Below are 57,671 nucleotides of genomic sequence, written 5' to 3'. Positions count from 1 at the left end.
TCGTCGATGGCGTTCGCCGTCTGATGCGTGGTGCCCCGGATGATGGAACCGGCAGCCTCATCCGGTGACAGCGCAGAACCGTCCGGTGCGGTCAGGTAACCCTGCGGGTTCAGGAAGCCGTCGAAGAGCGGCATGTCCTCCATTTCGCCGTTGACCTCGCGCCGGATGTCCTCGGTAAGCAATGAATGCCCGAACCGGTAGACCACGTGTGCGAATTCCGCGACGATCGCCGGGTCCACATCCGGCATGTAGGAATTCTCGTTCAGAGTCGTGGCATCGATGTTCGGCTGGATCCGGCGGGCAAACTCTTCGAAAACGAGGTGCTGGTATTGCATCTCGGTGAAGAAGCGCGCCGCCTGGAACAGCCGCTCACCGTAGTCCCAAATGCCGTCCTCGGCCATGTAACGGTCCCGAAGTTCGGCCGGTGCCTCGTTCTGCAGGAAGTCATTGATCTGGTCCATGACCCGGTTGTGCTCCGAATGGAACACGTGGTGCACCGCGGTCAGGGCGACGTTCTCGTTGCCGCGCCCATCGCCGGTGGCGAAGTGGCTGCCCAGCAGTTCGGCGTCGTAACCGCTCGGCGGATTTGGCGTCGCGCCATGTGCAATATCGTCCAGGAAAGCCTGGTTCACCCGGACCACGTTCTCCGGTACGGCAACGCCGCCATCGGCAGGATCGCCTTCAACCAAGGTGCCGTCTTCGAGGACCAGTTGCGGATAGCCGTTCGGGCCGGGAACAAAATGGCCGTACGGATCCATCCGCAGCATCGGTACATTAAGGGCGTCCATGTCCGTCAGATTGATGCCGAGAATGGTGCGCGCTTGGTTCTTGACGTCGTTCCAGGTGGCCAGCCCTTCACCACCGGCGCCGTTGAGCAGTTTGCCGGTGACCTCGGGCCCGTTTGCTCCGGCCACGTATTCCCGGAGGAACGCCTGGTGCGAAGGGTGGGATGTGTAGGTCTGGTTCTGGTCGACGAACGGTGTGGTGCGGTTAGTGTGTTCCTGGCTGCCGTCCTCGCCGATGGTGGCGCGGGAGAGAGTCAGGAAGTTGGTGCGGGAGCCCTCGACATACAGCGGATCATCCGGCTGCAGCGGGACCACGATGGTGCCGTTGCCGCCCTTGGACACCTGGTCCAGACCGTGGTCGAAGAACTGCCCAAAGAACGTGAAGAAGCTCGTTACGGAAGCCGAGAGACCCTCATCCGTAGCAATGTCGGGGATGAAAATTTCGGACCCCCCGACCAAGCCGGCCAGTTCGGCTTCCACTCCTGCGCTCACGGCCATCGGGCCGCCGAGGACGATGGCTTTTTTGGCCTTGAGCCGCTGCAGCTCGGTAGCGACGCTGGCCGGGACTGCCCCGCTCTTCGGCACCAGCAGGATGGGCGCACCCCGCTTCCCCGCAGCAGGCGAACCGGAAAGCGCATCCGGGAAGTTCTCCCCGGTGCTGAGATAGACGGTGTCTACATTCGGTTCGTAATGGGCCGCCGAGATCATTGCGGCCGTGTCGTACAGTGTGGTTCCACCGATCCGGGTGACGTTGGCGCCGGCCCGGGTGTTCAGTTCATTGAAGACCGGATCGCTGATCGCCATCGGCCCGCCGAGGACAACAATCTCGGAGGGATTCAACCGGTCCAGTTCGGTGGCGGTGGACGCAGGGATGCCATTCCTGGTAACCAGGAGGACGGGATTCCCGTCCCTGGCCGCAGGTGCGGCGGCGGCCAACGCATCCGGGAAGTTCAGGCCCGTGGCGATGAACACCTTCGACGCACCATCGGGATGATTAGCCCGGCTGATGGCTGCCGCGGTGTCGTAGCGGGTTGTTCCGGCCTGGCGGGTCACCGTTCCTGCCGTGAATTGCTGGAGCGCGGTGGCTACATTGGCTGTGACAGCCACATCGCCGCCGACGACCACGATCCGCTGCGGCTGGAGCCGGGCCAGTTCGGCCCGGATGGATGCGGGAATGCTGTTTGAATTGACCAGCAACAGCGGTCCGCCGTTGGCCATGGCTGCCGGTCCTGCTGCCAATGCGTCAGAGTAGTCATCCGCGCGCGCTACGTAGGCCACCGGTACACCCGGGTTGTAGTTGGCCTTGCTGATTTCGGCGGACGTATCGAACAGGGTGGTGCCATACGTTCGGCTGAACGCGGTGCCGTCAACGAGGCCGGCCCCTTCAATCCGCTCGGACGCTGCCACCGCCGCAGGGTTGTCGATCGTCTCGTCCACGATCAAGTTGCTGATGATGCGGGGTTCCGCGTCGTAGACGAATTCCCCGTCGGTGCTTTTGTACGACGTCGGCGTCCCCGGAGCTCCGCCTGGGGCGCCGCCGCCGGGAATCGGATCGGCATCCTTGAAATCGGCCGGAAGCAGCCGCGGAAAGTCCTTCCCGCTTGTGCCGTAGCCGTCCTGGCCGGGCATGAGGTTGTTCCAGCGGCCGTCAACGGTCCGCAGCCCGAACGGCAGCGTCGGCGAACCCACGCAAGGGTCGCCGTCGAGGTCGTAATGTGTCTGTTCGGCGATGTTGAAGGTGGCGCCGGCCTGGCACAGCGGAGATGAATCCTCGTCTTCAACAATGGTGTCCTCGGCGTGCGCTTCGGAAATATCGATCTGCTTGATAATGAACTCCAGGTCACCGGTGGTGACGTTGAAATCCTGACCCGGCGGCGGTGCCGCCGCAGCTTGGCCGGGGAGCATGACCCCGGATAAGACCACCGCGCTGCCGGTGGCCAATGCTGCCAGTTTGGTACTTGTTTTGCGGCGCGCTGAAAGGCGCCGCGGACTCTTGTCCATCGTGTTTCCCCAATTCCGAATGGACCCGCTCTTTGCGCGGAGCCTCCCCAAACGGCCGGGCCGTCCGGTGCGAGTGGATCGAGCCGCCGTGCCGTCTCTGCGAGCCTTACACCAGCACCCTTGGAAAAAGTTGAGGCCCTAGTCGGAGCGTGGTTTCGGGAGTGCGCACTGCAGCCAGCCGCTGATGATGGCAGCAGGCACAGCCGCCGCTCGGTCCGTTAACCAGCGGTGCCCGGTCCGTCAACGGAACCCGGGCACCTTGGGCAGGAGCTGCTGGGAGAGGAGCGGCGCCGCTCTCAGTCGATGATGGCGGCCAGTACGGCGCCGGCAGAGACCGTGGCGCCCGGCTTCGCCGTCAGTTTTGCGATGGTGCCGGCCTTGTGGGCTGTCAGCGGTTGCTCCATCTTCATGGCCTCAAGCACGACGACGAGATCGCCTTCAGCGACAGTGTCACCTTCGCTGACGGCCACCTTGACGATGGTGCCCTGCATCGGTGAGGACAGGTCATCCCCACTGGCCGCCGCGCCGGCCGAGCCGCCGGAACGCCCGCGGCCGCGCTTGGGCTTGCCGTTGGACTTGGTGGCGGTGCCGCCGGAGGTGTTCAGGCCCGCGGGCAGCACAACTTCCAGCCGTTTGCCGCCTACCTCAACGGTCACGCGCTGGCGTTCGCCGTCGTCGTCGCTGGCTGTTGACGCCGCGGCATCGAAGGCGGGAATCTCGTTGACGAACTCGGTCTCGATCCAGCGGGTGTGGACCTTGAAGGGCTCCAGCGGGTCCGCCGGGGCGAAGTCCGGATCCGCCGTCACGGCGCGGTGGAAGGGCAGGACCGTCGGCATGCCGCCGATCTCCATCTCCTCCAGGGCGCGGCGGGCGCGCTGCAAGGCCTGATTGCGGCTGGCGCCGGTGACCACGAGTTTGGCGAGCAGGGAGTCGAAGTTGCCGCCGACCACTTCGCCGGCTTCAACGCCGGAGTCCACGCGGACGCCGGGGCCGGTGGGCAGCTTCATCGATTCCACGGTGCCCGGCGCCGGCATGAAGTTGCGGCCGGCATCCTCGCCGTTGATGCGGAACTCGAAGGAGTGGCCGCGGATCTCCGGGTCGCCGTAGCCCAGTTCCTCGCCGCAGGCCAGCCGGAACTGCTCGCGGACCAGGTCCACGCCGGCAACCTCCTCGGAAATGGGATGCTCCACTTGAAGGCGCGTGTTGACCTCGAGGAAGGAAATGGTGCCGTCCTGGCCGACCAGGAATTCGCAGGTGCCGGCGCCCTGGTACCCGGCCTCGAGCATGATGGCCTTGGACGCCTCGTACAGCCGGTAGTTCTGGTCCGCGCTCAGGAACGGGGCGGGGGCTTCCTCGACGAGCTTCTGATTGCGGCGCTGCAGCGAGCAGTCCCGGGTGGAAATAACGACGACGTTGCCGTGCGCATCCGCGAGGCACTGGGTTTCCACATGCCGGGGTGCATCCAGGAAGCGCTCGACGAAGCACTCGCCGCGGCCAAAGGCAGCAGTGGCCTCACGGACAGCGGATTCGAAGGCCTCGGGGATTTCGTCCCGGTCACGGACCACCTTGATACCACGGCCGCCGCCGCCGTACGCGGCCTTGATGGCCAGCGGCAGGCCGTAGGCGTCCGCGAAGGCGAGGACCTCGTCCACGCCCTGCACCGGATCTGCGGTGCCGGGAACCAGGGGGGCGCCGACCTTTTCGGCGATGTGCCGGGCCTGGACCTTGTCTCCGAGTTTGGCGATGGCGTCGGGGGAGGGGCCGATCCAGATCAGCCCGGCGTCGATGACGCGCTGGGCGAAGTCCGCGTTTTCGGCGAGGAAGCCGTAACCGGGGTGGACTGCGTCGGCGCCGGAGGCTGCGGCCACTTCGAGCAGTTTGTCCATGGCCAGATAGGACTCCGTGGCGGTGCTGCCGCCCAGGGAGTAGGCCTCGTCGGCCAGACGGACATGCAGCGCATCCCGGTCAGGCTCTGCGTAAACGGCGACGGAGGCGAGGCCTTCATCCCGTGCGGCTCGGATTACGCGGACGGCAATTTCACCACGGTTGGCGATCAGTACCTTGGTGATGCGCTGGGTCATTCAAAGCTCCTTCTATCCTTGAGGAGCCTAGCGCGGTTTTGCGGGTATCGCCCAATAACCATGCCAATTGTGCGTGTGTGGGCGTGGTTCTTTGTAGGTGTTCTACAAAACGGACGGTGCTGGAGCCGCGCCGCCTTGCCTGCTCAGGCGAGGCCGGATGAACGGCGCATGGCCTGCCAACCCGGTACGCGCCCGAGCAGGACCGGTCCACAAATGAGCAGGGTGGCGGGCAGGCACTCCGGTCAGGTTTTTACGCGGTGCCGTGCTCGTAGGTGAGGCAGTCCGCGTTGTCCGCTCCCGGTCCAACGCGGATCTGCGGGGCCTGGCACATCAGGTGGTCATTGTGGACGCATTCAGCGCGTTGGCAGGCACCGATGCTGGCGACGACCTTGGGCAGGCCGCCGCTGATGCCGGTGTCAATGAACGTGGCGCAGGCTGCGTGGTCCTCGCCGCCGGCCACAGTGATGGCTCCGGCGTGGCACTCGGTATGGTCGTTGAAGGAGCAGTTCGTGATGGTGCAGTCGTGCACATGCGAAGTTACAGTCATGGCAGTTCCTCCGTCTCTGGGCAGCCCGGGCCGGGCGTGCCTGTTTCCACGGTAGGCCTGTCCGCGCCAATGAAAAAGTCACATTTTTCTGCTGTATTTGCCGGGGCCGGAGTACCGACTATTTCCCCCAGAGGTCCGTGATCTGTACGTTGGCACTCGCCAGCAGGTGGCGCAGGGTGGAAATTGAAAGACCGACGACGGCGTGCGGATCGCCGTCGACGCGCTCGATGAAGGCTCCGCCCAGCGAGTCGATGGTGAAGGAACCGGCTACCTGAAGCGGCTCGCCGGTGGCGATGTAGGCGTCGATCTCTGCATCGCTGAGCTGGGCGAAGTACACGCCAGCGGAGGCAACCGCGCCAATGGTGGCGCCTGACCCAACGGTGCTGCCAGCGGCGGCACCGTTGTCCATGCCGGATGCCTCCTCGTCGGCGTCCGCGGGCACATCCCTGCAGTCGACTAGCCAGTGCCCGGTGTGCAGCACGCCGTGGCGGCCGCTCATCCGGTGCCAGCGCTCGCGGGCAATCTCGGGTTCGTACGGCTTGCCGTGTGGTTCGCCGTCGAGCTCGAAGACGGAGTCGCAGCCCAGGACCAGCGCGCCCTCCGCCTCGGGCAGGCTGGCGACAGCTTCAGCCTTGGCGCGGGCGAGCAGCAAGGCGGTGTCATGCGGGTCTGTCAGCCCGTAGTGCGCTGTGACAGCATCCTCGTCCACGTCGGACACGAGAATGCTGTGGGAGACGCCGGCGTCGGTGAGGAGTTTGGTGCGGGCGGGGGAGGCGGAGGCGAGAATCAGGCGCAAATCAGTCACGTCCCTAAGCGTAATGCCCGCTTCAGCAAGGTCGGCATCAGCCAGCGAAGAACGGTCATCGCTTCGGCCGCCGCTCGGCAAGTAGCGCACAAACCGACATATCCAATGTTGATTTATCAACATGCCGCTCTCCACCGTATGATCTCCACGGGGATTCTTCCGGCTACCTCTCGCACAGCAGAGTGGCGAAGGCAGCGGAATGGACCGGTGCACCGTTGCGGCTGGACCGTTCCGGGACCGGTGGATCGTTGGGGGATACACCGTTCCTGAACAGCAAAACGCTCGGCCGGAGGCACTTCCCGGCCGAGCGTTTTCTTGTACTGCTGTACCTAGCGCAACAGGTTAGCGATTCGAGTCGACCAGGTTTTCCTCGCGACGTCCGGTGGGAACCCCGGCGGAATCAGCGCCGGTTTCAATCCGGTCTACACCGTCCGTGTCCACGGCGGCGTCGTCGGTAAACGGATCGCCGGTGCGCTTCGCGTTGTAGAGGTCCAGATCCAGGATGCCCTGGCGCTTGGAGACGATCGTCGGGACCACGGTCTGGCCGGCCACGTTGACGGCGGTGCGGCCCATGTCCAGGATCGGGTCGATGGCCAGCAGCAGACCGATGCCTTCCAGCGGCAGCCCCAGCGTGGACAGCGTCAGGGTCAGCATGACGGTGGCGCCGGTGGTCCCGGCGGTCGCGGCCGAGCCGAGCACGGCCACCAAAGCGATCAGCAGGTAGTGCGTGAAGTCCAGCTGCACACCGAAGAACTGGGCGACGAAGATCGCAGCGATCGCCGGGTAGATCGAGGCGCAGCCGTCCATCTTGGTTGTCGAGCCCAGCGGCACGGCGAAGGACGCGTAGGCCCGCGGTACGCCGAGGTTCCGCTCGGTCACGCGCTGGGTCAGCGGCATGGTACCCATCGAGGAGCGCGACACGAAGGCCAGCTGGATGGCGGGCCACGCGCCGGAGAACCACTGCTTGACGGACAACCCGTGGGCGCGGATCAGCACCGGGTAGACCACAAAGACCACCAGGGCCAGGCCCACGTAGATGGACAGCGTGAACATGGCCAGCGAGCCCATGGTGTCCCAGCCGTATGTGGCAACGGCCTTGCCGATCAGGCCAACGGTGCCGATCGGGGCCACGCGGATGATCCACCACAGCACCTTCTGGATCACGGCCAGTGCGGAGGCATTGAGCTTCAGGAACGGCTCGGCGGGCGCACCCACCTTCAGGGCGGCGATGCCGACGGCGATGGAGATGACCAGGATCTGCAGCACGTTGAAGCTGATGCTCGTGGTCATGTCGCCGGATTCGGCCACCTTGGTGCTGGCTTCCAGCCCCAGGAAGTTGCCCGGGAACAGGCCGGTCAGGAACGCCCACCAGTCACCGGTGCGCCCGGTGTACTCGCCGGGCACCTCGCCGGCAGCGCTGGCACCGGGCTGCATGATTGTGCCCAGAACCATGCCGATCACCACGGCGATGAACGCGGTGATGGCGAACCAGAGCAGTGTGTTCCAAGCCAGCTTGGCGGCATCGGAGACCGCACGAAGATTGGCGATGGAGCTGACCACGGCGGTGAAAATCAGCGGCACTACGGCGGCCTTCAGCAGCGAGATGTAACTGGAGCCGATGGTCGTCAGCGTCTCGGTGAGCCAGTTCGGTTCGCCGGCGGCCGACTCGCCCATGTTCTTGGCCACGAGACCAAGGATGAGGCCGGCAATCAGCGCGGCGATGATCTGCGGGCCGAAGGCGGTGGCCCACGAGGGCAGTCTCCGGGCCTGTTTTTCGGGGCTGGTAGCAGTAGTCACTCGAAGACCATAGATGGCGCGTATACCAAGTAAAAGGCAGCGTTGCGAAATATTACAACGACGTACGACGGCGGGCCGTCACCCTTGGTGTGACGGCCCGCCGGTGCGAGGGTTCTGTGAAGTTATTCCCGGCGCCCGTGTGAGGAAAATCGCCGGCGACGGTCCTGGTCTGCGAAAGCGGTGCTGGCCAACACCGTTTTCGCAGGCGAGGACCGTCGCCGGTGACTCGGCTGCGTTGCGCTCAACATTATTCCCGCCGCCTTTGCCCGCGGGAATAATGTCCCTCCTACGCCTCGGAAGCCGCAGCGACGTCGCCCAGCAGTGCGCGGCGCAAGGTATTCAGTCCCACCGAGCCCAAGTTGAGTGCCTCGCTGTGGAACCGTTTGATGTCGAAGGACTCGCCCTCGCTGCGGCGGCGCTCGTCGCGGATCTGCTCCCACAGCCGCTGGCCCAGTTTGTAGGAGGGCGCCTGTCCCGGCCAGCCCAGGTAACGGGTGAACTCGAACTTGAGCTGGCCCTCGCTGATGGCAATGTTCTTCTTCAGGAACTCGTAGCCCTTCTCCGGCGTCCACGTTCCCGAACCCCAGCGCGCGGGCACCTCTAGTTCCAGGTGGACGCCGATGTCGAAGACCACGCGGGCGGCGCGCATACGCTGGGCGTCCAGCATGCCCATCTTGTCGCCCGGATCTGCCAGGTAGCCCAGGTCTTCCATCAGCCGCTCGGCGTAGAGCGCCCAGCCTTCGCCGTGGCCGGACACCCAGCAGATGTTCCGGCGCCAGTTGTTCAGGAGCTCGCGGCGGTAGGTCGCCGTCGCAATTTGGAGGTGGTGGCCGGGCACGCCCTCGTGGTACACGGTGGTCGTTTCCTTCCACGTGGTGAAGGAATCCTCGCCCTCGGGTACGGACCACCACATGCGGCCCGGGCGGGAGAAGTCGTCGGACGGCCCGGTGTAGTAGATGCCGCCTTCCTGCGTGGGCGCGATGCGGCATTCGAGCCGGCGCATCGGTTCGTAGATGTCGAAGTGCGTGCCGGACAGTTCCGCCACCGCGCGGTCCGAGAGCTGCTGCATCCAGGCCTGCAGCGCGTCCGTGCCGCGCAGCTGCCGGGACTCGTCCGCATCCAGCGCGGCCATCGCCTCTTCGATGGAAGCGCCGGGCTTGATCTGCTGGGCCACGGCTTCCTGCTCGGCGATGATGCGGTCCAGTTCCTCCACGCCCCACTGGTAAGTCTCTTCCAGATCGACCGTGGCGCCGAGGAAGCGGCGGGACATCAGCGAGTAGTGCTCCCGGCCAACGGCGTCCTTTTCGGGCGCTTCCGGCAGCAGCTCGTTTTCGAGGAACGCAGCCAGCGAGGCGTAGGCGTGGGAAGCGGCTTCGGCGCCGGCAGCCAAGCGCTTGCGCAGGTCCTCGGGCAGCCCGCCGTCGCCGTCACTGGCCGCGATGGACCCGTCGCCGCTCTGCTGGACGTCGCCGTCGGCAATCCGGGCGGAAGCGGCCAGCGAATGGAAAAAGCCGTCCTCCGCCGCGTACGCCCTGGCCTGCTCGATCACGGTACGGATCTGGCGCTTGGCCGCCACCATCCCGCGTTCCTTCGCCGCGCGGAGCGAGCTGGCGTAGCCGCTGATGGCGTCCGGCACGTTGTCCATCCGGCCGGCGATGTTGTTCCAGTCCTCGGCAGTGGCCGTGGGCATCAGGTCGAAGATGGCGCGGATGTCCTGCGAGGGCGAGGCGATATTGTTCAGGTCCGCCAGGTCCAGGCCGCTCTCGTGGATCTCCAGCTCCAGCCCCAGCCGCTCGCGCATCGCATCCAGGGTCACCCGGTCCACATCGTCCGTGGGCTCCAGATCCTCCAGCCGGCGCAGCGCCTCGCGGGTGCATTCGGCCAGCGCCTCGGCACCGGCGGGGGAGTAATCCGGGTATTCGGTCTCGTGGCCGGGGATGCCCAGCGACGTTGCGAGCGAGGGATTCATCTCCAGCAGCGACTCGGTGAAGGAGTCCGCCACGGCGTCGATCGCCGAGGGGTTCCGCACGGCCGTGTTATCCAGGGTGGTTTCAGATGTCTGGTTAGTCACAAGCCGAGCCTACCTGCCATCGGTTGCCTGTGGACACTGCCTGTGGGTTTCGCAAGCCTTCCGTGTCCGGATTGTGCCCGGCGCGGGTCTGTTGTTTGCCGGCGGGTGAACGTAGGTTGAAAGTACGGGGCCGGCCGGCGGAGCGGCGCGCCCGGAATGTCAAGAGGACGGTGCAGGGATGTGCGCAGAAGAACGACGGCGGTGCTCGCCGCGCTCGGGCTGGTGCCGGTTTTGACGCTGGCCGGGTGCGGTGCGCCGGAGCCGGAACTGCTGGTGGCGGACGGGGTGGAGCAGCAGTCTGTCGCCTTGCAGGAGTACCCGGAAGCCGTGGCATCGCTGCAGGATGCCACGCTCAAACTCGGCGCGGCCATGCTTGCCGGCAGGCCGGAGATGAACCAGGTCACGAGCCCGGCCAGCCTGCTCTACGCGCTCGCCATGCTGCGCACCGGCGCCGGCACCACGACGGCGGCGGAAATGGATGCGGTGCTCGGCCTGCCTGCCGAGGACCGGGACGAGGCGATGAACGCGCTGCTCAAGGCGTGGCAGGAGCACGACGGCGATCCCGGCTCCGTCGACGAGGACGAGCCTCCGGCCACACCGCTGCTGCACCTGGCCAACGGGGTGTTCGTTGATGCGGGCACGCCTACCGGCGAGGAGTACCTGGCCCGGCTGGCGGAGCACTACGGTTCGGGCGTCTATCCAGTGGACTATGCGGATCCCGCCACCAAGGACAAGCTGGACGCCTGGGTGGACCACAACACCGGCGGCCGGATCACGGAAGCGCCCGGCGGGTACGACGAGGACAACACGCTGACCCTGCTGAACGCGGTGTACTTCGCGGCGGCCTGGGCGGATCCGTTCTCGCCGTCGTCAACCAACACCCAGGACTTCACCTTGCTGGACGGGGAGGTGGTCCAGGCGGAGCTGATGGGGAAACTGCTGCGCGCCGACTACGCCCGCGGCGAGGGCTGGCAGGGGATAGACCTGCCCTACAACCAAGGCTTCCTGATGCGTCTGGTCCTGCCGGACGAAGGTTCGCCGGTGCTGGATGAAGCAGGACTGGCAGCAGTGAACCGGGCGATGGCTGCGGCGGATCCGGCGATGGTGTCGCTGGGGCTGCCGAAGTGGGAGCACGAGTACACCCAGAACCTGATCCCGGTGCTGCGCGGCCTGGGCCTGGCGGAGACTTTCGGCGAGGCGCCGGACCTCCACGCCATCCAGCCGGAGGCCCGTGTCACCGGCGCGACGCAGCAGGCCAACATCACAGTGGGAGAGAAGGGCACGGTGGCGGCTGCCGTGACGCAGCTGGATGTTATGGCCGGCTCGCTCCCGCCGCAGCCGGACGTGAGGCTGGACTTCAACCGCCCGTTCCTTTACCAGATCATCCACGCGGACACGGGGCTGCCGCTCTTCCTGGGCACCGTCATGGATCCGCGCTGACTGGGTGCGACGGACAGAAGGTGGGCGATCCGCCGTCGTTAATCGTGGGCGTGACGGCAGCTCAACGGTAGCCGGTGGTATCCGCGGGTTTGTCCGGATCCTGGACCTCGCGCATGTACCGCCAGGCGTCGGGCTGGCTGCCGTCGACATCCGTGAAGCCGTAGACCTTGGCCAGCTCGCCGCTGGAGAGCGACTTGCCGTTCCAGCGGGAGACCTCGGGATCCTGGGCGAGGGCCGCGACAGCCCGGCCCACGTAGGCCGGGGTCTCGGAAATGGCGAAGTGCGGAATGCGCTCGGTGGCATCGCGCCAGTTCGCTTCGGTTACGCCGAATTCGTCCAGCATCGCTTCGGACCGCAGCCAGCCCGGGGTCAGCGAGAGCGCCGTGGCGCCGTACGGCTTTAGGTCGTGCGCCAGCAGGAAAGCCATCCGGTTCACCGCAGATTTGGCCAGATCGTAGAAGAACGAGGCCCGGTAGTTTTCCGCATTGTACTCGTCCGTACCGTCGGTGACTTCGATAGCCAATCCGCCCGGCTGCCGGATCAGCAGCGGCAGGGCGAAGTGGCTGGTGATGGCGTGGGTGTCCACGCCGAGCCGGAGCATGTGCAGGCCAATATCCAGCGAGGACTCCCAGACGGATTTGTCCCACTCCATGACGGTGGCGCCCCAGATGTCGTTGACGAGGATGTGCAGGACGCCCTGTTCGGCATCGATGCGGGCCACCAGATCGCGCACCTCGTCAGGGACGAGATGGTCTACTCTGACCGCGATCCCGTGGCCGCCGGCCTCCTCGACCAGTTGCGCGGTCTCCTCGATGGTTTCCGGCCGCTGCATCTCCGACGACTGGTCCCGGGTGGTCCGTCCGGTGACGTAAACGGTGGCGCCGGCCGCACCGAGCTGAACGGCGATGCCCCGGCCCGCGCCCCTGGTCCCTCCGGCGACGAGGGCAACTTTGCCTGTCAGCGATGCTTGCATGCGGCCGACGTTAGTCCTGCGGAGGTTACTCCGGCAAATGTGGGAAGTCGGCGCCGAGCAGCGTCCTGCTGATCGCCGCCAGCTGGCGGACCTGCTCTTCGTCGAGGCGGTCGAAGACGGCGGCCCGGACGGCGGCGACATGGCCCGGCGCGGCGGCAGCGATTTTGGCCACACCGGCTTCGGTGATGCGCGCCAGCACCACCCGGCGGTCATTGGCGTCCATGGCCCGGGTGACATAGCCGTCCTTTTCCAGCCGGGCGACAATCCGGGAAAGCCGGGACTGCGAGGTATTGGTCAGCTCCGCCAGTTTGCTCATCCGGCATTCGCGGGTGGCGGACTCCGAAAGCATCGCCAGCACCATGTAGCCGGCGACGGTCAGGTCCTCGTCGCGCTGCAGCTGGGACTCCAGCGTGGCCGGAAGCCGGAACATCAGCGAGGCAACGGCCAGCCATGCTCGGCGTTCCTCGGGATTCAACCACTGCGGCTCTGTCATGGAACAACTCTACCGGGAATTCACTTGACGCTTCAAATGATTCCACCTACATTAGTTTCTGTTGCAAGTAATCAACGCAAGGAGCAACATGACCACGTATGCAGTAACGGGAGCAACAGGCGAACTGGGCGCACTCGTCATCGATGCCCTGCTGGAACGCGAGATCGAAGCGGCAGCAATTGTCGCCGTCGTACGCAATACGGCGAAGGCCGCAGGCCTGCAGGAACGCGGGGTGACGGTCCGCGAGGGCGACTACGACAAGCCCGAAACCCTGGCTTCGGCACTGGCAGGCGTGGACACCCTCATGTTTATCTCCGGCAGCGAGGTCGGCCAGCGCGTCCGGCAGCATGGCAACGTCCTGGCGGCTGCCAAGGCCGCCGGCGTGAAGCGGATTGCTTACACCAGCGTGCTGCGCGCGGATACCAGCGACCTGGCCCTGGCTCCGGAGCACAAGGCCACCGAGGCCCTGATCCGCGAATCCGGCATCCCCTTCACGCTGCTGCGCAACGGCTGGTACATCGAGAACTACACCGGCCAGCTGGGCCAGTACCTGCAGGCCGGCGCGGTCATCGGCGCCGCCGGCGATGCCCGGATTGCCGCCGCCACCCGGGCCGACTTCGCCGAGGCAGCCGCCGTGGTGTTGACCGGCGAGGGCCACGAGAACGCCGTTTACGAACTCGGCGGCACGCCCTTCACCATGGTCGAACTCGCTTCCGTCATCTCCGAGGTGACCGGCCGGAACATCGGCTACCGCAACGTCACCCTGGACGAGTACCAGCAAGGCCTGCTCGCCGCCGGCCTGGATGAGGGCATGGCAGGCTTCCTCACCGCACTCGAGGCCAACACGGCCGCAGGCGACCTCGACACCGAAAGCGAGGATCTGGCGAAGCTGATCGGCCGTCCCAGCACGCCGCTGGCTGAAGCGGTGCGGGCGGCACACACCGCCTGATCCACGGGACCAAGTCCCGCACAAAGACCGGAGACCGGCAGCGCGTTGGGGGCTGCCGGTCTTCTTATTTTGTGGCCTTACCGGAAGGTGTGCCGCCAGGCACCGGGGCCGTGCTGAACCACCGGGCGCAGCAATTCACGACGGCGGGAGCCGCGGCGGCGCGCTCGGCCGCCGGTTTCGTCCTCGGTAGAGGAGGACTGCAGCGCAAGAACGACGGCGGTCAGCGCCGCGAGTTCTTCGGCGCTGGGATTTCCCTTGGCAACAGTAAACAACGGGGCCTGCTCGGTCTGGGCCTCGGCTTCTGCGTGCATGCGTTCCTCATTTCCGGACCAGCGCGTGGCGGCCTGGTCGGGGCTGGACCAGCGGGTATGGCCGGTGGCTGTTCCCGCCGGACGGATGTGTGTCCTTGCGTGGCCGACGGTCACAGCGGGATGTTTCCGTGTTTCTTGTGCGGCATGGTGGCCCGCTTGTCCCGCAGCGCGCGCAGGCCGCGGACAATCTGAAGCCGTGTGTCGGACGGCGCCACCACCGCGTCCAGGTAGCCGAGCTCGGCCGCCTGGTACGGATTGAGCAGTTCTTCCTCGTACTGGGTGACGATCTCCTGGCGGCGGGCTTCAACGTCTCCGCCTTCGGCCTGCACGGCGGCGAGGTCCCGCCGGTAGAGAATGTTCACCGCGCCCTGGGCACCCATGACGCCGATCTGGGCGGTGGGCCAGGCGATGTTCAGGTCAGCGCCGAGCTTCTTCGAACCCATGACAATGTAGGCGCCGCCGTAGGCCTTGCGGGTGATGACGGTCAGCTTGGGCACGGTGGCTTCAGCGTAGGCGTAGAGCAGCTTCGCGCCGCGGCGGATGATGCCGTTGAACTCCTGGTCCTTGCCCGGCAGGAAACCGGGGACGTCCACCAGGGTCAGGATGGGGATGTTGAACGCATCGCAGTGCCGGACAAAGCGGGCGGCCTTTTCCGAGGCGTTGATGTCCAAGGTTCCGGCGAACTGCATGGGCTGGTTGGCGACTACGCCGACAGTGTGCCCCTCCACCCGGCCGTAGCCGATGATGACGTTGGGCGCGTAGAGGGACTGCATCTCGAGGAAGTGGCCGTCGTCCATTACATGCTCGATGACCGTGCGCATGTCGTACGGCTGGTTGGCCGAATCCGGGATGAGCGTGTCCAGCTCAAGGTCTGCCTCGGTGGTCTCGAGCACCTCGTCGAAGTCCAGCAGCGGGGCTTCGGTGAGGTTGTTCGAGGGCAGGAAGTCCAGCAGCTCCCGGACAAACTCGATGGCGTCGGCTTCGTCGGCGCCCAGGTATGTGGCGGTGCCGGTGGTGGCGTTGTGCTGCCGGGCGCCGCCGAGGGTCTCCATGTCCACTTCCTCGCCGGTGACCGTCTTGATGACGTCCGGCCCGGTGATGAACATGTGCGAGGTCTTGTCCACCATGACCACAAAGTCCGTCAGCGCGGGGGAGTAGGCGGCACCGCCGGCGCACGGGCCCATGATCAGCGAGATCTGGGGAACGACGCCGGAAGCGGCCACGTTGTTGCGGAAGATGTCCGCGAACATGGCCAGCGAGGCGACGCCTTCCTGGATGCGGGCGCCGCCGCCGTCGTTAATCCCGACAACCGGGCAGCCGTTGCGCAGCGCGAACTCCTGCACCTTGACGATCTTTTCGCCGTTGACCTGGCTCAGCGAACCGCCGTAGACGGTGAAGTCCTGACTGTAGAGCGCCACCAGCCGGCCGTCCACCGTGCCGTAGCCGCTGACCACGCCGTCGCCGAGCGGCTTCTTCTTCTCCATCCCGAAGGCGGTGGAGCGGTGCGTGGCCAGAGCATCGAACTCAACAAAGGAGCCTTCGTCCACCAGCAGCTCGATGCGCTCTCGGGCGGTGTGCTTGCCGCGCGCATGCTGCTTTTCAATGGCTTCGGCGCCGGAGGGCTGCATGGCCTGGGCCTGGCGGCGGCGGAATTCCGCGATCTTGCCGGCAGTGGTCGACAGATCAAGATCTGTTTCGAGGCTCATGAAATCTCCGGATTCTGCGCGCTTGGCGTTGCTGGTGGCGTTGCTGGTGGCGGTCTCAGTGTGCCCGCGGGAAGGCGTTAAGTAGGTTTCGTACAAAAAGTCTGCCGACCGCGGCACTGTTTCACCAAGTCTAGTAAGTGCCGGTGGGTCAATAGCTGTAGCAATCCTACAATTTCGCGCGTAGACATTTTGCCGCCCGCGCGTCCGGTGCCTAAACGGGCCGCTCTGCGTAGGATGGATTCATGAGCCAGAGTTTCTCCGACGTTGACCGACCGGCGCTGGATTTCGAAGGACTCAGCGATGCGCTCTGTGCTCCGCTGGGACCCTACCGGAAGCTGGAACTGGTGGAGTCTACCGGCTCCACGAACTCCGACCTGGCCACCAAGGCCGGCGGAGACAAAGTGGGCTTCTCCGATCTGAGCGTCCTGGTGGCCGAAGAGCAGACCCAGGGCCGCGGCCGGCTGGACCGGCAGTGGACCGCCCCGCCGCGCTCCTCCGTGATTGTCAGCGTGCTGCTGCGCCCGTTTAACCACGCCGGGAACCCGGTGCCCACGCAGAGCTACGGCTGGTTCTCGCTGCTGGCGGCCATGTCCCTGGCCGAGGCGCTGGGCGAGTACGCGCAGCTGGAGGCCAAGGTCAAGTGGCCCAATGATGTGCTGGTCAGCGGCCGGAAGATCTCGGGCATCCTCGCCCAGATGGTGAGCTACCCGGACGGCACCCCGCCCGCCGTCGTTATTGGCAGCGGCGTGAACGTGACCCTGGGCAAGGAGGATCTGCCCGTTCCCACGGCCACCTCCGTGGCGCTGGAAAAGGGTGCGACGACGGACCGCACCATCCTGCTGATGTCCTACCTGCGGGTTTTTGCCCAGCGCTACCGCCAGTTCTGCAACGTCAACGGGGACCCGAAGGCGCAGTGGAAGGATGGCAGCAGCCTGCTCTCCCGGCTGCAGAAGGTCATGGTCACGCTCGGCCAGCAGGTGCGTGCGGAGCTGCCGGACGGCGGGGAGATCATCGGCGAGGCGTTCGGGCTGGACAGCTTCGGCGCGCTCAAGGTGCGTGAAGCGGACGGCACCGAACATGTAGTGTCCGCCGGCGACGTCGTACATCTGCGCCCCTACGAAGGTTCATGATTTGCCCCGATCAACCACCCCGGTCCCGGAGCTGCGGTGCGGCTGAAACTGGACCCGGGGGAGCGGGTCATTGTCATCACCCGTCCCCAGGCGCGGCGCCTGTTTTGGCCTGCCGTCGCGTTCCTGCTGGTGCTGGCCGCCGGCGGTTTCGGCGCCGGCTGGCTGAGCCGGGAGGACCTGCCCGCCTGGCTGGCGGACTGGCGCCTGCCCCTGCTGCTGATCGGGCTGCTGCTGGCGGTACTGCTGATGGGCAAAATGTCGGTGCTGCCGCTGCTGCGCTGGCTGGGCACCAGGTACCTGCTCACCAACCGGCGGCTGATTGTCCGGCAGGGCTGGGGCAAGCGGCGCGAACACCAGCTGCTGCTGGCATCGATTTTCGGGCTGGCCACCGAGCAGAGTCTGCTGCAGCGGATGCTGCGCAGCGGGCAGCTGCGGGCGGACGTAGGCTACGGACGTTTTTCGGTGCTGCCGGACGTGCCGGAAGTGGTCCGGTTCCGTTCACTGGTGGTGAAGGCCATCGAGGATCTGCCGCGGACTGCGATGTTTGATGGCGTAGACATGGAAAGATTGCAGGAGATGGAATACGGCGAGGAAGGTTGGCAAGGCGATGACCAGCAATAGCGAGCAACGGGAACCGGAGCCGCTGACGCTGTCCATGCCCAGGATCGTGCCCAGGGAAGAGGTCCGCGCGGTCCAGGCGGATGTGCGCGAGGACCCGCAGCCGAACAAGGTGAACCGGCAGGCGGTCCGGGACCTGGAGGTGCGGCTGCTCGGTTCCGAACGGACCATGCGCCGCCGCGAGGTGGCCGCCGGGGCCGGGGTGTCCCTGCTCTCGGCGCGCAAGATCTGGCGCGCGCTGGGTTTTGCCAACCTCGGCGACGAGGACGTGGCATTCACGCAGGCTGACCTGGAGGCGCTGACCACCATTATCGACATGGTCCGCGACGAGCGGCTGACCGAGGAAGCGGCCATCTCCATCACCCGCTCCATCGGGCAGATGACGGACCGCATGGTGGTCTGGCAGGTGGAGGCCCTGGTGGAAGAAATGGTCCACCAGATGCGGATCACCGACGCCGAGGCCCGCAAACGCCTCGTCACCGAACTGCCCAACCTGATCGAATCGCTGGAGAAGGTGCTGCTGTATTCGTACCGGCGCCAGCTCAACGCGGCCATCGCGCGGCTGACCGTCCGGGCCGAGGCCGGCCTGGGGGCGGCCGGCGAGCACGACGACGATTCGATGCCGCTGCTGCGCGCCGTCGGGTTTGCGGACCTGGTCTCCTACACCAGCCTGTCCCGCCAGATGAACGAGAAGACGCTGGCCCAGCTGGTGCAGCGGTTCGAGAACAAGTGCGCCGAAATCATTTCCGTGGGCGGCGGCCGGCTGGTCAAAACGGTGGGCGACGAAGTGCTCTACCTGGCATCCACACCGCACGCCGGCGCGGAGATTTCGCTGGCCCTGGCTAAGACGATGGCGGAGGACGAGCTGCTGCCCTCCGCCCGGGTGGGCATGGTCTGGGGCGGCATCGTCTCCCGGCTGGGGGACATCTACGGTCCCACCGTGAACCTCGCCTCCCGGCTGACCGCGTTGGCGGAACCGGGCACGGTGCTGCTGGATTCCACCACCGCGGCCACTCTGGCCGGAGACGAACGCTTTGTGCTGATGCCGCAGAAGGTCCGCACCATCCGCGGCTTCGGCGAGATCCACCCGGTGACCCTGGCCCACGGCACGGGCACCGGCCTGATCGTGGACTGACGCGCACCGTTCAGCGGCACGCGCGTCGGATGGGTAGTTGTGCCCATCGGCGGCGGTTTACCTCAATCGGTTAACCTGCCATAGTCGAACACGGACAAAACCGAAGATGAGGATCCTGGCGCGCCCGGGCACCGCCGCCTGCGCGCAGGACAATAGCTGGACAATAACGGGGAAGAAACTACTTTGCGAAGGCAGCAGATTGTTTGGGCGTAACCGGCGCAGGAAAGCCGTCGCTTCGACCACCACTTTTTCGGTTGCCACCGCGCTGGTGGTCGGCGGTGCTCTCTACTACGAAGGCTTCCCCACGGCGGACGTCGACCTGAACGACGGCGGCGTCTGGGTCACCAACAACAGCGCCAACATGGTGGGCCACCTCAACTACCCCTCCAAAACGCTCGACGGCGGATTCCTCGCCAACAGCACCGGCTTCGACGTGATGCAGAACGCCGGAACGGTGTTTATGGAAAACCAGGACCAGGCCATGCTGAGCCCGGTCGATATAGCGGAGATGTCCCGCGGGGCCGAGCAGCAGTTGCCCGGCAGTGCCGACGTCAGCTTCGGCGAGGACCTGCTGGCCATCACGGACAAGGTCAAGGGCCAGGTCTTCATCAGCCCGGCGGCCGAACTGGCTTCCTTCAGCGAGGAAACCGCCGAACCCGTGGTCGCCGATGCCAAGGGATCGGTGGCCACGGTCGCCCCGGACGATACGGTCTTCGTGGCCAACCCGGACGCCAACGAAATCTACACCTACCGTGTGAACGACGAAGGCGTGCCCGAACGGGTCGAAACGGAATCCGCGGAGCACCTCGACAAGACGGGGGACGCACAGATTGCCGCCGTCGGCGACAAAGTGGTGGTGCTCGACGCCGAATCCGGCACCGTGTTCCTGCCCGGCGGCCGCAGCGTGGAGCTGCCCGGACTGGACGGGGCCCAGCTCCAGCAGAGCAGCAAGGGCAGCGACTTCGCCGCCATCGCCACCGAGACCGATCTGATCAAGCAGCCGCTGGACGGCTCCGTGGCCACCCGCACCCCCATCGAGGGCACCGGCACGCCCGCCGCGCCGGTCCAGCTCAACGGCTGCCTGCACGCCGCGTGGTCCGGCGCCAACCACTACATCCGCGACTGCGGCAACGCCACCGACGACCTCGTCCAGCCGATCAAGGGCATCGGCTCCAACGCCTCGCTGGTGTTCCGGGTGAACCGCGACGTCGTCGTACTTAATGATGTCAACGCCGGCAACGTCTGGCTGGTGCTCGAAAACATGCAGTTGGTGGATAACTGGAGCGACCTGATTCCGCCGGAGCAGGAGAGCGACCAAGAGGACGAGGACTCCGCGGACGAGAACCCGATCAACACGCTGCCGGACCGGACCGAGGAGAACCGACCGCCGGTGGCGCAGGACGATGACTTCGGGGTCCGCGCCGGGCGCACCACAACGTTGACGATTCTGGACAATGACTCGGATCCGGACGGGGACGTGCTCACCGCCGCGCTGAGCGGGAATCCACCCTCGGTCGGCACAGTCCAGAGTATCTACGAGAAGACCGGCCTGCAGATTGTCATCGACGGCGGCGCCACGCCCGGCCGGCACAGCTTCGAGTACGAGGTCAACGACGGCCGTGGCGGCACGGACACCGCCACCGTGAACATCACGGTCCGGGCCGAGGGCAGCAACGAGCCGCCGCAGGCCAAGCGCAAGACCAGCATTGTGCTCGAACAGGGCCGGGAAATCAGCCAGAACATCCTCACGGACTGGATGGACCCCGACGGCGACGACCTGTTCCTGGTCAGCGCGGAAAACACCGCGGACGGCGATCTGGTGCGCACCCGGCCGGACGGGCTGCTGACATTCCAGGACGTGGGCAAGACCTACGGCAAGAAGGAAGTGAAGATCCAGGTCTCGGACGGGATCGAGACGGTCAGCGGCACGGTCATCGTGGACGTGCGGCCGCCCGGGGCGCTGCCGCCGGTGGCGAACGCGGACCACTTCTTCACCATGGTGGGCCAGGAAATCCAGATCTCGCCGCTGAAAAACGACCTTGACCCCAACGGCGGGCAGCTGCGCCTGGCCAAGGTGGAACCGGTGGGCAATGCCACCGCGGTGCCGGACTACGACGCGAACACCATCAAGTTCAGCGCCGAAACTCCGGGCGCCTACTACCTGACGTACTTGGTGACCAACGGCCCGGCCAGCTCCACCGGACTGGTGCGGGTGGACGTCGGTGCTACCGCAGGCGACGGCGCGCCCGTAGCGGTGCGCGATGTGGCGCTGCTGCCGCAGAACGGCCAGGTGCTGGTGGACGTGCTGGCCAATGACAATGACCCGGCCGGCGGCGTGCTGGTGGTCCAAGGCGTGGAGTCCGGCGCCTCCGAGGTCAGCGTGGAGGTGCTCAACCACAACATCCTGCGGGTCACCGATGTGAAGGGCCTGAACCAGCAGACCACCATCAAGTACACGGTTTCCAACGGGTTCGCGTCCGCCACCGGCGAGGTGAGCATCATTTCGGTGCAAGGGCCGGACAAGCTGCTGCCGCCGCAGGCCGAGAATGACACCGCCACCGTGCGCGCTGGCGATGTGGTGACCGTGGACGTGCTGCACAACGACAGCCACCCCAACAATGACGGACTGACCCTGGTGCCGGAACTGGCCGAGACCGTGGACAAAGCCGACGGGGAGATTTTCACCGCGGAGAACTCCGTGCGCTTCATCGCCGGAGACACGGCCAAAACCGTGTACGCCGTGTACGAGGTGGTGGACTCGGCCGGGCAGAAGGATTCGGCGGAGATCCGGATCAACATCATCCCGCGCGACGACGAGTCCAACTCCCAGCCGGCGCCGAAGAACCTCGAGGCCCGGGTGATCGCCGGCTCCACGGTGCGCATTCCCATCCCGCTCAACGGGATCGACCCGGACGGGGACTCCGTGTTCCTGCAGGGGATCGACCGCGCGCCGCAGCAGGGCGCCGCCGTCGCCGGCCCCAACTACATCGACTACACCGCCAGCGAGCAGGGCGCCGGCACAGACACCTTCACGTACCTGGTCAAGGACCGGCTCGGCGCCACCAACACGGCGACGGTGCTGGTGGGCATCGCCCCGGCGCAGGAGACCAACCAGAATCCGATCGCGCTGGACGACGGCATCGTGATCCGGCCGGGCAAGTCCGTGGCCGTGGACGCGCTGGCGAATGATTCCGACCCCGACGGCGACCCGATCCAGCTGGACCCGGACAAGATTGCCGGCGAACCTGCGTTGCTGAATGCCGCTGCCAACAAGGGCCGCGTGCAGTTCACCACGCCCGAGGAAGAGGGCACGGTCAACGTGCGTTACACCGTGGCCGATGGCCGGGGCGGGTCCGCCATGGGCACCGTGACGGCCGAAGTGCGCCGGGACGCGCCGCTGCTGGCGCCGGTGGCCCGGGACGACAGGGTGGAACCGGTGGATACCAAGGGCAAGACCGCCGTCGACGTTCCGGTGCTGGAAAACGACGAGGATCCCGACGGCGTCGCCGAGGACATGGACATCCTGCTCAACGGCGACTACCCGACGGCGTCCGTCACCGCGGGCGGCGAGGTCAATGTTGAACTGACCGAGAACGTGCAGCTGATTCCGTACACCGTGCGCGACGTCGACGGCCTGCAGGCCACCGCGGTGATCTGGGTGCCGGCGCTGGGCGAGCAGTACCCGACGCTGCGTGACACCACACCGGTCGACGTCACCGCGGGGCAGGAGCTTGTCCTGGACCTGGCGGACCGGGTGGAGGTCCGCGACGGCCGTACCCCGCGCATCACCGTGGTGGACAAGGTTTCCGCCATCGGCACGAGCAATGACGACTGGGTGCAGGACCCGCAGACGCTGAGCTACCAGGCGGACATCGACTACGCCGGCCGCGGCTCCATCACCTTCGAAGTGACGGACGGCTCCGGCCCCGACGATCCCGAGGGCCTGAAAGCCACGCTGACCATCATGACCAATGTCATCCCGGACGAGAACCGCAACTTCCCGCCGGAGTTCACCACCGGCAACGTGGACGTGGCCAAGGGTGAAGATGCCGTGGCCTACAACCTCGCCCCGCTGGTCACCGACCCTAACCCCGAAGACCTGGAGAACCTTGAGTTCGCGCTCGAAGGCGGCGCGCCGGAAGGCTTCGCGGTGAACCTCGACGGCGGCATCCTCAACGTCTCCGCCGACGCCGGCATCGAGACCGGTGCCACCGGCGTCGTCAATGTCTCCGTGACGGACGGACGCTCCGACAAGGTCATGAGCCGGGTTACCGTGACCGCGACGGCGACCACCCGGCCGCTGCCGGTGGCGAACGACGACGAGATCCCCGAGGCGGTGCAGGGCGAGCCGGTCACGGTGCCGGTACTGGAAAACGACGTCAATCCGTTCCCGGACACGCCGCTGAACATCGTCAAGGCGACAGCCGGCAACGGCGGGACCGCGCAGGTGCAGGGCGAGAACATTGTGGTCACGCCCGGGGCGGACTTCTCCGGAACCATGAACGTCGAATACACCGTGGAGGACAAGACCAAGGAAGGTGCCCGGCAGGCCAGCGCCAACATTTCGCTGGTGGTCAAGGGCAGGCCCGAGGCGCCGACCACGCCGCTGGTGGACGCCGTCCGCGACCAGACCGTGGTGCTGTCCTGGGGAGCACCCGCGGACAACGGCGATCCGATCACCAGCTACCGGGTGACGGGCACCGGCGGCTTCAGCCAGGACTGCCCGACCACCACCTGTACGCTCACCGGTTTGACCAACGACGTCGAATACACCTTTACCGTGGTCGCCGAGAACAGCGTCGGTGCGTCCGACGCCTCGGCGGAGTCCGCCGTCGCACGCCCCGATGTGCGGCCGGAAGCGCCCGCAGCTCCGCAGCTGAAGTTCGGCGACAAGTCGATGGACATCAGCTGGGAACCGCCGGTCAACGAGGGTTCCGCTATTGAGAGCTACACGCTGGAGATCTCGCCGGCCCCGCCGAGCGGCCAGCTGCAAAAGACCGGCCTGACCGGTACCGCCTACACCTGGGAAGGGCTGGAGAACGGTCAGGCCTACGAAGTACGGGTCCAGGCGCACAACAAGGCGCCCGAACCCAGCGAGTTCAGTCCGTACTCCGCCAAGGAAGTGCCGGCCGGCCCGCCTGCCGCCGCCACGGCGCCGAGCACCGAACGGGTGAAGTCGGTGGGGGAGCAGAGCCAGTTGAAGGTCAGCTGGAGCGCCCCGGGCAACAACGGCGGCGAAATCCTCGACTACACCGTGCGCGAGTACCAGGGCGGGGACCTGCAGCGGACGTTCCCGCCGGTCAACGCGACCTCGCAGACCGTGACCGCGCCGAACTCGGAGACGGACTACACGTACACCGTGACCGCGCGGAACAAGGCCGGCGACGGCGAAGCGAGCCCGCAGTCGAACGCCCGCCGGGCCGTGGGTGCCTCCACGGCTCCCACCGGGGTGTCCCTGAAGGAAGCCAACACCGGCGGCGCGGGCAGGGCGGTGACAGTCTCCTTCAACGACCTCACCGCTGCCCAGCGCAACGGCGCCCGTGCCGGCGAAGTCAGCTACCGGGCCAGCTTCAGCGACGGCCGCTCCATGCCCATCACCAATGGCCAGAAGGTCACCGGCTTCACCAACGGCACTGCCGTCACCGCCCAGGTCACGGCCGTGGCCAACAGCGACGGCGCCAGCTACAACAGCCCTGCCAGCGCGAAATCCGGGGCCGCGAATCCCTACGGCGCGCCGGGCAAGCCCAGCGCCTCGGGCAAGGGCCAAAGCGGGGAGACAACCAATCCGCAGGTCACGCTGAGCTGGGGCCCGCCGAACACGTCCACCCAGGACGTGGACAAGCTGCAGATCAATATCGACGGCAAGGGCTGGGAGAACGTCGCGGTCCGCTCCGGCAGCCGCACCGTCAACGCCGGCCACAGCGAGACACACTCGATCAAGGTGCGCGCCGTTAACTCGCGCGGCGACGTAGGATCCACGGCCTCGGCCTCTGCCACCAGCGGCAGTAAGCCCAAGCCGAAACCTCCGACGTCTTGGAAGCTCGCAGTCGGCGGAAACGGCACAACCTTGGAAACCCGCTCCTGCATGGAATACCGCAACAGCCTTGGCGACAACTACGGCGGACCCGGCGATTGCAAGGGGAACCATTGGAGCTACCCTGGCGATTCGATCACGGCCACGTGCTACATCGTCTCGGGCAGCAACAGGTGGTATCACCAGCAATCCGGAAGCCGCGAGATCAACAACGGGCTGCTGATCCGCGGTGACCACGTGCGTGAAGCAGGCGGCAACCGTCACCTCAACGGCGGCGCTCCCAGCGGCATGGGCACGTGCTAGCCCAGAGAGGTAAAGGCAGCGTCCGCAATTTCGGCGGCAGTGCCGCGTTCGGTATGCCTAGGTGCAGCGGCGAGTAGGCGTCGAATCTGGTTTGCGGCGAGCCTACAGCGGTCCTACTCGAACGGATCCGCAGTCTGGATTCACATGCTGTCCACTTCAGGAGGTTCCACCCCAGGGCGGAACATCGCCGCTCATTAATTTACCGCGCCTCGACTTCTTCTGACTGATCAGAAGGGAGGTAGGTCGTTTTTGATGGTGCCGTCCCAGGGTGGTGCCGGTTTTGGACGGAGCCGTTGACGGTGGTCATCGGGCAGATTGTCCAGAACCGTATCGGGGTAGGTCGGTGGGCTGGTGTCGCGGAAATCGCCCGGCCTGGTGGTGTATTTCTGGTTCCCGGGCGTGGTGGTGGTGAATTCGCCGGGACCGGTTTGAATGATTTTCCAACCGGCATGGGATTTGAGCCGGTGAAGCGATTTACACAGCGGACCGAGATTGATGTAGTCGGTTTCCCCGTGGCCGCCGTTTCCGTGGTACTCGATCGTGTGGTCCAGTTCGCAGTCTCTTGCGGGCGCGGTACAGCCGGGTCCGGCACAGACAGGGTCGCGGTGCCTGACCGCGCGGGCCAGATCCGCCGGCGGTTTGTAGGTGGTTTTGCCATAGGAAAGCACGGCCCCGGTCTCCGGGTGTGTCAGGATCCGGTGGAACGATGGCGCGTCTTGGCACAACCGCCGTGCCACGTCGGCGGGAATCGGCCCGTAGCCTTCCAGCGTGGCGGGTTCTTCGTCCAGTCCCAGAAGCGTGAACACGGGCACCGTGAGGGCGACTTCGGGGCGGATGCCGGCGGCGGGGCCGGTGTCCATGCCCCCGTGCAGGAGCAGGTCAGCGAAAACGTCAGCGCGCAGCTGGCCCACGGTACGCGTTTCGGCCTCGGTCTGCAGACTGCGGGCAGTGTCGGTGAGTCGGTTGTGGATGGCCAGCCCGGTCTCAGCGGACACGCGGGCGCGCAGGGTGACCATGCCGTCGTCATCCGGTTCCAGGGACACGTTGCGGCGTTTAAGGGCCCCGGCATGGCGTTTGGCCAGGGAGTCCGGGTCGCGGGATTCGCGTTCTTTCCGCGCTGCGTAGTGCAGTTGACGGCTGGTCTGCTTCCCGGCCTTGCCCAGGAGGGCCTGTTCGTAGCCCTGTTTCTGCCCGTCGGGCAGGGTATCGCCTTGACGTACGATGACGGTGGCCTGGTCCAGGTCCATTTCCCCCGCGGTCAGCGCGGCCAGTGTGCCCGGGTAATGGGTACACAGCTCGCGCGCCTGCTCGAGGGTTTTCCTGCCCTCTAGCTCGGTGATCCGGTACAGGCAGGCCAGTTCCTCGGCCGCGGACTGATCGGCCAGCTCCTGCAGCGGGCCCGTCAGTTCCGGGCCGGCACCTGCGCGCGGCGGCGGGAGTTGTGCCAGCGCCGCGTCGCCGACATGCGCGGCGAGGCGTGCCATGCTGGCCTGAACCCAGGCGACCAGCCGCCGGCCCGCTACCAAGTGCTCGACTGCCCCTTGGTAATCCAACTCGTCAACCCCCGCCAAGGCCGAAGCATCACTGGCAGCGGCGCTGGGTCTGGCTGCCCCACAGACGTCCGCCGCGCTGGCAGTCTCAGCAGCGCTGGCAGCGTCGGTGGTGTTTGACGTGTTGGTGGATTCGACGAGGCGGAACCATTCGGCAGGACCGCCGGCGGCGATCCGGCTGAGGCGGTGGGCGTAATACTCCTCATGATCTTCGGTGAACAGTTCGGCAGGGACATTGCCGAGTTCCTCCGCAGGACCCCAGCAGACCGGTACCGGCCCGAACAGCGGCGGGCACGCCCATTCGGGTTCGCGGTCCCAGGGAGCGAAGTCATCGAACCCCACCTCGCTGTCATACGGCAACGGCTCTTCCATGGGCCGCGGGATGTCCTGTCCGGCCAGCGGATCCGGACCGTATTCTGACAGTGCCGGATCCGGGTATCTGGCTTTGGCACTCAGCTCCTCCATGGCGATGGCCTTCGCCCGCAGCTCCTCCATGTCTTTGGCCATCGCCGGGCTCCGCGGCGGCAACCCGGCGGCGAGACATTCGCGTGCCTCTTCCCGGCGCCGCTTTATCCAAAACGCAACGTTCTCCCGCAGCTTTTCCTGCGTTCCCCGGTAATGGCTCCAGCCATCCTCGCGGCGGATCACGGTCTCACGTTGACGATCCCGGGGGCGCCGTCCGTCAGGCACCGGGGCCGGGACATTCTCCTGCCCGGGAAGCGGCCCGGAAGACGCGTGTCCGTCGGCCGGGGATCCAGGATCCGGTGAGTGCTCTTCTGCTGCCATGACTCCAGTCCATCACCTGCCTCTGACAACCAAGAGGCACAATCCACTCAAGTACCCGCATTCGGAGAACATTTTTGAGAAATTTCTTTTCAAGACTTCTTCCTTCGGATGCGGTCCTGTCTGCGGATCCGCGAACCAACGTTTCACCGGTAGCCGGTCTAGACTGTTCTGGTGCGGCACGGGGGCCGCGGGTTCCGATCTCGGGGCAAACACCAGTCTTTCAAAGGTCTCTCGCGGTGAAGTTCAAGGGGGTTGGCAGGAAACGTCCTGCCTCAATGCGTCATGGGGCTGTCCCTGCTACTGCCTTTTCCGTTGTGCTGGCGGTCATCGGTGCCGGAATTTTCCTGCATCCGGGCACGGATACTGCGGACGTTGATCTGCACGACGGCGGGATCTGGGTCATGAACCAGAGCGCCAACCTGGTCGGCCATGTCAATTACCAATCCCGAACGCTCGACGGCGGCTTCCTAGCCAACAGCACCTCGTATGACGTCCTCCAGCATGAGGGCGATGTCATGCTGGAAACTCCGGTGGCCAATGGGACGGACGTGGACCGGATCGAATGGCGCCACATCGCAACCACCTACCCTTGAGATGACCCGAACCCGGACCGTGCCGGAGACCTTGCGCCGAGAGCAGGCAGCAAGACGATCAAGACCAGCTGGGACAACTCCACAACCTTGGAATTCCGGGTGCGTGATGCGATTAACGTCTGTCCGGACGGCGTTATTGTCCACGGCAGGACCGGTCGGCGCCGGGCGGGTAGCCACGGCCCGGCGCTGCCATGGGTAGTTCTCCCCGTGGCACCGTTTAACCAAGGCGGTTTACACTGTCTGGGGCGGCAAGGGGGCCGCGGGTCCCGGTTCCGGGCAAAAATCGGTCTCTCAAAGGTCTCTCAGCGGTGAATTTCAAGGGTTTCGGCAAGGCGCGCAATGCTGCCTTCCGCCGTAGGGGCATGCCCGCCACCGCCTTCTCCGTGGCGCTCGCCGTGATCGGCGCGGGCATCTTCCTGCACCCGGGCACCGACACTGCGGACGTGGACCTCAACGACGGCGGCATCTGGGTGACGAACAAGTCCCAGTCCCTGGTGGGCCACCTGAACTACCAGTCCCAACTGCTCGACGGCGGCTTCAAGCCGGCCAGCGCCAGCTTCGACGTCCAGCAGGAAGCGGCCACGGTGCTGCTGCAGAACCTGGACCAGAATGCCGTCAGTACGGTCAGCGTGGCCGAGATGATCCACGGTGCCGAAAACCAGCTCCCCGGCTCGGCGAAGCTGTCCCTGGGTACCGAGGTGGCTGCCGTCAGCGACCCGGTCTCCGGGCAGGTGTGGGCCGTCGCCGCCAACGGCCTGGACTCCTTCACACCGGAAGCCACGCAGCCGCTGGCCGAAGACGCACCGGGCGCCATTGCCGTCGTCAGTAATAGCGATACGGTCTATGTCGCGGATCCGGAGGCTGGCAGGCTGACCGGTTACCGTGCCCCCGAGGGCGGCGGCATGTTCGAGGAAGTCTCCGCGCAGGACCTGCCGGGCATCAAGGACGCGGACGGGCTGCAGCTGACCACCGTGGGCGATGAACCGGTGCTGCTGGATCCGGCCGATGGCACGCTGTACCTGCCGTCCGGCAAGGCGGTGGAGCTGGGGGATGCGCAGGACGCCAGGCTGCAGCAGCCCGGCGACACCAGCAAAAGAGTAGCCGTCGGCACCTCGAACGGCCTGATCGCCCAACCGCTGGACGGCGGCGAGGCGCAGCTGACCGAAATCCAAAACCCCGCGCCGCCCATCGCGCCGGTGCAGGTGGCCGGCTGCATCCACGCCGCATGGACGGGGGATGCCGGCTACCTGCGCGACTGCGCGGACGATGCCTTCGATCTGTCGCAGCCTATCCCGTCCCTGTCCGCCCAGTCCGAGCTGGTGTTCCGGACCAACCGGGACGTGGTGGTGCTCAACGACGTCAACGCAGGCAACGTGTGGCTGGTCAACAAGAACCTGCAGCTGGTCAACAACTGGGGCGATCTGATCCCGCCGAAGGGCGACGACGAGGACGACACCACCGAATCCGCCGACATCACCGCGGCCACCCGGCTGCCGGAGCGCCAGGAGGAAAACCAGGCGCCGGTCGCCGTGGCCGATGAGTTCGGCGTCCGCGCCGGCCGCACCACCGTGCTGCCGGTGCTCTTCAATGACTCGGACCCGGACGGGGACCTGCTCACGGTCGCCATCAACGGTGACCAGCCCGCCACGGGAACTGTCCAGCGGATCTACCAGGGGACCGGCCTACAGATCGTGCTGCCCGAGGACGCTACCGGTTCGTCGTCGTTCGCCTATGAGGTCAATGACGGCCGCGGCGGCACGGACACCGCCCGGGTCAGGCTCCGCGTGGTGCCCGAAGGCTCCAACGCGCCGCCGGAACAGAAGCGCGAGACCATCCTCGCCGTCGAATCCGGGCAGAGCCTGAGCCGCAACGTGCTCACGGACTGGCTGGATCCGGACGGCGATGACCTGCTGCTGATGGGCGCGGTGGCGGAGGATCCGGGGGACATTGTCCGCACCCGGCCGGACGGCGTGCTCACCTACCAGGACGTGGGGACTTCCGACGGCGAGAAGAAGGTCACCATCACGGTCTCCGACGGCCGCACCAGCACCACCGGCGAGGTCACGGTGAAGGTTGAACCGCGCGGCGAGCTGGCCCCGGTGACCAACCCGGACCACGTGCGCACCACGGTGAGCGAGGAAGCCACCATCTTCCCGTTGCGCAACGATGCGGACCCCACCGGCGGCTCCATGCGGCTGGCCAGCGTGGGCGAGGTGCCCAATGCCGCCGTGCAGGGGAATTACGACGTCGGCACGGTCACCTTTAGCTCCGCTGCCGCCGGCACCTACTATCTTGAGTACCTGGCTACCACCGGCCCCACGAGTTCCCCGGGGCTGATCCGGGTGGACGTCACCGAAGCCGAACAGGGCAGCGGCGTGCCCACGGCCGTACGCGACGTGGTGCTGCTGCCCTCGCGCGGCGAATCGTTGGTGGACGTGCTGGCGAATGACTCTGATCCGGCCGGCGGCGTGCTGGTGGTCCAGTCCGTTTCCGTGCCGCGCGGGGCCCCGGTGGACGTGGCAGTGCTCAACCACTCCATCCTGCGCGTCAACGATGCCCGCGGGCTGACTTCGCCGCTGACCATCAGCTACACCGTCTCCAACGGCTCCGGCAGTGCAACCGGCGAGGTGGCGATCTTCCCGGTTCCCGCGCCGGCCAAGCTGCTGCCGCCGCGGGCCAACAATGACGAGGCGGTGGTCCGGGCCGGCGACATTGTCAACATCCCGGTGCTGGAGAACGACGAACATCCCAACGGCGCCGCCCTGACCCTGGACACGGAACTGGTGGAAGCGCCCGCCGAGGCGGACGGCACCATCGCGATCTCCGGCAACCAGCTGCGGTTCAAGGCCGGACCGGAGGCAAACGGTGGAAAAACAGTCACCGCCGTCTACCGGATCAGCGGACCGGACGGCCAGGTGGCCAGCGCGCAGGTGCGGATCCGCATCACCGAAACGGACACCGCAAACAATGCCCGCCCGGTGCCGAAGAACCTGACCGCCCGCGTGCTGGCGGGGAAGACCGTGAGCATTCCGGTGCCGCTGGACGGGATCGATCCGGACGGCGACTCGGTCAGCCTGGCCGGCCTGGATCGCGCGCCGACGCTTGGCACCGCCGTGATCAAGGCCGCCGCCATCGAATACGCCGCCGGCAGCGGCTCCACCGGCACGGACACCATCAGCTATGTGGTCCAGGACCGGCTCGGCGCGCGCTCCACCGCGACGATTTCCATCGGCATCGCCCCGTCCTCTGACGCCAACCAGCCGCCCAACGCGGTCGACGACGAGGCGAGCGTGCGCCCCGGCCGCAACCTGTCGGTGGACGTGCTCAAGAATGATTCGGACCCCGACGGCGACCGCATCGCCTTTGCTGCCGACGGCCTCGGCTCGGACGCGGACCTGCAGCTGAGCCTGCGGGAGGGACGCCTCCGGATTGCTGCCCCGGAAAAGGAAGGCACCGCCGTCGTTCGCTATACCATCAGTGACGGCCGCGGCGGCACCTCCACCGGGACGCTGACCGCGAAGGTGGATCCGGACGCGCCGCTGCTGCCGCCGGTGGCGCGGGATGACCGGGTGGCGTTGGCCGAGACTACGGGCAAGGACCAGGTCAGCGTTCCCCTGCTGAACAATGACGAGGATCCCGACGGCGACCTGGGCGAGCTGGCCATCAGCATCGACGACCCGGCCGGCGGCGCTGCCCTGGCCGAGGACCGGACCCTGACCGTGCCCGTCCGGGCCGACACGCAGATCATTGCCTACACCCTCGAGGACGTGGACTCGCTGACCTCCACCGCGTTCGTAGTGGTGCCCGGGAACGGGGACCAGCGGCCGGCGCTGAAGGAGCAGCAGCCGCTGGAGGTCCGCTCCGGTGAACCGCTGGCGCTGGACATTGGGCAGCTCGTGGCGGTCCGCGAGGGCAGGACTCCGCGCCTGACCCAGGATGACAAGGTGGCCGCCGTGGCCGGTTCGGCGAGGATCGACGGCGCCACGGGCCTGACCTTCACCTCCAACGACGGCTACGCCGGTGCCGCGTCCGCCAGCTTCGAAGTCACCGACGGCTCCGGCCCGGATGATCCGGACGGGCTGAAGGCCACCCTGACCGTGCCGATTACCGTGCTCCCGCTGCCGGAGCAGAATGCGCCGCCCACACTGAGCGCCAACTCGCTGCAGGTGGCGCAGGCCGGCGAGCCTGCGACCCTGGACCTGCGGGAGGCGGCGAGCGATCCCGATCCGCAGGACGCCGAAGCGCTGGAGTTCGCCGTGACCGGTGGCGCCGTCGAGGGCGTGGACGTGTCCATCGACGGCAGCGTGCTCACCGCCCGGGCGCAGAATAATGCGGCCAAGGGCGCCGAGGGCACCATCAACGTCAGCGTCACCGACGGCAACCACGATCCGGTCTCCTCCACGGTGACCATCAGCGTGGTGGCCACCGACCGGCCGCCCGCCGTGGCCGTGGACGACCTGGTGCCGGACGCGCACCAGGGCGAGACCGTGACCGTTCCCGTGCTGGCGAACGACTCGAACCCGTTCCCGGAAACTCCGCTGAAGATCCTCAGCGCCCAGCCGCAGGACGGCGGGCAGGGCAGCGTTACGGTCAGCGGCGACGTCCTGGAGATCACCCCGAACGAGGACTTCGTGGGCACCATGGGCGTCATCTACCGGATCCAGGACGCCACCGAGGACCCGGACCGCGAGACCGACGGCCGCGTCACGCTGACCGTGAAGGGCAAGCCGGACCTGCCGAGCACTCCGCGCATGGTCAGCGAGGGCAACCGGACCGCCGTACTGACCTGGGAAGTGCCCGCGGACAACGGCGAACGGATCACTTCCTACACCGTTTACGGTGGCGGCTTCAGCCAGGAGTGCGCGGCCAACACCTGCACGCTGGAGAACCTAACCAACAACCAGGAGTACAACTTCACCGTGACCGCCACCAACGCGGTGGGGACCTCCGAAGCCTCGCCGGCGTCCGGCGTCGTCCGTCCGGATGTGAAACCCGAGACTCCGGCCGCGCCGCAACTGGTCTTCGGCGACGGCGCGCTGACCGTGACCTGGCGGACGCCGGCGTCGCAGGGCTCGCCGGTGGAGTCCTTCAACCTGGAGATCTCGCCGGCCCCGCCGGTGGGCGAGCTGCAGAAGAACGGCGTCAGCGGGAACTCGCTGGTCTGGAAAGGGCTGGCCAACGGCACCGCCTACAAGGTGCGGGTGCAGGCGAACAACCGCGCCTCCACGCCGTCCGACTGGGGCGCGTACTCCGCCGAGGAAATTCCCGCTGGCGCGCCCGGCGCCCCGTCGACGCCCACCGCCACGCGGACCACCAGTGCGGTGAACGAGGGCTCGATCGACGTGGCCTGGACCGCGCCGGCCAACACCAACGGCGCTCCGGTGGAAGCGTACGACCTGCGGATCTTCGAGAACGGCGTGCTGGCCGATACCCGCAACGGGCTCTCCGCCGGCACCACCGGTGTCTCGCTGACCGGGCTGAAAACCGCCGGCAGCTACACCTTCGACGTCGTCGCGCACAACAAGGCCGGCGTGGGGGAGCGCAGCGGCCGCTCTGCCGCCGTCGTGCCTTATGGTGTTCCGCACCAGGTGCAGGGCGTGACCGCGGCGGCCACCGGGGCCAACGAGCAGATCAAGCTGGACTTCGCCGCGCCGTACAACAACGGCAGCGCGATCACCGGCTACGAATACGCGATCGACGGCGGCGGCTGGCGTGCCTTCGGCGGTCCGGGTGCCACGGTCTCGTCGCCGACCAACGGGCAGAACCACACCTGGAAGGTCCGGGCACTGAATGCCGGCGGCCCCGGGGCGGCCAGCCCGGGCTCCAACGCCACCAGCGCCTACGGTCCGATCACCGATGCCTCCAACCTGGCCGCGTCCACTGCCGGGCCGAAAGTGACGTTTACCTGGAACACCAACTGGCAGGCCTACGGCAACGGCCGCCAGATCACAAGCTCCTCGGTCACCGTCAACGGCCAGGCGGTGAACGCTGGCGCCGGCAGCTGGACCAGCCCGGAGGAAGCCAACAAGTCCTACACCATTACGGTGACCGTGAGCCGGTCCGACGGCAGCAGGAGCTTCAGCCGGACCCAGGTTGTCCCGCCGGCCGAGATCACGGGAATCTACCGCGGCGATAGGGTGAACGTCGACGGGACCTCCGGCTGGCACTACGTCATCATTGAGTACCGGAATTTCCCCCGGGGCATCCGGGACGTCTGGTGCCGGGCGAGTGACACCAACCTGGATCCGAACTACGGGCGCGCACCGATAGGATTTGCCCATAGCGGCAGGGTCCAGACCAAATGCATCGCGAAAATCGATTCCCCCGAACCAGGTGCCATCACCATGTCCGTGGAAGGAATAGGAGATTTTCAGTTCTCCAACTGGAGCGGCTGACGTCCGGCTCCGCACCTTTTGCCCCAACCGATTTATTACCGCCCTGTACAAGAGAAAGACACAATCCCCATGACGATGACAGCAGAGCAGGCCGATTGGTTCGCCGGAACCTTCGAGAAGCTGGTCGGCAACGTCGGCCAGGCCGTGCTGGGCAAGCCGCACGTGGTCAAGCTGATCCTGACCGCGATGCTCGCCGAAGGCCACGTGCTGCTCGAGGACGCGCCGGGCACGGGCAAGACCATGCTGGCGCGTTCGCTCGCGGCCACCGTGCAGGGCACCAACTCCCGCATCCAGTTCACGCCCGACCTGCTGCCCTCGGACGTCACGGGTATCACCATTTATGACCAGAAGACGCAGAATTTCGAGTTCCACAAGGGCCCGATCTTCGCCAACGTGGTGCTGGCGGACGAGATCAACCGCGCCTCGCCCAAGACCCAGTCCGCACTGCTGGAGGTCATGGAGGAATCCCGCGTGACGGTGGACGGCGTCACCTACGAGGCCGGCCGGCCGTTCATGGTCATCGCCACCCAGAACCCGATCGAGCAGGCCGGCACCTACCGCCTTCCCGAGGCCCAGCTGGACCGCTTCCTGATCAAGACTTCCATCGGCTACCCGGATCTGGCCTCCATCGTGGAGCTGCTCGGCGGCAGCACCACGCGGGACCGTTCGCTGGCGCTGAAGCCGATCATCACCACCGCGGCCGTGACCGACATGGCGGATCTGGCCACCACCAACCACACCGATACCGCGGTGCTGGAGTACGTCTCGCACCTCTGCGACGCCACCCGCACGGCCGACGAGACGCGGCTGGGCGTGTCCGTCCGCGGCGCACTGGCGATGGTCCGGGCGGCCAAGGTCTGGGCCGCAGTCCATGCCCGCAACTATGTGCTGCCGGACGACATCAAGGAACTGGCGCCCGTGGTCTGGACGCACCGTTTCGTGATGGACCCCGAGGCCGAATTCGCCGGCGCCACCCCCGAAGCCGTGCTCAAGCGAGTGCTGGCCGAGGTGGCCGCACCGCAGCAGCGCAGCGTCGCGGTTTAATGTCCACCACAAAAGCGGGTGCCGGCCGCGTCCGGCTCAAACGCCTGCTGCGCAAGGCAACACCGGAACGCAGCAGCAAACTGCATCCGGCGTCGCTGCTAAAGCTGGCCAGGGAGACGTCCGCGTTGGCCCGCGAGTTCCTGGCACCGCATTGGCAAAGAACGACGGCGGTACTCGCCAAATACGTCCAGCCGACGGTTTCCATCGTCTCGCCGCTGGGCTGGATTGTGCTGGGCACGGCCGTGCTGCTGTTTGGCCTCGGCGCCGCGTACGGCTGGGCCGAAGCGAAAGCCGGCGGACTGATGGCGGTGCTGCTGCTGCTGATCGCCGTCGGCTTTGTGCTCGGGCGCTCCTCCTATGGCGTGAAACTGGATCTCGCCCGCACCCGTGTGGCCGTGGGGGACCACGCCATCGGCAGCGTGGAAGTCACCAATACCGACCCCAAGCCCCTGCTGCCGGCCGCGCTGGAACTGCCGGTGGGCGCCTCCACCGCGGTGTTCCACCTGCCGCGGATGAAGCCGGGCCAGGTGCACGAGGACCTCTTCACCATCCCCACCCAGCGCCGCGCCGTCATCGTCGTCGGACCGGTGCGCTCGGTGCGGGCGGATCCGCTGGGCCTGCTGCGCCGGCAGATGATGTGGACCGAGCCGACCGACCTGTTTGTGCATCCGAAGACCACCGCGCTGATCGGCTCCGCCTCGGGCTTCATCCGTGATCTGGAAGGGCTGCCCACCAAGGATCTCTCCAGCGCGGACGTGTCCTTCCACGCGCTGCGCGACTACGTTCCGGGCGATGACCGCCGGCATATCCACTGGAAGACCACCGCCCGCACCAACGAGCTGATGGTCCGCCAGTTCGAGGAAACCCGCCGCGCCCATCTGGCGGTCGCCGTTTCCACGAACACCGAGGAGTACACCAGCGAGCATGACTTCGAGCTCGCCATCTCGGTAGCCGCCTCCATCGGCCTGCAGGCCATCCGGGAACAGCGCAACCTCTCGGTGCTCACGCAGCAGGGGCCGCTGCGGACCGAGACCGGGCGCAACCTGCTGGACGAAATGACCCGGATCGAAGGCCGGCCGCAACGCGCGACGGCGGTAGACCTGGCGCGGACCGCGGCCGACACGGTACCGAACGCCTCCGTCTTCTTCCTGGTGGTCGGCGAACATGTCACAGCCACGCAGCTGCGCCGTGCCGCGGCTGCCGTCCCGCCCGGCATCCGCGCCTTTGCCATCCGCTGCGCCCACGGACTGGACGCGGGCAAAGCCTCCATCGGCGATCTGACCGTCCTCTCACTGGGCAACCTGGACGACCTGGCCATCATTCTGCGAAAGGCTGCCGCATGAGCGCCCCCGACAGCCCCGGGAACGAACCTAGGCGCAGCCGCAGCCGGGCCACTGCACCACGGGAAGAGACCGACTCTCGCCGGAACCGGACCGCTGCACCCCGTGAGCAGGAACGCGCCGCATCACGCGCCTCTGGACTGCCTCCACAGGAACGCGGGCTGGTGCTGCCGCGTTCCTGGCAGCACCTCGGCATTGATGCCGCCGTGCTCACCCTGCTGCTGGGGATGGGCGTGCTCGGCTTCCACAACGTCTTCGCGGGCGAACCGCGCTATCTGGTCGCCGGGTTCGGCGGCGTCCTGGTCGGGCTTGGCCTGGCCCTGGCGTGCGCCTGGTACCGGCTGGGCCTGCTGGCCACCGCGACGGCCGGCCTGCTGACGTATGTGCTGCTCGGCAGCGCCTTTGCCGCGCCCACCCAGGCGATTGCCGACGTCGTACCTTCGCTGGAATCCCTACGCACCGTCCTGACCGGCTTCATCTTCGCCTGGAAGGACATCCTCACCGTCGCCGCGCCGGTGGGTGTCAACGGCGGCATGCTGGTGGTCCCGTTCCTGGGCTCGCTGGCCGCGGCACTGCTGGCCGGCACGCTGGCGTGGCGGATCAAGACCCCGTACTGGACAATTCTGCCCGTGACGGCGATGTTCATCCTGGGCATCGCGTTCGGCACCAACGCGCCCACGCTTCCGCTGCTGCGCGGCGTGCTGCTGGTGGCCGGGGCCGTATCGTGGCTGGCCTGGCGCCGGCACATTTCCCGCACGGACAGCACCGCCCATGTCTCCGCCAATCCGCAGGCCGCCGATGCCGCCGCCCACCGGACCGGCATGCTCCGGCGGCTGGGGCTGGGCGCCGGAGTGCTGGTGCTGGCGACGGCGGTCACCGCGCTGGCCGGCCCCGCGTTGACCGCAGGCGGTGAGCGCAAGGTGCTGCGCGACGTCGTTGTTCCCCCGGTGGAGCTGTACGACTACCCGTCGCCGCTGATGGACTTCCGCCAGTTTGTGAAGGACAAGTCCGAGGACACACTCTTCACGGTGCAGGGCCTCCCGACGGGGGAGCGGGTGCGGCTGGCCGCGCTGGATACGTACGACGGCGTGGTCTACAACGTGAATCCGCAAAGCGGCGGCAACTACGCACCCGTGGGCGACGCGCAGTCGCTGGGCAACGTGGAGGGCGACGGCGGAAACCCGAACTCGAACACTGCGCAGATGACGTTTAACATCGCCGACTACAACGGCGTGTGGCTGCCCGCCGGCGGACAGCTCAACGGCGTGGCGATGGACGGGCCGCGGGCCGACGAAGTGGCCGGATCCCTCTACTACAACGAACACTCCGAAACCGCGCTCTCCACCCGGTACATCCGGCCCGGCGACAACTACTCGGTCAATGTGTCCTTCCCGGCCAAGCCCGAGGACGGGCAGCTGGCCCAGTACGATTTCGCGCCGCTGAATCTGCCCGAACCAGAGCAGGTGCCGAACATCATCGGGACCAAGGCCAGCGAACTGGTGGGCGATGAAACCGTGCCGATCGAGCAGGTCCGGCAACTGGAGCGGAGCCTGCACGAGAACGGCTTCTTCTCCAACGGCAAGGAGGACGAGGCGCGCAGCCTCTCCGGGCACAGCGCCAGCCGGATGACCACGCTGCTGGACACCGAGCAGATGATTGGCGACGACGAGCAGTACGCGGTGGCGATGGCGCTGATGGCCCGCCATCTGGGCATGCCCGCCCGCGTGGTGATGGGCTTCTACCCGGATCCCAGCATCGAGCGCACCGCCGGACAACCGGTGGAGATCAAGGGCAAGGACGTCCACGCCTGGGTGGAGATCGCGTTCACCAATGCCGGCTGGGTGGCTTTCGACCCGACGCCGGACAAGGACAACGAGCCGACCCCGCCGCAGCAGCAGCCGAAGTCGACGCCGAAGCCGCAGGTGCTCCAGCCGCCGCCACCGCCGCAGGAACCGGCCGAGCTGCCGCCGGACTCCGCGCCGGAACCGCAGGACGCCGAGCAGAACGAGAAGGGCTTCTGGGAGCAGTGGGGCTGGCTGGTGACTGCCGTCGGCGTGGCCATGATTCCGCTGGCCATCCTGCTGATCCCGCTGCTGCTGATCGTCTGGCTGAAGCTGCGCCGCCGCAAGCGCCGCGCCGCCGAAGGCCTGCCCAGCACCCGGGTCAGCGGCGGCTGGAGCGAGGTCATGTCGCTGGCCACGGACATGGGCGCCAGCGCCAATGCCAAGGCCACCCGGCGCGAGCATGCCAGCGAGCTGGCGGACGCTTTCCCCGCGGCCTCCGGCACGACGACGGCGTTGGCGCACCGGGCGGATGCTGCCGTGTTCGGCGGCGTCGAGCCCACCGAGGTGCAGGTGCGCGAGTACTGGGACATGGTGGAGAAATCGCTGGACGAAATGGGCTCGTCGGTGGGCTTCTGGAAGCGCCAGCGGGCGCGGTTCTCGCCCCGCTCGCTGGTGGCCGAGGCACGCTTCCGGCTGTCACAAAAGCTCGGCAAGGGCGTGTCCGGCCGGTCCTTTGGCACCGCCGAGAGCACAAACCGTAAAGTAGAGTCACCGATCGAGGAACAACACAAGGGAGTGAGCCATACGTGGCAGCAAGACTGAACCTCGTCAGCGCCTCTGCTGGCAAGCGGGTCGGCGCGTGGCTGATCGACAAACTCCCTCCCGCCGTGCTGGTGGGCATCGGCTACGGCGTGGGCATGGCCGGGCTGCTGGGTGCAGCCGGTGCCGGCACTGAAGAGGCCGTGGCCTCCGCCGCCGCCGGCCTGTTCCTCTGGCTGGGCATCACCTCGCTGCTGGCCCTGGCCTACGGGATCTGGAAGTGGGGCTGGGAAGCGCGGACGGGTAAGACCCCGGGCAACGTTCTGCTCGGGCTGCGGACCTCCAACGAGGACGGCAACGCCCCCGGCTGGGCGGCCATCTTCATCCGCGGCCTGATCATCGCCATCGGCGGACTGGTCCCGGTTGTCGGTGCGGTCATCGTGGTCGTTTCCAACCTCTGGGACGCCAACCACCAGCGGCAGGGCTGGCACGACAAAGTCGCCAAGACCCTGGCCCTGGATGTGAACGCCGGCCGCGACCCGCTGACCACCGGCGGCCTCTACGGCCACAGCACCTTCACGCCGAACGGCGGGCCGGCGGGCGTTCCGCAGGCAAGTTATGCCGGGGCAGCCAGCGCTGGCGCCTCAACCGGCGCTCACGGTGCCGGGCTGATGGGAGAGCCGTCCGGTAACGGCGGTATCTCCGCCGGCGGCCCCGGTTCCGAGCCGGGCCCGCAGTGGCCGACCTTCGACGAGAATGCTGCCCGTTCGGGCGGCATCATCTCCGGCATCCCGGGCTTCAGCGGCACTCCCGCAGTCAGCACCCCCGCCGGCAACACGCCCGCCCGCGCCAACGCAGATAGGTCGGCCGCGCCTGCGGACACCTCGGCCGCGCTGGCGGATACCTCGGCCGCGCCCCTCACCGCGGCACCAGCCGCCCCGGACGTATCCGAAAGTCCGCAAGGAGGTTCCGCGCCCACTCAAGCACCGCCGTCGCACGTCGATGACGAGTTCGCGTACACCCGCGTCCGTCACGCCGCCCCAGCCCCCGCGGACGCAGCCGGTGCCGGGCAGGAACAGGCCGGCATCAAGATCCGCTTTGACGACGGCCGCGAGGTCGTTATTGGATCCCATGCGCTGATCGGCCGGAACCCGGCCGCCGCGGCAGGCGAAGAAGTGGACCAGCTGATCGACTTCGCCGATCTGGACCGCTCCGTTTCCAAGACCCATCTGGAACTGCGCGTCGAGGGCGGCGCCGTCTGGGTCAATGACCGCAATTCAACTAATGGCACCGCCGTGACCGGATCGGACGGCGTGCGCCAGCAGCTTGTCCCCGGTGCTCCGGTAGCGGCCAAGTCAGGAGCAACCGTGGAATTCGGCGACCGAAGCTTCGTCATTGGTCACGCATGACCCAGGGCAAACCGAGCCATATCGAGAACATCAGGCTCACAGTCGGATCGGGGACGGACCGCGGATTGCGGCGTGAGCTGAACGAGGACTCCTTCACCACCGCATCGCCGCTGTTTGCCGTGGCCGACGGCATGGGGGGCCACGAGGCCGGCGAAGTGGCCAGCCGGATCTGTGTGGAGACGATGACGGAGTACGTCCGCAGCCACGAGCTGGGTGCTGCCGAGCTGCAGCAGCTCATTGCGGATGCCGACCGGCGGATCCGGGCCGCTGCTGGCTCGCGCGCCGGCACCACGGTCACCGGCGCGGCGCTGGTTGAGGAACGCGGCGTGCCGTACTGGCTGGTGTTCAACGTGGGCGATTCGCGGACCTACCGGCTGAACCAGGGCATGTTGGAGCAGATCAGCGTTGACCACTCGGAAGTCCAGGAACTGCTGGAGGCCGGCCGGATCACCGCGCAGGAAGCGCTGGTCCATCCGCGCCGGCACGTGGTGACACGCGCCCTGGGCACCGGCGACGACTCGGAACCGGACTTCTGGATGCTTCCGGTCGAGGCCGGAGACCGCATGCTGATTTGTTCCGACGGCCTCACCTCAGAAGTCAGCGACGAGCACATCCACGCCATCCTCAGTTCCACGGTCCGTCCGCAGGATGCTGTCCAGGCGCTGATCCAGGCTGCGCTGTGCTCGGGCGGCCGCGACAACATCACCGCGATCGTCGTCGATGCGGCCGACGTGGCGCAGGACGCCGCGCAGGCAGCTACTGCGCCGCGTACCGAGGACGAAGAGACCGATACGTTGCCGCGGCTGGAGCCCGGCGGATCCGGGCCGGCGGGACAGCAGGGGCAGATCTGATGGCAGCAATTACCTACTGCCCGGGCCCCTGGCTCGGGCTGGTCCGCGGTGGCACCATCGTGCTGCTGGAACAGAGCGCCCGCGAAGACGTTGTCATGGCCGTGTGGGACGTACTCGGCACGCAGCCCGCACCGGAGTCCGTGCTCGGCTCCGTGGTGAGCGGTTATGGCATGGACCTGGCTTCGATACCGCAGTTCGCCATCGTGTCCTTCCAGGACAAGCTGCACGCGATCCTGCGCGGCGACGTGATCCTGAACAGCGACGGCGTGGGGACATCGGCCGAACTCTCCGGCGCGGGCGTGACCACCTGGACCGAGCGGCTGCTGCCTGCCCAGGAGCTGTTTGACCTGGTGATCAATGACGGGCGCGACGGCGGGGGCCGCTGGCTTCCGCTGGCCGAAGGCATCGTCCAACTGGGCGGCATCCGTGTCGGCGAGGACACAGCAGCCAGCCCGGCTCAACCAGCGGCAGGCCCAGTTGCCACTGCGCCAGGCACGGATGAAGCGCTCGAGCCCAAGGCCGAGCCCGTGAGCCAGTCAGGACCTGCTGACCCGCCTGCCTCTGACCGGTCCGAAACGGCTGGACCTGCCGAACGGGTATCGATGCACGAGGAACTCAATGTCCCGGAGGGCATCGAAGTCACCGGGATCTACGATCCTGATGCCCTGGACCAGGCGGACGACCTCGAGGACACGGTCGTCCATACCAAGGCCCAGCGCGCCAACCTGCCGCCGTCGACGGCCATCCCGTCGCCAGAGAACAAGGTGCCTGCGAGTCCGGCCCCGTCTCCGGCCGCCCCGGCGCAGCAGCCTGACCCGGCGCAGCGGTCCGCGCCGGCAAGCCTGATCGATTCCGTGCCGTGGCTGACGCCGTCGGCTTCCGCGCGGGCACGGGCGGCGGAGTCCGCTGCGGCTGAGGCTGCCCGGGATCTGCGCCCGGTGCCGCCGGTGGATCGGACAGCCGAAGCACCCGAGGGCGACCATGACGGGCAGACCCTGCTGCGCCGCGACCTCCCGAAGGCGCCCAAAACCGCTCCCGTTCCGGATCCGGCACAGCGGCCGGCCACCGGCCCGATGGTGCTGGCCCGCGTCTGCCCACAGGGGCATGCCAACCCGCCCACGAATTCCAACTGCAGCATCTGCGCGGCCGGACTGGCCGACGATGCCAGCCATGTGCAGCGCCCCAGCCTGGGCCGGATGCGGTTCTCCAGCGGGGAAATCATCGAGCTTGATCGCCCGGTGGTCGTCGGACGCCAGCCGTCCGCCTCGCGCGTGCAGGGCAACGGCATGCCGCGCCTGGTTCAGGTGCGCAGCGTCAGCGGCGACATTTCGCGTTCACATCTGGAGGTGCGGCTGGAAGGCTGGCACGTCATGCTGTGCGATCTGAAAGCAACCAACGGCACCATGCTGATCCGCGAAGGCCAGCCGCCGCGACGGCTGGGACATGGCGAATCCATGATCCTGCTCGACGGCGACATCGCCGACCTGGGAGACGGCATCTCGCTGCGGTTCGAGGACCTGCCGTGAGTTCCAAGCGTCCCCCCGCACCGCCGCCCGCGATCGAGGGCTACCGGTACGTCAGCCTGCTCGGTTCCGGTGGCTTCTCCGACGTCTATCTGTACGAACAGGACCGGCCTAAGCGCAAGGTTGCCGTCAAGGTCCTCGTTGCCGACCTGAAGACCCAAGGCGCGCGCCGCCGCTTCGAGTCCGAAGCGAACCTGATGGCGCAGCTGTCCACCCATCCGTTCATCGTGACCATTTACGAGGCGGACATCACCGGGGACGGCCACTCCTACCTGGCCATGGAGTACTGCTCGCGCCCGAGCCTGGATGTGCGCTACCGCAGCGGCCCGCTCGGTGTAGATGAAGTGCTCTCGCTCGGCATCCAGGTGGCCTCAGCGGTGGAAACCGCGCACCGCGCCGGGATTGTGCACCGGGACATCAAACCGGCCAACATCCTGGTCACGGACTACAGCCGGCCCGCGCTGACCGACTTCGGCATCTCCGGCACCACCGACAGCATCGACGACGACGCCGGCATGTCCATCCCGTGGTCCCCGCCCGAAGCGTTCCAGGGGGAGGGTGCCGACGGCATCAAGATCGACATCTGGGCTCTCGGCGCCACGCTCCACACCCTGCTGGCCGGCCGCTCGCCCTTCGTCCGGCCCGGCGGGGACAACTCGCAGCGCGAACTGATGAACCGGATCGCCACGTCACCGGTCCCGCCGTTGCGCCGCGCCGACGTGCCCGAATCCCTCGAACAGGCTCTCGCGACGGCGATGGCCAAGGCTCCGTCCTCAAGGTTCCCCACGGCCCACGCGTTCGCGCTGGCGCTGCAGCGGATCCAGGCGGAACTGAACCTTTCGGTCACACCCTTCGAAGTGCTGGAGGAAGCCCACCCGGGGGACGAACTGCCGCAGGACGACGGCGGGGAAGCCACCCGGGTGCGCCAGGTGGTCTCGATCGATCCGGACGCGACGACCAACTCGCCCACGGTTTTCCGCCCACGCTTCCCCGAGCGCACCAACAACCCGGATGACCGTACGGTTCTGCGGCCATCTCGCCGCGATACCGAGGAGTCCGGCGGTACGAGCCACGGCGGCCAGGCCGGCGGCTGGGTTCCGTCGCCGCCGGCGGGCGTGGAAAACACGGCGTACGACGGCGGAGCCGCCACCCAGCCCACCGTCGGCTTTGGTGACGCTCACCACGAAGGCGGGGACACCGCCGTCGTACCTCGCCGCCGGAAGAGTCTGGTTGGGATTATCGGCGGAGCCGCCGCGGTGGTTGTCCTGGCCGTGGCAGCAGTGCTGGTGGTCACTGCGCCGGAACCGGAAGCGGCCGAATCGCAGCCGCCGGTCAGCCAGCCGCCGGCCAACGCCATCGAGGGCTTGTCCGGAAATGTGGTGCCGCCGGAAGAGCTGGCGGGCAAGGTGGACGGGGACGAGGCCGTCTTCTCCTGGACCAATCCCGACAAGCGCGACGGCGACCTGTTCATCTGGACGCCGGTGACCGCGCTGGGCAAGGGCGAGCCGCAGCGGACGCCGGATCCGGGCGTGAGCATCCCGCTGGCCGAGAAGGACCGGACGTGCATCGAGGTGGTGGTGCTGCGGGCCAACGGAAAGGCATCGGACCCGGTCCGCGGCTGCGCCGACTAACCTAGAAGCAAACAACATCGTGCCACGGCCGGCTCAGCGGCTGTTAAACGTTGCACGATCAGACACGAGCGACCAAAAGGGGGACCAGCAGTGGCCGAAGTCAGCATCGAGTTCTGCGGTGAATGGTACGACGCCGGGGACGACGACGTATTCAGGATCGGCCGCGAAGGCGACCTGGAGATCGACGACAATCCGTACCTGCACCGGAAGTTCCTGGAGATCTGCCGGTACGAGAACATCTGGTGGCTGGCCAATGTCGGCTCGATGATCTCGGCGACGATCGCGGACACCAGCGGGGGCATGCAGGCCTGGCTGGCGCCCGGGGCGCGGATTCCCATGGTCTTCAGCCAGACCAACGTGGTCTTTACGGCCGGACCGACCACCTATGAGCTCTCGGTGCACGTCAAAACACCGTCCTTCCGGCAGGAAGCCCGGGACCACGACGCGGTGGGGGAGACGACCATCGGTCCGGTGATCTTCACGGATTCGCAGAAGGCACTCATCCTGGCCCTGGCCGAGCCCATGCTCAAGCGCGACGGCACGGGCCTGAGCTCCATCCCCTCCTCCTCGCAGGCTGCCGCCCGGCTGGGCTGGCCGATGACCAAGTTCAACCGCAAGCTGGACAACGTGTGCGACAAGCTGGACCGGGTGGGCGTGGCCGGGCTCCGGGGCGGCGGCGGAAAGCTGGCCACCAACCGGCGCGCACGGCTGGTGGAACACGCGGTCACCTCGCACTTGGTGACCGCTGCAGACCTGCCGCTCCTGGAGACCCAGCGGGATCCCGAAGACTGACCCGCTTGTCGTGGCGGATCCCGGCCACAGGCCGTGCTTTAGGGCAAGATAGTTCCGTGAGCAAAGTGGAAGTGCAGGCCAATGAAATCCCCAGTGACGCCCTCCGGGACGAGTACGAGCAGCTGACCGAGGACGTCCGGCGCTACCGCTACGCGTACTACAACGAGGACGCCCCGCTGGTCTCCGACGCCGAGTTCGATCGGCTCTACCGGCGGCTGGAGGAAATCGAAGCGCTGCACCCGGAGATGGTGGCCAACGATTCGCCCACGCAGGAAGTCGGCGGCGAAGTGTCCGCGGCCTTCACCCCGGTGCAGCACCTGCAGCGGATGTACTCGCTGGAGGACGTGTTCTCCCTCGATGAGCTTCAGGTGTGGGTCAGCCGGGCGTCGTCGTCGGTGGAAAAACTCGGCCGCGCGCAGGACCTGAAGTGGCTCACGGAGGTCAAGATCGACGGGCTGGCCGTCAACCTGTTGTACCGCGACGGCGAGCTGGTCCGGGCCGCCACCCGCGGCGACGGCCACACCGGTGAGGACATCACCCACAACGCGCTGACCCTCAAGGACATCCCGCGCCGGCTCAAGGGCAAGAACCTGCCGGCCGAAGTGGAGATCCGGGGCGAGGTCTTCATCCCCTCTAAGGCGTTCCTGGAGCTGAACGAGAAGATGGTGGAGGCCGGCAAGGCGCCGTTCGCCAATCCGCGCAATGCCGCTGCGGGATCCTTGCGGCAGAAGGATCCTGCCCTGACCGCGCAGCGGCCGCTGAGCATGTTTGTCCACGGCATCGGCGCCCGCGAGGGCCTGTCCGCGGGCAGCCAGTCGGAGACCTACGCGCTGCTGAAGGAGTGGGGCCTGCCCACGAGCCCCTACTTCAAGGTGCTGGACAGCTACGAGGAGGTGCTGGAGTTCATCCAGCACTTCGGCGACCACCGGCATGACCTGCTGCACGAGATCGACGGCATTGTCATCAAGGTCGACGACTTCGGGCTGCAGCGCGGCCTGGGCCACACCTCGCGGGTGCCGCGCTGGGCGGTTGCCTACAAGTACCCGCCGGAGGAAGTGCACACCAAACTGCTGGACATCCAGGTCAACGTGGGCCGCACCGGCCGGGTCACGCCGTACGGGGTGATGGAGCCGGTGAAGGTGGCCGGCTCCACCGTGGAGATGGCCACCCTGCACAACCAGGACGTGGTGAAGGCCAAGGGCGTGCTGATCGGCGACACGGTGGTGCTGCGCAAGGCCGGGGACGTGATTCCGGAAATCGTCGGACCCGTGGTGGCGCTGCGGGACGGCTCCGAACGCGAGTTCGTGATGCCCACCGAATGCCCGTCTTGCGGCACGCCGCTGGCGCCGGCCAAAGAAGGCGACGTCGACATCCGCTGCCCCAACGCGCGGTCCTGTCCCTCGCAGTTGCGCGAACGGGTCTTCCATCTGGCCGGCCGCGGCGCGTTCGATATCGAGGCGCTCGGCTGGGAAGCCGCGATCGCGCTCACCCAGCCGGCCGAACCGGCGCAGCCGCCGCTGACCACCGAGGCCAACGTCTTCGACCTCACCCCGGAGATGCTGGCGGACGTGAAGATCGCCCGCGAGAAGAAGTCCAAAGGCGTAGGCACCGGCGAGATCGAACTGGTGCCCTACTTCTACACGAAGGGGACCCCCAAGAAACCCTCGGAGCCGAGCGCCAATACGCGCAAGCTTTTCACTGAGCTGGAAAAGGCCAAGGGCCAGCCGCTGTGGCGGGTCCTCGTGGCCTTGTCCATCCGGCACGTCGGGCCCACTGCCTCGCGCGCGCTGGCGTCGGCGTTCGGGTCCATGGAGGCTATCCGTGCGGCATCGGAAGAGCAGCTCGCGGACGTCGACGGGGTGGGACCGATCATCGCCCGCGCCCTCATCGAGTGGTTCGAGGTGGACTGGCACCGCGAAATCGTGGACACGTGGGCCGCGGCGGGGGTGCGGATGGCGGACGAGGTGGACGAGAGCAAGCCCCGCACGCTGGAGGGGCTGACCATCGTGGTGACCGGCTCGCTGGAGAACTTCAGCCGGGACGAAGCCAAGGAAGCCATCATCAGCCGCGGCGGCAAGGCCTCCGGCTCCGTGTCGAAGAAGACGGACTATGTGGTTGCGGGGGAGAGCGCCGGGTCCAAGCTGGACAAGGCCGAGCAGCTGGGCCTGCACGTGCTGGACGAGGAAGGCTTCGTCAAACTGCTGGAAAACGGACCGGATAAGGCTATGGCAGGCACGGCAGAAACCGGCGCAGCCGAATCCGGTCCGGAGGGTGCCGGCGCAGACTGAAGCAACGCGCGGACTGAGCTGTAAGGAGGAGCCGCATGGAGGGCGAGAGGCACCAGGATCAGCCGGTGAGCTGGCAGGCCATCATGGCGGCGCTGGCCAGTTCCAGGCTGCGCGAGCTTTATGCCGCCTTCGTCCTGGGCCAGCAGCCTGAGCTATCGGCCAAGGAACGGAAAAAGCTGCTGGATTCCTCGCTGCTGAACGACGACGGCGGACGGCTCGTGGTGAACGAGCAGGCCTTCAAGGCAGCGCTTGCCGGTGCCCGCCGTGCCGAGCCCGAAGGCGCGGAACGCTTCCTCCTCGCGGGCCGGATCGAGGGGCTGCCCAAGCGGGCGACGGACCGCCTGAAGCTGTTCGAGTTCCTGATCCCGCAGATCATCGGCCCCGATGCGACGCTGACGGAGAAGCAGTTGAATGCGAAGCTCGCGGCTTTTACCGATGACGTGCCTCTGCTCCGGCGTGCCCTGGTGGACTACGGCTACCTGGACCGGGAGCGGGACGGCAGCGCCTACCGCCGCGCCCGCTGACGCCGCCTGGCCATTGAGCGGGCGGGAGCCGGATGGCACGATGGAAGGGTGAGCGGGCATGAATGAGTTCTTTGCCGACTTTCCCTGGTGGTGGGCCATCTGGATTGGAGTCGCGGTATTCTCCGGTGCCGGCAAGAAAATGTCGCACGTGAAGAAACGCCATCGCCGGAAAGCTGAACGCCGGCGCGTCGAAGCGCGGGCGGAGGCCGAACACCGCCGGCAGGCCAAGGCCTGGGAGGCGCAGCGCGTCAGCGACATCGAAGCCCTGATGGCGGACCATGACCGGGTCAACGCCCGCTGGCTGGAATACGAGCTGGATGTCGCCAAGCTGATCGATTACCCGATGATGTCCGACGTGCGCGAGCCCCTGACCGTGGACTTCCTGCGCGCCAAACGCGTGGCCGACGCGCTGCGGCCGGGCAGCGCCGCCGAAATTACCACCGACGCGCGGCTGCTGGAATACCGCGACGCAGTCCGCGCCTTCGAGTTGGCTTTCGAGATTGCCGAACGCGAGGCCCGGCGGATCAAGGACCAGCACTTCAGCGGCCCCGAACGCCAGCGGCTCAATACCGCCAGAAGGCTGCTGACGCTCGCTGTCGACGAGGCGGCCACGGGAGCCGAGCGCCAGCTGGCCTACCTGCGGGCGCGCAAGGAGCTGGACGGCCTGCTCGCCCTGCCGGAGGAAGCCATCGCCGCGCTCGAACAACGCATTGCGCCGCAGCTGGCCCCGCGGGCACAGTGGCCTGAACCACTCCGGTAGCCGGCCACCGCCAGTGGTGAGGCAGAATTGATAGGCGGCCGCCGCCGTCGTACTTCCAATTGACCCCTGAGGACTGCATTACCTGATGAGCATTAGCATCCGCCCGGCCACCGAAGCCGATTACGACGACGTTGCCCGGATCACGCGGGAGGCCTACGTCCACGGCGGGCACATCGCCGAGGGCGACGGCTACCTGGAGATGCTCGGTGATGTTGCCCACCGCGCCCGGCACGCCGTCGTCTGGGTCGCCGAACTGGACGGCAAGGTTGCCGGGTCCGTGGCGCTGAGCTTCGAGGGGCAGGAGTACTCCGATATCGCGCGTGCCGGGGAGCTGGAGTTCCGCATGCTGGCGGTGGATCCGGCGATCCAGCGCGCCGGGATCGGCCGGGCCATGGTGGAGGCCATTGTCGATTACGCCCGCACGGTGGAGGGCATCCACTCGGTCAGCCTCACCAGTATCGAAAATATGACGAACGCGCACCGGCTGTACGAATCGCTGGGCTTCGAGCGGATCCGCGAGCGGGACTGGAAGCATGAGGATACCGGGCTGTTCGTGTTCGTCAAGACACTGGAATCCTGAGCGCCGGGCCAAGAAGTAGACTGTTCTAGAAAACCCAATCCATTCGCGTAGGAGACTCATGTCTGAGATCAATCGTGAGGCCGTGGCGCATCTGGCGCGGCTGGCCCACATTGAGATGACCGCAGGAGAGCTGGACAAGATGGCCGGCGAACTCGACGTCATCGTTGACTCGATCAAATCCGTCCAGGAAGCGGCTGGGCCTGATGTGCCCGCCACTTCGCACCCCATCCCGCTGGCCAATGTGTTCCGCGAGGACGTTGTCGGCGAGACCCTGACCCAGGAGCAAGCGCTCTCCGGTGCGCCGGATTCGGCCGACGGCCGCTTCAAGGTCCCCGCCATTCTGGACGAGGAGTAAAGACATGAGTGAACTGACCCGACACAGCGCTGCCCGGCTGGCGGAAATGCTGGCCGCCAAGGAAGTCACCTCCGTGGAGGTCACCCAGGCGCACCTGGACCGCATCGCCGAGGTTGACGGCAACATCAACGCCTTCCTGCACGTGAACACCGAGGAAGCGCTGGCCGTCGCCGCGGACGTGGACAAGGCCCGCGCCGCCGGCGAGGACCTGCCGGCGCTGGCCGGTGTGCCCATTGCCATCAAGGACCTGATCGTCACCGTCGGCCAGCCCACCACGGCCGGCTCGAAGATGCTCGAGGGCTGGATGAGCCCGTACGACGCCACGGTCATCAAGAAGATCCGCGCGGCCCGGATGCCGATGCTGGGCAAGACCAACCTGGACGAGTTCGCGATGGGTTCCTCCACCGAGCACTCCGCCTACGGCCCCACCCGCAATCCGTGGGACCTGAGCCGCATTCCCGGTGGTTCCGGCGGTGGCTCCGCGGCCGCCGTCGCCGCGTTCGAGGCCCCGCTGGCGCTGGGCACGGACACCGGCGGTTCCATCCGCCAGCCGGCCGCGGTCACCGGTTCGGTGGGCGTGAAGCCGACCTACGGCGGGGTTTCCCGCTACGGCGCCATCGCCATGGCCTCCTCGCTGGACCAGATCGGCCCGGTCTCGCGCACGGTGCTGGACTCGGCGCTGCTGCACGAGGTCATCGGCGGCCACGACCCGCATGACTCCACCTCGCTGACCGATCCGGTGGGCTCGCTGGTCGAGGCCGCGAAGACCGGAAACGTTGCCGGCATGAAGATCGGCGTCATCAAGGAACTGCAGGGCGAAGGCTACGACGAGGGCGTGCTGGCACGCTTCCACGAGTCGCTGGAGCTGCTGCGCGACGCTGGCGCCGAGATCGTCGAGGTCTCCTGCCCGAACTTCAAGTACGCCCTGGGTGCGTACTACCTGATCATGCCCTCGGAGGCTTCCTCCAACCTGGCAAAGTACGACGGCGTCCGGTTCGGTCACCGGGTATTGCCGGCCGAGAGCCCGCTCACCATCGAGCGCGTCATGGGCGCCACGCGTGCCGCCGGCTTCGGCGACGAGGTCAAGCGCCGCATCATTCTGGGCACCTACGCCCTGTCCGCGGGCTACTACGACGCCTACTACGGCTCGGCGCAGAAGGTCCGCACCCTGATCCAGCGGGACTTCGACGCAGCGTTCGCACAGGCCGACGTGCTGATCTCCCCGACCTCCCCGGTCCCGGCGTTCAAGCTGGGGGAGAAGCTGAACGATCCGCTGGCCATGTACCTGAATGACGTTGCCACCATTCCGGCCAACCTGGCCGGCATCCCGGGCATCTCCATCCCGGGCGGCCTGGCCGACGGCCTGCCGGTGGGCATCCAGTTCCTAGCCCCCGCCCGCGAGGACGCCCGCCTGTACCGCGCCGGCCACGTGCTGGAAACCTTGCTTGAGGAAAAGTGGGGCGGCCCGCTGCTGTCCCAGGCCCCCGACCTTCGCCAGTTCAGCGGCGCCGAAACCACTTCAGGAGCCAAATAATGTCTGCTGTCACGGAAGAGATCCTGTCCTTCGAAGAGGCCATGGAGAAGTACGATCCGGTGCTCGGTTTCGAGGTCCACGTGGAGCTCAACACCAAGACCAAGATGTTCTCCTCGGCGCCCAACGTGTTCGGCGATGAGCCCAACACGGCCGTCACCCCGGTGGACCTGGGCCTGCCCGGCGTTCTGCCAGCGGTCAACAAGGCTGCGGTGGAGTCCTCCATCAAGATCGGCCTGGCCTTGGGCTGCAAGATTGCCCCGTCCTGCACCTTTGCCCGGAAGCAGTACTTCTACCCGGACACGCCCAAGAACTTCCAGACCTCGCAGTACGAGGACCCGATCGCTTTCGACGGTTCCATCGACATCGAGCTCGAAGACGGCACCGTCTTCACAGTGGAGATCGAGCGAGCCCACATGGAGGAGGACGCCGGCAAGCTGACCCACATGGGCGGCGCCACCGGACGCATCCAGGGCGCGGATTTCTCCCTGGTGGACTACAACCGCGCCGGCGTGCCGCTGGTGGAAATCGTGACCAAGCCGATCGAGGGTGCCGGTTCCCGGGCCCCCGAACTGGCCAAGGCCTACGTGGCCGCCATCCGCGAGATCGTCAAGAACCTGGGCGTTTCCGACGCGAAGATGGAACGCGGCAATGTGCGCTGCGACGCCAACGTCTCGCTCCGCCCGTACGGGCAGGAGAAGTTCGGCACGCGCTCGGAGACCAAGAACGTGAACTCGCTGCGCGCCGTCGAACGTGCGGTGCGCTTCGAGATCCAGCGCCACGCTGCGGTGCTGGACTCCGGCGAGAAGGTTGTCCAGGAGACCCGCCACTGGCACGAGGACACCCGCTCCACCACTTCGGGCCGGCCCAAGTCGGACGCCGATGACTACCGGTACTTCCCGGAGCCGGATCTGCTGCCGGTGGTGACCACCGAGGAGTGGATCGAGGAACTGCGCGCCCAGCTGCCCGAGCCGCCGGCCGAGCGCCGCAAGCGACTGAAGACAGACTGGGGCTACTCGGACGCGGAGTTCCGCGACGTGGTCAACGCCGGCGTCATGGATGCCATCGAAGAGACCATCGCCGCCGGTGCCTCCGCCGCCGTCGCCCGCAAATGGTGGATGGGCGAGGTCTCTCGCCGCGCGAAGGAAGCCGAAGTGGATCCGGTGGACGTCGGCGTCACTCCCGAGCTGATCGTGGAACTGGACAAGCTGGTCCAGGCCGGCAAGATCAACGACAAGCTCTCCCGCCAGGTGCTCGACGGCGTCCTCGCCGGCGAGGGAACCCCGGAAGAGGTCATCGAGAAGCGCGGCCTGGCCGTGGTGTCCGACGACGGCCCGCTGCTCGAGGCGATCGACGCCGCCCTGGCCGCCCAGCCGGATGTCGCGGAGAAGATCCGCGGCGGCAAGGTGCAGGCAGCCGGCGCGATTGTCGGCGGCGTCATGAAGGCCACCCGCGGCCAGGCGGACGCCGGCCGCGTGCGCGAGCTGATCTTCGAACGCCTCGGCGTCCAAGGCTAGCGCCCGCTTTCCCGTTCCCTTTTCCCTCACCCGATCGAGTGAGCAGATAACGCCCTTCCGACACCCCGGAAAGGGCGTTATCTGCTCATTGGATGGAAAATGGTCCAATGCCCCTCATGCCCGCCGCGGACATCGACGTGACCGAGCCACTGGTCCGGCGCCTGCTCACCGAGCAGTTCCCCGACCTGGCCGGGCTGCCCCTGCGCCTGGCGGCCAACGGCTGGGACAACGCCATCTTCCGCCTCGGCGGCACGCTGGCGGTGAGACTGCCCCGGCGCGAGGCGGCCGCGCACCTGATCGAGCACGAACAGCGTTGGCTACCCCAGCTGACCCGCGGCCTGGCCATGCTCACACCGGCCCCGGTCCGGTGCGGGACGCCGTCGTCGTTGTTCCCCTGGCCTTGGTCCGTCACTCCGTGGATTCACGGTACGACGGCGGCCGCGCAGCCCTTTTCCGCCCGGCGGGCCTGGGCGGCCGAACTGGCTGGGTTCGTGGACCGCTTCCAGCAGCCCGCTCTCGGTGACGCCCCCGTCAACCCCGTCCGCGGGGTGCCCCTGCGCATGCGGGACGAACATGTCCGGCGGCGGCTGGCCGGCGGTCTGGTTCCGCGGGCTCGCGAGGCGGAGCGGCTCTGGAGCACCCTCGCCGCGCTGCCACCCTGGCAAGGTCCCGCGCTGTGGCTGCACGGGGACCTGCATCCGGCCAACCTCGTTACGCTGGACGGGATGCTGGCAGGGGTGATCGACTTCGGCGACCTGACTGCCGGCGACCCCGCCACCGATCTGGCCGCGGCCTGGCTGGTCTTCGACACGGAGGGCCGGCGGATCTTCAGGGAGCATCTGGACGCCCGCCGCGAGATCGCCACCGCGACCTGGCAGCGGGGCCGCGGCTGGGCGCTGGTCTTGGCGACGGCGCTGCTGGCGCATTCCGATGACAATCAGGCCTTCCGGCAGCTGGGTCACGACGTGCTGGCACAGGTGCTCGACGGCTGATCCCGCCGGAGGCAGCCTCAGGCGACCACAATCGGACTGCCGGCGCGGCGGCGCGCGCCTTGGGCGACGACGTCGGTGAAGAACCGCAGATGTTCCTCGGCCATGCGCGCGGCGCTGAAGTAAGTTTCGGTGACTTGGCGGCACCGGCGTCTGTCCAAGGTGTCTGCCTGCTGAAGTGCGACGGCGAGCTGGTGGTTTCCGCGGCGCAGGAAGCCGGTCACTCCGTCCTCGATGATTTCCGGGGCAGAGCCGCGCAGCGTGGCGATGACCGGCGTACCCGTGGCCATGGCTTCGATCATGACCATGCCGAAGGGCTCGGGCCATTGGATGGGGTTCAGCAGGGCGATCGAACCGCCCAGCAGTTCATACTTCTCCGGGGCCGTCAGCTCGCCCAGGAATTCGATGGGCGGCTTCAGCTGGGGCCTGATGGCGGCGTCGAAAAAGTCGCGCTCTTCGTTTTCCATCACCCGTGCGGCAATGCGCAGCGGGACGCCGGCTTCGCGTGCTATTTCGATCGCCTGCAGAGGACCTTTGTCCGGATGCATCCTTCCCAGGAAGCAGGCGTAGCCGCCGTCGCCGTCGCCCAGCGGAACCGTTGAGGCGTCGATGCCATGGTGAATGACCTGGCGGACCGAAACTTCAGGAGCGGAGACCGCCTGATGCCGGGAAATGGCGATCAGCGGCGTATGGGTTGCGATGGCGCGGTAGACAGTTCGGAACGATCCCGTCAGGGGGCCGTGGGCGGTGGTGACCAGCGGGACACCCGGCGGACGGTGGCGCGACAAAGGCCCGGCGAGCGTATGGTCATGGATGATGTCGACGCCGTCCAACGCCTCATGGGCCAGGACTACATGGGTCAGTTCATCCACGGCGGCCCCTAGGGTGCTGATCTGCCGCGCGGGCAGTCCGCACACTTTCGGTACCGGGCAGTCGCTGTCTTCGGCTGCTACCAGGCTGACCTCGTGGCCGGCGGACATGAACTCCCGGGCGAGGGAATCGATGACGGCCTCGATGCCCCCGTAGCCGCACGGCGGGACAGCGATCCAAGGTGGGGCGACGACGCCGATGCGCATGTGGTGCTCCTGCGCTAGTTCCCGGTGTTGCTTGCGTAGACATCCAGCAGATCTGCCAGCGGCTTGCGCGGTTTTCGATGCAGCTCGATGGATTCCGGAATGCCGTCCACCTCGGTCTGCCCGTCGGCCACGGTTACGGAAATTCGTGCGCCTGCCAGCGGCAGGTTGGTGACGTGGAGTGGTCCCAGCTCGGCCGGAATCTGCGGTGCCAGCCAAAGACCGTTGTGCGTCATGCATGGATCGAACCTCAGCAGCACCCGCATGAGATGTACGGGCGCGGCCGCGGCCCAGGCCTGCGGTGAGCAGGATGTCGGATAGGCGACCGGCACCGGATACGAATCCCGGTCCAGTCCGCAGAACAGCTCCGGCAGCCGCCCGCCGAACTGGGTAGCCGCGTTAAACAGGGCCAGGGCAATCCGCTTCGCCTCGTCCATGAAGCCGTAGCGCATCAGTCCGGCGGCGATGAGGGCGTTGTCATGCGGCCACACCGATCCGTTGTGGTAGCTGGCCGGGTTGTAGGCGCCCATATCCGACGCCAAGGTGCGTACGCCCCAGCCGCAGAACATTTCGGGGGACATCAGGCGCCGGGCCACCAGCGGCGCCTTGTCGTTGTCCACGATTCCGCTCCACAGGCAGTGGCCCATATTGGAAGCGCAGGAGTCCACCGGGCGCTTGTCGTGGTCCAGGGCGATGGCGAAGTAGCCGCGGTCCTCGAGCCAGAACCGGTCGTTGAATGCCGTTTTCAGATCGGCCGCCCGGGATCCCCAGTGGGCCGCCAGCTCGTTGTCGCCGGCACTCTGCGCCATCAGTGCCCGGCTGATGTAGGCCGCATAGACGTAGCCCTGGACCTCGCACAAGGCGATCGGGGGCGAAGCCAGTCTTCCGTCGGCGAAATTGACCCCGTCCCAGGAGTCTTTCCAGCCCTGGTTCAGCAGGCCTTTGTCGGTGGCCCTCGCGTACTCCACGAACCCGTCGCCGTCGATGTCGCCGTACTGCGTGATCCAATCCAGGGCTTTGTCGACCGCGGGCAGGAGGGACCCTTCGACTTCGGGCCAGAAGCCCCAGCGGGTCAACTCGCCGGCCAGCGTGACGAACAGCGGCGTCGCGTCGACAGATCCGTAGTAGGCGTTGTCGCCGCCGAGCAGCTGTCCGGCGCTGGCTCCGAATCGGACTTCGTGGAGGATCTTTCCGGGCTGCTCCTCGCTGCGCGGGTCCACCTCGGTGCCTTGCCGCTCGGCCAGGGTCTGCAGTGTGCCGAGGGCCAGTGACGGATCAAGGGGCAGGGTCATGAAGGATGTCAGCAGCGAATCCCGCCCGAAGAGCGCCATGAACCACGGCGATCCAGCCGCCACCACCACGCGGCCGGGATGATCCGGGTCGAAAATGCGCAGCGAACCAAGGTCAGCCTGGCTCTGTTCGAGTACCTTTTCGAAGTCCTTGTTTTCCATCCGGGCCAGCGGAACGTTTCTGCGCCATTCCATCAGCCGTTCCTCGGGCAGGGTCGAATGCACCTGCACGCGCGGATTGAGGTCCTCCAGGGAACGGCTCCGGTCCATATCCGGCAGGGCCGTGAATGATCCAGTCCATTTCTGCTGCGGGGGGATCACCACGCTGTAACTGATACGGTTCCCGGCGATCTCGGCGCCCTCCGCGGCCACGACGATCCTGGCGGTGATCGGCAGACCCTCGGACTCGATGATCAGGTTATCCGTGTGCCGCTCGGCCGGCTGCGCGTGGGCAACCTCCTTCAAGCCCGCTTTCACCTCGAACAGGTCGGCGAAATCCGCTCCTACGGTCAGTTGGACCTGGCAGGCCGCGGGTTCCCGGGAGTGGTTGGAAACTGTCACTTCCTCGTGGACCCCGTGGTTCAGGCTCCGACGGCGCTCGACCAGCAGATTGCTGTCGGCGAGCCCGTCTGTGCGTTCTGCCCGGCCGATGAAAACGGCGCGGTACGGGTCGTAAAGAATGGCTTCCAGCGGCTCGACCGGCCGGCCGTTGACGGACAAAGCCCAGTCCGAAATGAACCGCGTGTCGCGATAGAAGAATCCGTGCGGCCGTTCCGGGTTCATGTCCCCGTTGGCAAAGGAAATGCAGAAGGACGTTCCCTGAAGGAGGGTCACGGCGCCCTCGCCGGCGGAACCGGCGGTATTTTCGTCGCTCCACCCGGTCATGATGCGGCCGTTCCGGATGCCCGGGCTGTGAAACGTCTATCCACTGCCTTCCGGACCATGCCAGCTGAATGAACAATCACGCGCAACTTGCCGTCCACAGCATGCTCCGTCAGGTAGGTTTCCTCTACCCCCAACTAACATGGAAGCACCAAAAACGACCGGTGGAAAGACCCCGCGTTGACTCATCAAAGATGCCCGCGTAGCTGCTATCGAAGAATCATTGGATAATGCCCGCGTAGCGGTG

At 67.0% G+C, this 57,671-nt stretch carries 37 protein-coding genes (1 of these 37 running past the window's edge); 24 read left to right on the top strand and 13 right to left on the bottom strand.

Annotation, left to right across the window (positions count from 1 at the left end):
* The 6 genes from AC3A4M_RS04030 to AC3A4M_RS04005 form a co-directional block, all read right to left on the bottom strand.
* On the bottom strand, positions 1–2,726 hold the 5' portion of the coding sequence (locus AC3A4M_RS04030) for a peroxidase family protein (RefSeq protein WP_498734130.1). The gene continues 2,296 nt to the left of window position 1, outside the view; the window shows 2,726 of its 5,022 coding nt (coding positions 1–2,726); the start codon lies at positions 2,724–2,726; the stop codon falls past the left edge of the window.
* A 356-nt stretch (positions 2,727–3,082) separates the two neighbouring features.
* The gene (locus tag AC3A4M_RS04025) at positions 3,083–4,867 is read right to left on the bottom strand and encodes an acetyl/propionyl/methylcrotonyl-CoA carboxylase subunit alpha (protein WP_498734129.1); all 1,785 of its coding nucleotides are present in this window, start codon (positions 4,865–4,867) and stop codon (positions 3,083–3,085) included.
* 250 nt (positions 4,868–5,117) lie between these two features.
* Positions 5,118–5,414 carry a DUF1540 domain-containing protein gene (locus AC3A4M_RS04020; RefSeq protein WP_498734128.1) on the bottom strand — a complete coding sequence of 99 codons (297 nt, stop codon included), beginning with the start codon at positions 5,412–5,414 and terminating at the stop codon, positions 5,118–5,120.
* Between the two features lie 118 nt (positions 5,415–5,532).
* Positions 5,533–6,219: a Maf family protein gene (locus AC3A4M_RS04015; RefSeq protein WP_498734127.1), complete on the bottom strand. Its 687-nt coding sequence runs from the start codon at positions 6,217–6,219 to the stop codon at positions 5,533–5,535.
* 342 nt (positions 6,220–6,561) lie between these two features.
* The gene (locus AC3A4M_RS04010) at positions 6,562–8,016 is read right to left on the bottom strand and encodes a dicarboxylate/amino acid:cation symporter (RefSeq protein ID WP_498734126.1); all 1,455 of its coding nucleotides are present in this window, start codon (positions 8,014–8,016) and stop codon (positions 6,562–6,564) included.
* A gap of 286 nt (positions 8,017–8,302) precedes the next feature.
* The gene (locus tag AC3A4M_RS04005) at positions 8,303–10,087 is read right to left on the bottom strand and encodes a DUF885 domain-containing protein (protein ID WP_498734125.1); all 1,785 of its coding nucleotides are present in this window, start codon (positions 10,085–10,087) and stop codon (positions 8,303–8,305) included.
* Positions 10,088–10,267: 180 nt separating this feature from the next.
* Here AC3A4M_RS04005 and AC3A4M_RS04000 point away from each other — a divergent pair, with 180 nt between their 5' ends.
* Positions 10,268–11,527 carry a serpin family protein gene (locus tag AC3A4M_RS04000; protein WP_498734124.1) on the top strand — a complete coding sequence of 420 codons (1,260 nt, stop codon included), beginning with the start codon at positions 10,268–10,270 and terminating at the stop codon, positions 11,525–11,527.
* A gap of 61 nt (positions 11,528–11,588) precedes the next feature.
* On the opposite strand, the gene AC3A4M_RS03995 is transcribed toward AC3A4M_RS04000, so the two are convergent.
* The gene (locus AC3A4M_RS03995) at positions 11,589–12,500 is read right to left on the bottom strand and encodes an SDR family oxidoreductase (protein WP_498734123.1); all 912 of its coding nucleotides are present in this window, start codon (positions 12,498–12,500) and stop codon (positions 11,589–11,591) included.
* Positions 12,501–12,525: 25 nt separating this feature from the next.
* Positions 12,526–12,993, bottom strand: coding sequence for a MarR family winged helix-turn-helix transcriptional regulator (locus AC3A4M_RS03990; protein WP_498734122.1), 468 nt, complete (start codon positions 12,991–12,993; stop codon positions 12,526–12,528).
* 88 nt (positions 12,994–13,081) lie between these two features.
* Here AC3A4M_RS03990 and AC3A4M_RS03985 point away from each other — a divergent pair, with 88 nt between their 5' ends.
* Complete coding sequence (locus AC3A4M_RS03985) at positions 13,082–13,942, top strand: SDR family oxidoreductase (RefSeq protein ID WP_498734121.1); 861 nt, start codon at positions 13,082–13,084, stop codon at positions 13,940–13,942.
* Between the two features lie 77 nt (positions 13,943–14,019).
* Here the strand turns inward: AC3A4M_RS03985 and AC3A4M_RS03980 are convergent, their stop codons facing one another.
* Positions 14,020–14,367 carry an acyl-CoA carboxylase subunit epsilon gene (locus tag AC3A4M_RS03980; protein WP_498734120.1) on the bottom strand — a complete coding sequence of 116 codons (348 nt, stop codon included), beginning with the start codon at positions 14,365–14,367 and terminating at the stop codon, positions 14,020–14,022.
* Complete coding sequence (locus AC3A4M_RS03975; RefSeq protein WP_139006579.1) at positions 14,364–15,959, bottom strand: acyl-CoA carboxylase subunit beta; 1,596 nt, start codon at positions 15,957–15,959, stop codon at positions 14,364–14,366. Before AC3A4M_RS03975 ends, AC3A4M_RS03980 begins: the two co-directional genes overlap by 4 nt.
* Before the next feature lie 242 nt (positions 15,960–16,201).
* Between AC3A4M_RS03975 and AC3A4M_RS03970 the strand changes: the two genes are divergently transcribed.
* The 4 genes from AC3A4M_RS03970 (at position 16,202) to AC3A4M_RS03955 (ending at position 25,179) form a co-directional block, all read left to right on the top strand.
* Positions 16,202–17,089 (top strand): biotin--[acetyl-CoA-carboxylase] ligase, encoded by an 888-nt coding sequence (locus AC3A4M_RS03970; RefSeq protein ID WP_498728676.1) that lies wholly within the window; start codon positions 16,202–16,204, stop codon positions 17,087–17,089.
* A gap of 36 nt (positions 17,090–17,125) precedes the next feature.
* Positions 17,126–17,710 (top strand): PH domain-containing protein, encoded by a 585-nt coding sequence (locus AC3A4M_RS03965; RefSeq protein WP_498734119.1) that lies wholly within the window; start codon positions 17,126–17,128, stop codon positions 17,708–17,710.
* Positions 17,697–18,842, top strand: a complete 1,146-nt coding sequence (locus tag AC3A4M_RS03960) for an adenylate/guanylate cyclase domain-containing protein (protein ID WP_498734118.1) — start codon at positions 17,697–17,699, stop codon at positions 18,840–18,842. Before AC3A4M_RS03965 ends, AC3A4M_RS03960 begins: the two co-directional genes overlap by 14 nt.
* A 199-nt stretch (positions 18,843–19,041) precedes the next feature.
* The gene (locus AC3A4M_RS03955; protein ID WP_498734117.1) at positions 19,042–25,179 is read left to right on the top strand and encodes an Ig-like domain-containing protein; all 6,138 of its coding nucleotides are present in this window, start codon (positions 19,042–19,044) and stop codon (positions 25,177–25,179) included.
* A gap of 227 nt (positions 25,180–25,406) precedes the next feature.
* Here AC3A4M_RS03955 and AC3A4M_RS03950 read toward each other — a convergent pair whose 3' ends face one another.
* The gene (locus AC3A4M_RS03950; protein WP_498734116.1) at positions 25,407–27,515 is read right to left on the bottom strand and encodes an HNH endonuclease signature motif containing protein; all 2,109 of its coding nucleotides are present in this window, start codon (positions 27,513–27,515) and stop codon (positions 25,407–25,409) included.
* A gap of 275 nt (positions 27,516–27,790) precedes the next feature.
* Here AC3A4M_RS03950 and AC3A4M_RS03945 point away from each other — a divergent pair, with 275 nt between their 5' ends.
* From AC3A4M_RS03945 to AC3A4M_RS03860, 18 genes are all read left to right on the top strand, one after another.
* On the top strand, positions 27,791–28,108 hold the full coding sequence (locus AC3A4M_RS03945; protein WP_498734115.1) for a hypothetical protein: 318 nt from the start codon (positions 27,791–27,793) through the stop codon (positions 28,106–28,108).
* A gap of 308 nt (positions 28,109–28,416) precedes the next feature.
* The gene (locus AC3A4M_RS03940; protein WP_498734114.1) at positions 28,417–34,503 is read left to right on the top strand and encodes an Ig-like domain-containing protein; all 6,087 of its coding nucleotides are present in this window, start codon (positions 28,417–28,419) and stop codon (positions 34,501–34,503) included.
* Between the two features lie 69 nt (positions 34,504–34,572).
* The gene (locus AC3A4M_RS03935; RefSeq protein ID WP_498734113.1) at positions 34,573–35,547 is read left to right on the top strand and encodes an AAA family ATPase; all 975 of its coding nucleotides are present in this window, start codon (positions 34,573–34,575) and stop codon (positions 35,545–35,547) included.
* On the top strand, positions 35,547–36,890 hold the full coding sequence (locus tag AC3A4M_RS03930; protein ID WP_498734112.1) for a DUF58 domain-containing protein: 1,344 nt from the start codon (positions 35,547–35,549) through the stop codon (positions 36,888–36,890). The genes AC3A4M_RS03935 and AC3A4M_RS03930 overlap by 1 nt, the downstream gene beginning before the upstream one ends.
* Positions 36,887–39,493 carry a transglutaminase TgpA family protein gene (locus tag AC3A4M_RS03925; RefSeq protein WP_498734111.1) on the top strand — a complete coding sequence of 869 codons (2,607 nt, stop codon included), beginning with the start codon at positions 36,887–36,889 and terminating at the stop codon, positions 39,491–39,493. The genes AC3A4M_RS03930 and AC3A4M_RS03925 overlap by 4 nt, the downstream gene beginning before the upstream one ends.
* Entirely contained in the window at positions 39,478–40,839 is a 1,362-nt protein-coding gene (locus tag AC3A4M_RS03920) for an RDD family protein (RefSeq protein WP_498734110.1), read from the top strand. The genes AC3A4M_RS03925 and AC3A4M_RS03920 overlap by 16 nt, the downstream gene beginning before the upstream one ends.
* Complete coding sequence (locus AC3A4M_RS03915) at positions 40,836–41,690, top strand: PP2C family protein-serine/threonine phosphatase (protein WP_498734109.1); 855 nt, start codon at positions 40,836–40,838, stop codon at positions 41,688–41,690. Before AC3A4M_RS03920 ends, AC3A4M_RS03915 begins: the two co-directional genes overlap by 4 nt.
* Positions 41,690–43,216, top strand: coding sequence for an FHA domain-containing protein (locus tag AC3A4M_RS03910; RefSeq protein WP_498734108.1), 1,527 nt, complete (start codon positions 41,690–41,692; stop codon positions 43,214–43,216). The genes AC3A4M_RS03915 and AC3A4M_RS03910 overlap by 1 nt, the downstream gene beginning before the upstream one ends.
* A complete protein-coding gene (locus AC3A4M_RS03905) occupies positions 43,213–44,844 on the top strand; it encodes a serine/threonine-protein kinase (RefSeq protein WP_498734107.1) in 1,632 nt (543 codons plus the stop codon). Before AC3A4M_RS03910 ends, AC3A4M_RS03905 begins: the two co-directional genes overlap by 4 nt.
* 90 nt (positions 44,845–44,934) lie before the next feature.
* Positions 44,935–45,636 carry a hypothetical protein gene (locus tag AC3A4M_RS03900; RefSeq protein ID WP_498728653.1) on the top strand — a complete coding sequence of 234 codons (702 nt, stop codon included), beginning with the start codon at positions 44,935–44,937 and terminating at the stop codon, positions 45,634–45,636.
* Between the two features lie 56 nt (positions 45,637–45,692).
* Positions 45,693–47,924: an NAD-dependent DNA ligase LigA gene (gene ligA, locus AC3A4M_RS03895; protein WP_498734106.1), complete on the top strand. Its 2,232-nt coding sequence runs from the start codon at positions 45,693–45,695 to the stop codon at positions 47,922–47,924.
* Between the two features lie 35 nt (positions 47,925–47,959).
* Positions 47,960–48,448, top strand: coding sequence for a DUF2087 domain-containing protein (locus tag AC3A4M_RS03890; RefSeq protein ID WP_498734105.1), 489 nt, complete (start codon positions 47,960–47,962; stop codon positions 48,446–48,448).
* Positions 48,449–48,506: 58 nt separating this feature from the next.
* On the top strand, positions 48,507–49,208 hold the full coding sequence (locus AC3A4M_RS03885) for a hypothetical protein (protein ID WP_498734104.1): 702 nt from the start codon (positions 48,507–48,509) through the stop codon (positions 49,206–49,208).
* An 85-nt stretch (positions 49,209–49,293) separates the two neighbouring features.
* Positions 49,294–49,788, top strand: a complete 495-nt coding sequence (locus tag AC3A4M_RS03880; RefSeq protein ID WP_498734103.1) for a GNAT family N-acetyltransferase — start codon at positions 49,294–49,296, stop codon at positions 49,786–49,788.
* Between the two features lie 58 nt (positions 49,789–49,846).
* On the top strand, positions 49,847–50,143 hold the full coding sequence (gene gatC, locus AC3A4M_RS03875; protein ID WP_074698618.1) for an Asp-tRNA(Asn)/Glu-tRNA(Gln) amidotransferase subunit GatC: 297 nt from the start codon (positions 49,847–49,849) through the stop codon (positions 50,141–50,143).
* Between the two features lie 4 nt (positions 50,144–50,147).
* Positions 50,148–51,677: an Asp-tRNA(Asn)/Glu-tRNA(Gln) amidotransferase subunit GatA gene (gene gatA / locus AC3A4M_RS03870; RefSeq protein WP_498634888.1), complete on the top strand. Its 1,530-nt coding sequence runs from the start codon at positions 50,148–50,150 to the stop codon at positions 51,675–51,677.
* Positions 51,677–53,191, top strand: a complete 1,515-nt coding sequence (gene gatB, locus AC3A4M_RS03865) for an Asp-tRNA(Asn)/Glu-tRNA(Gln) amidotransferase subunit GatB (protein ID WP_498734102.1) — start codon at positions 51,677–51,679, stop codon at positions 53,189–53,191. The genes gatA and gatB overlap by 1 nt, the downstream gene beginning before the upstream one ends.
* A 107-nt stretch (positions 53,192–53,298) precedes the next feature.
* Entirely contained in the window at positions 53,299–54,183 is an 885-nt protein-coding gene (locus tag AC3A4M_RS03860; protein ID WP_498734101.1) for an aminoglycoside phosphotransferase family protein, read from the top strand.
* A 17-nt stretch (positions 54,184–54,200) separates the two neighbouring features.
* Here AC3A4M_RS03860 and AC3A4M_RS03855 read toward each other — a convergent pair whose 3' ends face one another.
* Both AC3A4M_RS03855 and AC3A4M_RS03850 read right to left on the bottom strand, forming a co-directional pair.
* On the bottom strand, positions 54,201–55,256 hold the full coding sequence (locus AC3A4M_RS03855) for a glycosyltransferase family 4 protein (protein ID WP_498734100.1): 1,056 nt from the start codon (positions 55,254–55,256) through the stop codon (positions 54,201–54,203).
* A 14-nt stretch (positions 55,257–55,270) separates the two neighbouring features.
* Positions 55,271–57,427, bottom strand: coding sequence for an amylo-alpha-1,6-glucosidase (locus tag AC3A4M_RS03850; protein WP_498734099.1), 2,157 nt, complete (start codon positions 57,425–57,427; stop codon positions 55,271–55,273).
* Positions 57,428–57,671: the final 244 nt, after the last annotated feature.

This window comes from Arthrobacter sp. Soil_C_60, assembly GCF_057656375.1.
Note: the sequence above shows the minus strand (reverse complement) of the source record. Positions and strands in the feature narration are given on the sequence as shown.

What these genes read in the sequence shown, in the direction of transcription:
- AC3A4M_RS04025 (WP_498734129.1), bottom strand. Translation starts at nt 4,867, where the DNA reads ATGACCCAGCGCATCACCAAGGTACTGATCGCCAACCGTGGTGAAATT.
- AC3A4M_RS04020 (WP_498734128.1), bottom strand. Translation starts at nt 5,414, where the DNA reads ATGACTGTAACTTCGCATGTGCACGACTGCACCATCACGAACTGCTCC.
- AC3A4M_RS03995 (WP_498734123.1), bottom strand. Translation starts at nt 12,500, where the DNA reads ATGCAAGCATCGCTGACAGGCAAAGTTGCCCTCGTCGCCGGAGGGACC.
- AC3A4M_RS03990 (WP_498734122.1), bottom strand. Translation starts at nt 12,993, where the DNA reads ATGACAGAGCCGCAGTGGTTGAATCCCGAGGAACGCCGAGCATGGCTG.
- AC3A4M_RS03985 (WP_498734121.1), top strand. Translation starts at nt 13,082, where the DNA reads ATGACCACGTATGCAGTAACGGGAGCAACAGGCGAACTGGGCGCACTC.
- AC3A4M_RS03975 (WP_139006579.1), bottom strand. Translation starts at nt 15,959, where the DNA reads ATGAGCCTCGAAACAGATCTTGATCTGTCGACCACTGCCGGCAAGATC.
- AC3A4M_RS03970 (WP_498728676.1), top strand. Translation starts at nt 16,202, where the DNA reads ATGAGCCAGAGTTTCTCCGACGTTGACCGACCGGCGCTGGATTTCGAA.
- AC3A4M_RS03960 (WP_498734118.1), top strand. Translation starts at nt 17,697, where the DNA reads ATGACCAGCAATAGCGAGCAACGGGAACCGGAGCCGCTGACGCTGTCC.
- AC3A4M_RS03950 (WP_498734116.1), bottom strand. Translation starts at nt 27,515, where the DNA reads ATGGCAGCAGAAGAGCACTCACCGGATCCTGGATCCCCGGCCGACGGA.
- AC3A4M_RS03945 (WP_498734115.1), top strand. Translation starts at nt 27,791, where the DNA reads ATGCGTCATGGGGCTGTCCCTGCTACTGCCTTTTCCGTTGTGCTGGCG.
- AC3A4M_RS03935 (WP_498734113.1), top strand. Translation starts at nt 34,573, where the DNA reads ATGACGATGACAGCAGAGCAGGCCGATTGGTTCGCCGGAACCTTCGAG.
- AC3A4M_RS03930 (WP_498734112.1), top strand. Translation starts at nt 35,547, where the DNA reads ATGTCCACCACAAAAGCGGGTGCCGGCCGCGTCCGGCTCAAACGCCTG.
- AC3A4M_RS03925 (WP_498734111.1), top strand. Translation starts at nt 36,887, where the DNA reads ATGAGCGCCCCCGACAGCCCCGGGAACGAACCTAGGCGCAGCCGCAGC.
- AC3A4M_RS03915 (WP_498734109.1), top strand. Translation starts at nt 40,836, where the DNA reads ATGACCCAGGGCAAACCGAGCCATATCGAGAACATCAGGCTCACAGTC.
- AC3A4M_RS03910 (WP_498734108.1), top strand. Translation starts at nt 41,690, where the DNA reads ATGGCAGCAATTACCTACTGCCCGGGCCCCTGGCTCGGGCTGGTCCGC.
- AC3A4M_RS03890 (WP_498734105.1), top strand. Translation starts at nt 47,960, where the DNA reads ATGGAGGGCGAGAGGCACCAGGATCAGCCGGTGAGCTGGCAGGCCATC.
- AC3A4M_RS03885 (WP_498734104.1), top strand. Translation starts at nt 48,507, where the DNA reads ATGAATGAGTTCTTTGCCGACTTTCCCTGGTGGTGGGCCATCTGGATT.
- AC3A4M_RS03880 (WP_498734103.1), top strand. Translation starts at nt 49,294, where the DNA reads ATGAGCATTAGCATCCGCCCGGCCACCGAAGCCGATTACGACGACGTT.
- gatC (WP_074698618.1), top strand. Translation starts at nt 49,847, where the DNA reads ATGTCTGAGATCAATCGTGAGGCCGTGGCGCATCTGGCGCGGCTGGCC.
- gatA (WP_498634888.1), top strand. Translation starts at nt 50,148, where the DNA reads ATGAGTGAACTGACCCGACACAGCGCTGCCCGGCTGGCGGAAATGCTG.
- gatB (WP_498734102.1), top strand. Translation starts at nt 51,677, where the DNA reads ATGTCTGCTGTCACGGAAGAGATCCTGTCCTTCGAAGAGGCCATGGAG.
- AC3A4M_RS03860 (WP_498734101.1), top strand. Translation starts at nt 53,299, where the DNA reads ATGCCCCTCATGCCCGCCGCGGACATCGACGTGACCGAGCCACTGGTC.
- AC3A4M_RS03855 (WP_498734100.1), bottom strand. Translation starts at nt 55,256, where the DNA reads ATGCGCATCGGCGTCGTCGCCCCACCTTGGATCGCTGTCCCGCCGTGC.
- AC3A4M_RS03850 (WP_498734099.1), bottom strand. Translation starts at nt 57,427, where the DNA reads ATGACCGGGTGGAGCGACGAAAATACCGCCGGTTCCGCCGGCGAGGGC.